This window comes from Gordonia sp. (in: high G+C Gram-positive bacteria), from assembly GCF_049647785.1.
Classification (GTDB): Bacteria; Actinomycetota; Actinomycetes; order Mycobacteriales; family Mycobacteriaceae; genus Gordonia.
Window position 1 is genome coordinate 1 of the sequence record NZ_JBARYI010000052.1, and the last position, 57671, is coordinate 57671.

Consider the following 57671-nt stretch of genomic DNA (forward strand, 5'->3'; position numbering starts at 1 on the left):
GTGCGGGAATCGACGCATCATGCGAGAACGGGAAAGCGGAGCGGGGCGGAGCCCGATCTAAGTTAGGAGAACTTGATGTCCAGGCCGACGCCGACGATCAAGATAAGCCAAACGAGGCCGGTGAAAACCGTCAGACGGTCGAGGTTCTTCTCCACCACGGAGGATCCAGAAAGGCTGGACTGGACGCCGCCACCGAACAGCGACGACAGGCCACCACCTTTGGCGCGATGCAGCAGAACCAGAACGATCAGCAGCACGCTGGTGATGATCAAGCCGATGTCGAGCGCGATAGTCACGGGTCGATGGTCCTGTTCGTCGAAGCTTTCGGGGCAATTACTGCGGACAACCTGATGCAGGTCCCGCAGACAACTGTGGCAGGCTGCTTCCGATATGAAAGCAACCTGCCACAGTCTACGCGATGGCGGTCAAGACAAGTGCATCCGCCCGCCCTAACCGGATCCCGCGCGGCGCGTTAAAGCAGCGGTCCGCCCGCGGCCATCGCCGACAACTGAGCGAACTCGTCGGCCTTCAGCGATGCACCGCCGACGAGCGCGCCGTCAACGTCGCTCTGCGAGACGATCTCGGCGACGTTCTTCGCGTTCACCGAACCCCCGTACAGGATGCGAAGCGAGTCGGCAGTCGCCTTGTCGGACAGTTCACCGACTGCCTGACGGACGGCCGCACACACTTCCTGGGCATCGGCAGCACTGGCCACCCGACCGGTACCGATTGCCCAGACAGGCTCGTACGCGACGACGATCTTCGAGATCTGCTCGGTGCTCAAGCCTGCGAGAGAGGCCTTAACCTGCTCGACGTTGTAGGCGACGTGCTCGCCCGCCTCGCGAACCTCAAGGCCCTCACCAATGCAGACGATCGGGGTTAGCTCGTGACGAAGGGCAGCCTTCGTCTTTGCCAAAACCACCTCGTTGGTTTCACCGTGCAGACTGCGACGCTCGGAATGTCCAACGATGACGTAGGTGCAACCCAGCTTCGCCAGGAAAGCACCACTGATCTCGCCGGTGTAGGCACCCGAGTCGTGCTCGGATAGGTCCTGAGCACCGTAGGTCAACAGCAACTTGTCGCCGTCAACAATCGTCTGCACACTGCGGATATCGGTGAACGGCGGAATCACCGTCACGTCAACTTTGTCGAAGTACTTCTCCGGCAACGCGAAAGCGATCTTCTGAACCAAGGCGATCGCCTCGTAATGGTTCAGATTGCACTTCCAGTTGCCTGCGATCAGTGGCTTGCGGCTCATGCTTGCTCCTCAAGAACTGACAGGCCCGGAAGTTCCTTGCCTTCCAAGTACTCCAGCGACGCACCGCCGCCGGTCGAGATGTGCGAGAACGCATCATCCGGAATGCCCAGCGCACGGACTGCCGCCGCCGAGTCGCCACCGCCGACGACGCTGTACGCGCCGTCCTTGGTTGCTTCGACAATCGCTTCGGCAACACCGCGGGTACCTTCGGCAAACTTCTCGAACTCGAACACACCCGACGGGCCGTTCCAGAAGATCGTCTTGGCGCCACGGAGCACGTTGGCGAACCGTTCCACCGCTCCGGGACCGATATCCAAGCCCATGCCCGAATCGAACCCATCGGCCGACATTGCGATCGAGGTCTCGGCATCGGCGGCGAACTTGTCCGCGACGACGATGTCGTGCGGCAGGTGGATCACGTCGCCGAACTGATCGAGCAGCCCCTTGCAGGTGTCGATCATGTCTTCCTGCATCAGCGAATCGCCGACCGGACTGCCCTGCGCCTTAATGAAGGTGAAGGCCATGCCGCCACCGATCACCAAGGTGTCAACCTTGGGCGCGAGCGCCTCGATGACGCCGATCTTGTCGGACACCTTCGAACCGCCAAGCACCACCGCGTACGGACGCTCAACCACACCGTCGTCGCCGCCGGTGAGCTTGCGGAGCACTTCCACCTCGGTGGCGACCAGGTCGCCAGCGTAAGACGGGAGCAACTTCGCCACGTCGTAGACCGACGCCTGCTTGCGGTGAACCACACCGAAACCGTCCGAGACGAACGCCCCGTCATCACCAACGAGTTCAACGAGCGCCTTCGCGAGCTTGGTGCGCTCGGCCTCGTCCTTGCTGGTCTCACGGGGATCGAATCGAATGTTCTCCAGCAGGAGCACGTCACCGTCGGTCAAGCCTTCGGCCCGAGCGAGCGCATCCGACCCCACGACGTCGCCAGCGAGCTGAACATTGCGGCCCAACTCCTCCGACAGTCGTGCGGCCACAGGAGCGAGCGAGAGAGCCGGATCGACGGCGCCGTCAGGACGGCCCAGGTGCGCGGTGATGATTACCTTGGCACCGGCTTCGACCAGCTTGGCGATCGTCGGTGCGGACGCGACAATGCGACCCGCATCGGTGATCGATCCACCGTCGAGAGGCACGTTGAGGTCCGAACGGACCAGCACACCGCGACCCGAAACTCCGTCGGCCAGGAGGTCTTCCAGAGTACGAACTGACATAGTTTTTACAGCGACTTCCCGACGAGGCCGATGAGATCGACGAGGCGGTTGGAGTAGCCCCACTCGTTGTCGTACCAGGAAACAACCTTGACCTGGTTGTCGATGACCTTGGTCAGGCCCGAGTCGTACAGCGACGAGTGCGGGTCGGTGACGATGTCGCTCGACACGATCGGCGCGTCGTAGTACTTCAGGATGCCCTTGAGGGGACCTTCGGCGGCAGCCTTCATCGCGGCGTTAATGTCTTCGACGCTGGCGGCCTTCTTCAGGATCGCGGTGAGGTCGGTGACCGAGCCGGTTGGGATCGGCACGCGAAGGGCGTAACCGTCGAGCTTGCCCTGCAGTTCCGGCAAGACCAGGCCGATAGCCTTCGCTGCGCCGGTACCGGTCGGGACGATGTTGATGGCGGCGGCGCGGGCGCGACGCAGGTCCGAATGCGGACCGTCCTGCAGGTTCTGGTCTTGGGTGTAGGCGTGAACGGTGGTCATCAGACCCTGCTCAATGCCGAACTCGTCGTTCAGGACCTTGGCCAGGGGGCCGAGGCAGTTGGTGGTGCACGAGGCGTTCGAGATGATGTTCTGGCTGCCGTCGTACTTGTCGTCGTTGACGCCCATCACGATCGTGATGTCTTCGTCCGACGCCGGAGCCGAGATGATGACCTTCTTGGCGCCAGCGTCCAGGTGACCCTGTGCCTTGTCGCGCTTGGTGAAGATGCCGGTCGATTCCACAACGACGTCGACGCCGAGGTCGCCCCACGGCAGTGCCGCCGGGCCTTCCTTGACCTCAAGAGCCTTGATCTTCATGTCGCCGACCACGATGGTGTCGTCGCCTTCGAGGCGCACATCCTGCGGGAGGCGACCGAGGATGCTGTCGAACTTCAGCAGATGCGCGAGCGATGCATTGTCAGTGAGATCGTTGACGGCAACGATTTCGATGTCGGTGGTACCGAGCGCCTTCTGCGCCTCGACGGCACGGAAGAAGTTGCGGCCGATGCGGCCGAAGCCGTTTACGCCTACCCGAACAGTCACAAGTTGCTCCTTAGCGATGAGTGTTGAGCCGGGGTTCGAATCGGCTCACTAAGAGTCCAGCCTAATAGCCGTGGTCCGCGCGGTCACCAGAAGGTCACATGTCGGCGATGGGGTGTTGGTCACCACGGGGCTTAGGCCTCGTCGAGCAAGTCTGCGGTGACCGCCGATTCGGTGTCCGGTAGCCCCTCCGTACGGGCTCGCTTGTCGGCCATCGACAGCAGTCGGCGAATGCGCCCGGCGACGGCATCCTTCGTCATTGGCGGATCGGCGAGTTGGCCGAGTTCCTCGAGCGAAGCTTGGCGGTGTTCGACGCGGAGGCGACCCGCGGCGATGAGGTGATCGGGGACGTCGTCTCCCAGAATTTCCAGCGCGCGCTCAACGCGAGCGGCGGCGGCGACCGCCGCGCGCGCCGACCGCCGCAGGTTAGCGTCGTCGAAGTTCGCGAGTCGGTTCGCGGTGGCCCGGACCTCCCTGCGCAGTCGCCGCTCTTCCCACACCAGTCGCGTGTCGTGGGCACCCATGCGGGTCAGCAGTGCGCCGATGGCTTCGCCATCGCGAATCACGACACGGTCACCGCCGCGGACTTCGCGGGCCTTGGCTGAGATCCCCAGACGACGTGCGGCACCAACCAGCGCCAGCGCCGCCTCCGGCCCGGGACAACTCACTTCGAGCGATGACGACCGGCCCGGTTCGGTCAGCGATCCGTGCGCAAGGAAGGCACCCCGCCACGCCCCTTCCGCGTCGCCGATGCTTCCGCCGACCACCTGGGCGGGCAAGCCGCGCACCGGCCGACCTCGCATGTCGAGCAATCCGGTCTGACGGGCAAGTGCCTCACCGTCTTTAGTGACCCGCACGATGTAGCGGGCTGTCTTGCGAGCACCACCCGAACGCACAACGATCACTTCGGCGTTGTAGCCGAAAAGCCCATGAATCTCGTGCTTGAGCCGACGCGCGACGTTGCCAAGATCAACCTCGGCCTCCACGACGACGCGACCTGAAACAATCTGTAGCCCCCCGGCAAATCGCAGCAGCGCCGAAACTTCGGCCTTGCGGCAGCTTATTTGGGTCACAGACAACCGACTGAGCTCGTCTTTGACCGCCCCTGTCATTGCCACGCTGCAAAGCCTCCATGTCCCTTGAAGTTCCCCCGGATAGAACCCACCGGGCGACGAAGCCTCGTCGCCGGACCTGTTCAAAGTTATCTGGAACAGACTACCGGCGAGCGTTCCGAACTCATTCGCCTGCGTATCGCTATCGGGTCGAATATCACTATCCGCCCGAACCTGTCTGTCTGCGCACGCCTTAACTCAATTGCCTATCAGGTTCGCGATCGCGGCGGCGGTCTTTGCCGGATCGTGTACCGCGGTACCGGGTTGGGCAATGTCCGCGACGCGCAATTGCGCACCGAATCGGCCTGCCGCTCGCTCAAGATGTTCCCGTTCGGAACCCGCGGGGACCGAAGCCGAATCGACGACCACATCATGAACCCGCATACTCGCTGCGTGCGCATGCAAAACATGCAAATGACGCTCCACCGAATAGCCCGTTGTCTCCCCCGGTTCCGCAGCGAGATTCACAAAAAGGATCTTTCTGGCGTTGGTTTGACTCAGTGCTTCCAACTGACCAGGCACCAGAACGTGCGGAATCACACTGGAGAACCACGATCCCGGGCCAAGAGTCACCACGTCGGCGGCACGAATTGCTTCAGTGGCGGCTTCGCACGCTGGTGGGGCTTCCGGAATGAGCCGCACACGACGCGGTTTTCCCGGTGTGGTGGCAACCGCAACCTGGCCGCGAATCACCCGGCTAACCCGCGGGTCGCGCTCCAATCCCGAGACATCGGCTTCAATCACCAGCGGGGCGTCCGCCATCGGGAGGACACGGCCATCAATGTCAAACAGGTCGACGAGATCGTCGAGCGCCTCGACGACATTGCCGGTGAACTCATTGAGCCCGCTCAGGAGCAGATTGCCGATGGGATGACCGGCGAGTGCACCGTAGCCGCCGAGTCGATGCTGCAGGACGTCGGCCCAGCGCTGGTGCCGATCGGCGGAAGCCGGGTTTATTGCGCGACGATCCGCCAAGGCTGCCGGAGCCGCCATCAGTGCTGCCAACGCCATGCGGAGGTCACCCGGCGGGATGAGGCCGAGTTCGGCGCGCAGCCTTCCCGACGAGCCGCCGTCATCGGCGACAGTCACGACTGCCGTGACGTCTTTGGTGAGATACCGCAGTGCCGTGAGGGTATTGAAGAGCCCGTGTCCGCCGCCGAGCGCGGCAATCTTCAGCCCATCCACGGCCAAACCTGACTGGGTTGTTTCGCTCATTCACGCCCCAAATCCCGGTGCGTCACCTCGACGTCGTAGAGGGGTTGCCCGTCGTCGTCGATGAGTGCCGTCAGCCGTCGACTCAGTTCCTCGGACATCGCGACACTGCGGTGCTTACCTCCCGTGCATCCCACGCCGAGGGTCATGTAACCCTTTCCTTCGCGCAGGTAACCGCGAGCCACAATCGCAATGAGATCCACGTAGCGATCCAAGAATTCGCTCGCATCGTCCTGGCGAAGCACGTAGTCGCGCACCCGGGGTTCGCGCCCATTGTGTTCGCGCAACTCCGGGATCCAGTAGGGATTCGGCAGGAAGCGCACGTCGGCCACCAAGTCGCAGTCAATCGGCAGCCCGTACTTGAAGCCGAACGACTGCACGGCGATCGACAGGCGCCGCCGACCGACATTCGGGAAGGCATTTTCCACAATCTGCCGCAGCCGGGTAGAACTCAGGTTGGACGTGTCGATGACCGTGTCGGCGGCCGTCGCGACCGGTTCCATGATCGCCCGCTCGGCAGCGATGCCCTCACCGAGGGTTCCGGTCCCTTGCAGGGGGTGACGTCGTCGTACTTGCTCGAAGCGGCGCACCAGAACCTCGTCGGACGCGTTGACGAAGATCATTTTCGTCGACGCACCCCCCTCCTCAAGGTCTCGTCGGAGCGCCGCCATTTCGGTCGCGAACGCCGGATCGCCGCCGCGCACCACCATGGCGATCCGGTCAGCACCCACCTCGCTGCTGCGGACCATCTCGACGAGTTGCGCGATGAGCGAGATCGGTACGTTATCGCTCACGTACCAGCCGTCATCTTCGAGAACATTGGCCACCGAGGTGCGCCCCGCACCGGACATCCCGGTAACGAAAAGCACTGAGCGGCCTTCTGGTTCAGTCAACGTACGGTTTCCTTCTGATCGGCGGAATCTGCAGTTTCGGTCGGGGTCTCGGTTTCGGGATGGAGCGCGTCGTACACGCTTTGCGCGGTGGTGGGACCAACGCCGGGCACTTCACCAATCTCGGCGACGGTGGCCTGCGTCAATTTCGCTACCGAACCAAAGTGGGTGACGAGCGCTGTCCGTCGGGTGGCACCCAACCCGGGAATGCCGTCCAACGCCGACGCGGTCATCCGCTTGCTTCGCTTGCTTCGGTGAAAGGTAATCGCGAAACGGTGCGCTTCATCGCGGACACGCTGCAACAAGAACAATGCTTCGCTGTTGCGTGGGAGGATCACCGGCTCATCATCGCCCGGAATCCACACCTCTTCCAGTCGTTTGGCCAGACCGACAACCGCCACGTCGGCAACACCCAACTCGTCCAAGACACTTGCCGCCGCGTGAGCCTGCGGTGCGCCACCATCGACGACAAACAAGTTCGGCGGGTAGGCGAAACGTTTGGCCTTCCGGGAAGTCGTATCGTCGTCCGCAGCGGTTTCCCCGGTTGGCACGTCACCGGCGAGTGAGTGCCCGGATGGATCCCGCTGGGCAGGGCCAGCCGCGATGTTCTCGGGCGGTGGGGCGGCGATCCCCTCCCGATACCGCGCGAAGCGGCGACGTGTCACCTCGGCAATGGAGGCGACATCGTCGGAATGGCCATCGCCGGCAGCTTCCTTGATGGCGTAGTGGCGGTAGTCGGACTTGCGAGCCAAACCGTCTTCGAAGACGACCATCGACGCGACAACGTCGGTTCCCTGCACGTGCGAGATGTCGATGCACTCAATCCGCAAGGGTGCGGTATCGAGGCCGAGGGCTTCCTGGAGTTCGGTGAGAGCGGCCGAACGGGTCGTGAGGTCCCCGGCGCGCTGCAGTTTGTGACGCGCCAATGCCTCAGTCGCATTGAGTTCGACGGTGGTCATCAGGGTCCGCTTGTCGCCCCGCTGCGGGACCCGCAGGCTCACTTGCGCGCCGCGGCGTTCGCTCAACCATTTCTCCACATCGTCGGCACCCGTGGGTAGCGCTGGCACCAGCACTTCCCGCGGTATGCCCGAGCTCATCTCCGATTCGGCTCCGTAGAACTGCGTCAGGAAGGTTCCCACTTGGTCTCCGAGGGTCGCATTCTCTTGCACCTCGACGACCCATCCGCGTTCACCGCGCACGCGTCCGTCACGGACGTGGAACACCTTGACGGAAGATTCGAGTTCGTCGCCAACCATGGCAATGACGTCCGCGTCGGTACCGGTCCCCAGGACCACCGCCTGCTTTTCCATTGCCCGTCGCAACGCCGAAATGTCGTCGCGGAGGCGCGCAGCCCGCTCAAAATCTAGTTCTTCCGCGGCCGCGGTCATGTCGCGTTCGAGGCGCCGGATCAGTCCATCGGTTTTGCCAGCGAGAAAATCGCAGAAGTCCTCGACAATTTCGCGGTGCTCGACGGCACTGACACGACCGACGCACGGTGCCGAACATTTGTCGATGTAGCCGAGCAGACAGGGCCGACCCATTTGCTCACTGCGCCGGAAGACGCCTTTTGAGCAGGTGCGGACACCGAAGACTCGGGTCAGGAGATCGACTGTTTCGCGGATCGCCCACGCGTGAGCGTACGGACCGAAATACCGAACGCCGGGTCGCCGGGCACCGCGGTACACGAAGACGCGGGGGTACTCCTCGTTCAAAGTGACCGCGAGCATCGGGTAGCTCTTGTCGTCGCGATACCGAACGTTAAACCGGGGATCGAACTCCTTAATCCAGTTGTATTCGAGCTGAAGCGCTTCCACTTCGGTCCCGACTACCGTCCACTCCACCGACGCCCCGGTCGTCACCATCTGACGGGTACGTGGATGGAGTGTGGTCAGGTCAGCGAAATACGACGTCAACCGTTGTCGCAGGTTCTTCGCCTTACCGACGTAGATAACCCGCCCATGCTGATCCCGGAACTTGTACACGCCGGGATCTGTGGGAATGGTGCCCGCAGCAGGGCGGTAAGTCGACGGATCAGCCACGCATCCCAGGCTAGTCGTCGTCGGTTGCCTCGCGTCTCGCTGGTTCACCGGCAACCGCCCGGTTGGGGCACAGAGGCGTTGCCTCCGCGTCCTCCAAGCTAGGCCCCGTCTCGCTGTCCTTCGCCATTGGGTTCATAGGCCTCGCGCGCTTCCACAGCACGGTCGGCCAAAGCCTCGCCAGCACCCTCGTAGAGGTGAATGACGACGTCAAGGCCCAAGTCTTCGAGTTCGTCGACGTCTTCGCGGTACAGGGCCACAGAGGCAACGGTGGCACCCCCGTCACCAATACGGCGGAGTTCGCGAAGTGCTTCCACGTTCGCATACTGGGCGGGCATCGCGAGCACGATGAGATCGGTCTGTCCCGCGCCTACCGCTCGCGCCCAGAAGTCGTAGTCGGTGGCATCGCCCTCGACGATGTTGAAGCCACGTTTGCGCAGGGCACGCACGCGGTTTGGGTCGTGTTCCACGCCGAGGACGCGGAGCTTATATTCGTCGACCAACTGCGTGTAGGCCGCTGATCCGACACGGCCCATACCGAGAACGATCGCCTGCGCGTCACCGACATCGATGGGCCGGTCGTCCGGGTGAATTTTGTCCGGCGGTCGAGTCGGTAGTCGTTTGGCGAATCTCGAGGCAAACGACACGCTCGTCGGGTTGAGGAGCGCCGAAACGACGAAGCTACCCGCGACGGCGATCACCAAGGACAGCATCCAATCGTCCGACAGCCAGCCGTTCTCCGTACCGCTCTTCCCAATGATGAGCGCGAACTCTGAGTAGTTGGCGAGAAGTAGTGCGGCGAGCACCGCGGTGCGGTTGCGCAGTCCCAACAGCCACAGCAGCAGCCAGTAGAAGAAGCCCTGCACCGGCAGCAACGCCAGTAGCGCCAGTCCGACGATTACGTTTTGCCACGACGGCAGGCCTTCAAAACCGATTGTCAGGAAGAAGCCGACCAGCAGTAGTTCCTTGAGCGTAAACAGCGTGTGTGAAAGCTGATCGGCGCCAGGTCGAGGTGCCAGGATCAAGCCCATGATCAAGGCACCAAGGCTGCCGGAGAGGCCGAGTTCTTCAAAGAGCAAGTAGCCCGGGATCAGCGCCATCGCGATCCCGAACAGGGCCTCCATCTCCCCGTGCCCGATCTTGTACCAGTATTTCGTCGCCCACATCAGTGCCGGAATCACCGCGATCAGGCCGAGCGAGTAGATGCTCGGTGGCTCCCCACTGGAGATAGACATGAGCACGACGGCGACAACATCTTGCATGACCAGGATGCCGATCGCGATGCGCCCGTAGAGCGCTTGGTCGTCGCCACGCTCTTGCAAGATTTTAATGACGACGATGGTGCTCGAGAACGACAGCACCAGGCCCATCGTCGCCAGGACGCGCAGTGACTCGGGGCCAAACGCGCCGAGCGCGCTCAGTGCTGCCAGGAATCCGGCACCGATGACGGTCATGATCAGCATGTGGAGGCCGGTGTTCAGCCAGACTTCGCGCTTCACCAAGATTTTGAGGTCGAGGCGCAGTCCGATGGCGAACAGCATCAGTGTGACGCCCAGGTTGGCCATCACGTCGAGCCCGGGTAACTCGTCGACACCCATCGCGTTCAATGCGAAGCCTGCAGCCAGGAATCCGATAAGCGGGGGCATTCTGATTAGGCGTGCCGCAAGTCCCCCGACAAAGACGACGGCAAGGTAGATTGCGACGAGCTCCATGCCACTGATTGTGCCCTGGCGCCTTCCTCGCAGTTGATCCTGGTCTACTGAATCCGGCAACGTCGGACCTGCTACCGGACGATCGCGGAGGCGTTATCGTGTGGCTATGTTCGCCGCGCGCAATCGACGACGCGTCGCCGCCCGGTCGGCGGCGCTGCTGTTTGCGCTGCCGGCGCTGCTCGGCGGGTGCGCGTTCGACGCCGCCGATCAGTTCGCGCAGCAGTATGGCCAGTATTTGGATACGCGCGATGATATTGCTTCGTTCAGGCTCAGCCCCAACAATGCGATCCTGTCGAGAGGTTCCGTCGACTCTCAGATCACCCTCAACGATGGCATGTCCGATACGCAAGTGGCCGCCACGGCCCGCGAACTCGTCGAACACCACGTCGATACGAAGATTGATGAGCACCGGATTCGGCTGTTCTTCGATGCCCACAATCCGGCGGGTCAGGCCGCATCCGTGTCGATCCAGTTGCAGCCGGGGTCGGCCGTGTCGAGGATGAGTGATCCCAGCCAATATCTGCAATGGGTCTCCCGAACGCGTGCGTTGGCTGCCGACACCGAAGGCCTGAAATCGATCATGGTGTTCAAGGACGCGATCCACCTTGATACCAGCAGCGAAGCTGTCCAGGCCGCTGAACATCTCAATGCCTTCGTCGGTGTGAATCCGGCCGGGATTAGTTATCAGAATGTGGGTGCCACTGACTGCAACCTGCAGTGGGACACCGACGACGACATCTCCAAGCTGTTCGTCTACCGGGATGTACTGGCACTGCTGCCGCCGGGCGTCCAACCACTCCATTGTCGAATAACGTCACAGCGGCCGATTACCGAACCGAATTTCGAAGCTGTTCTACCGCGCGACACCAGCGATCAGGTCGTTACCGCAATGCGCGCCCGCGCCGCCGAACTAGCCCTCCCCGCCGATATCACCGTCGCTCCCTAACCCAACTCCCCCGCCCAAATTTCCGCTTTTCTGTCACGTTTCGACCAGAGCGTCACCGATCGTGCCGATCGGTGACGGCTTGGTCAGCGCGCAGCCGTCGAATGTGACAGAAATGAGGGAATTTCGCGCTGTTGTTGGGCTAGGTGTCGAGGTTGGGGGCGGTGTACTTCTCGCCGAGACGTCGGACTTCTTGCATCGCGGTCACGGCACGGTCGCCGTCGCGCGCTTGAATCGCCATGATTGGGATGTGCTCATCGTGCGGAAACAGGAGCCGGGCGCAAAACCAGTTCTCCGGATACTCAACGCCGACGACCTCGTCCCACCCGAAGACCCGCTCGGAAACCAGGTTTAGAACTCCGATGCCCTGCGGTCCGACGCGCAACCGTGCGCGGGTAAGGAACAAGATGACACACGAGATCACGACGCCGACCCCGATCAGCGCGAGTTTGTCGGACCAATCGATGTTGACGCCGGTGTACGAAATGTTCAGCAGTAAACCGAAAACGATGTGGATGACCATGACGATCGCGATCACAATCCAGGCGACGCGGCGCATCCATTGCGGCCGGTACACGTAGTCCCACGTGCCGCCGTCGGTGTCGTCACGGGTCCAGAAGGCGTTGCGCTTGCTTTCGCGTTCGACATCGGTGCCGCCGACCGCGTCGGCCCCATCCACCGCGTCCGCCCCGTCCACTGCGTCGGTCATGCGTAATCCTTCAGGATCAATGCGGACGCGAGGGCCGCAGTCATTGCCTGTGCGCCCTTGTCTTCGGCCGAGCCTGGCAGACCCGCCCGATTCAGCGCCTGGGCTTCGTTGAAGGTGGTGAGGACACCGTTGCCCACGGGGGTCGACTCGTCGAGCGAAACACGGGTCAGGCCCGAGGTGACGGCATCGCAAACGTATTCGAAATGCGGGGTTTCACCCTTGATGACGACGCCCAGAGCGACGACGGCATCGTGCGTGCGTGCCAGAGCCTGAACGATCACCGGCAACTCGATAGCGCCCGCAACGCGAATGACGGTGGGATCTCCGATCCCGTTCGCGGCGGCCGCACGGACTGCGCCGTCGAGAAGCGCTGTGCAAATCACCTCGTGCCATTGCGAAGCGACGATCGCGACCTTTAGTCCGCGCGCGTCAGCCAAATCGAGGGTCGGCTCACCGTTGCCGCTCATGCACCTTCTCCAGTTCCATCAACTACGTCGACGTCGATGTCGTCGAGACCGTCGAGCACGTGGCCCATCCGGTCGCGCTTGGTCCGCAGGTACCGGAGGTTCTCGGCGTTGGCGCGCACCGGCATCGGCACCCGTTCAACGATCTCCAGTCCGTACCCGTCCAATCCAACTCGCTTGGCCGGGTTGTTGGTCAGCAGACGCATCGACTGCACGCCCAGGTCTACCAGAATTTGGGCACCGAGGCCGTAATCGCGGGCGTCCGCCGGCAGACCGAGTTCCAAGTTGGCATCGACCGTGTCGGCCCCGCCATCCTGAAGCTGGTAGGCCTGCAACTTGTGCATGAGACCAATACCGCGACCTTCGTGACCACGCATGTACAGCACGACACCGCGTCCCTCGCGCCCAACCATTTCCATGGCCGCATTGAGTTGGGGGCCGCAATCGCAGCGCAGCGAACCGAAAACGTCGCCGGTCAAGCACTCGGAGTGCACGCGGACGAGAACATCCTCACCGTTCTCCTCGCTGATGTCACCCATCACGAGCGCCACGTGCTCGGCATCGTCGTAGGGGCTTTGGTAGCCGACGGCGCGGAATGTCCCGAACTCGGTGGGAATCCGCGCGTCGGCGACCTTCACAACGTGCTTTTCATTGTGACGACGCCACGAGATGAGTGCCTCGATCGAGATGAGCGCCAAATCGTGTTCGTCAGCAAATTCGCGGAGTTCTGTGGTGCGCGCCATCGAGCCGACGTCTTTCTGGCTGACGATTTCGCAGATCACGCCGGCTGGTGCCAGTCCGGCAGCCTTCGCGAGGTCCACGGCCGCCTCTGTGTGGCCGGGACGACGTAAGACGCCGCCTTCCTTGGCGCGCAGCGGGACCACGTGACCGGGACGAGTCAGATCCCCGGCCACGGACAGCGGGTTAGCCAGGGTGCGCATCGTGGTAGCGCGGTCGGCCGCACTGATTCCGGTTGTGATGCCTTCGCGGGCGTCGACGGTGACGGTGTAGGCGGTACCGTGACGGTCCTGGTTTACCGAGTACATCGGCGGCAGGCCCATGCGGTCGCAGTCTTCACCGGTCAGCGGCACGCACAGGTAACCGGAGGTGTAGCGCACCATGAACGCCACCAGTTCGGGGGTGGCCATCTCGGCCGCGAAAATTAGGTCGCCTTCATTCTCGCGGTCCTCGTCGTCGACCACCACGACAGCTTTACCCGCAGCAATATCGGCGATGGCGCGTTCGACGGTGTCGAACTTAACCTCTGGGGATTCACTCATTCGACTCACTGCCTTCCACCTCATTGTTCGCACTACGCGCAGCGCCGGCAAGGCGCTCGACGTACTTCGCGATGACATCAACTTCCAAGTTCACGCGACGTCCGGGGGCGACGTCGGAAAGATTTGTTTCGGCGAGGGTGGTCGGAATCAGCGAGACCTCAAGCCAATCGCCGTCGGCATCGTCGCCAACCGCGGAGACAGTCAACGAGATGCCGTCGATGGTGATGGACCCCTTTTCCACCACGTACCGTGCGAGGCTGGCCGGGACCTGTACGCGAACGACAGTCCAGTTTTCGCTCGGCGACACGGTCTTGACCGTGCCGACACCGTCAACGTGGCCTTGGACGATGTGACCGCCGAAGCGGGAGCCGACGGCCATGGCGCGTTCCAGGTTGACGGCGGCACCGGGCACCAGACGATCGAGGGAGCTGCGGCGCAGGGTCTCGGCCATTACGTCGACGGTAAATTCGCCGTCGTTCAGTTCGGTGACGGTGAGGCAGACGCCGTTCACGGCGATAGAGTCGCCGAACGATGCGTCGCTGGTTACCAGCGGGCCTCGGATACGAAATCGAGCGGCCTCCGTGAGGTCGTCACGAGCGGTGATTTCGCCGCATTCCTCCACGATTCCCGTGAACACCCGCGTCTCCTTTACAAGGTGCGCTCGGGACGGGCAGGAGGCGGCACGGTGCCGTTCTGCTGTTCTCTCGCATCCGGACTCTAACCGTCGGCCTCGGAATCTCACCGAAGTCTGCTCGACCCCTCACTTGCGTGTGGGCGCTCGCGGGCTTGTCGTTCCGTGATCGTCGAGATTGATCTGGAAAGCATTACCGCCGGTGGGGAATTACACCCCGCCCCGAGAACTTGTAATCAAAATTATCACGCTTGACGACATTGGCGGTCATTCGGCTTCCCGGCCAGTGGGATATCACATGTCATCACCCCTATTTGGGTTCGTCTACTTTGCCCGAAATCGGTTCGCAGCCAACTAGAGTGAGCAGTCTCGAGGCTTTTCCGGCCACCAACAAGCGACCGCTACCAACCCTGAAAGGCTGGCGATGACTACCTCGGATTCGACCCCGACACCATCTAGTTCCGCGCTGAGTCTGCTGCGTCGCTTTTGGTTGCCGCTGCTGATCGTCATCATTTTTGTCATTTTCATCAGCCAGAACCGTGCTGAAACCCAGACGCAGATGCTGGGCTTCTCATTCAGCTTCCCGCTGTGGCTTACGTTGACACTGGTCAGCGTGATCGCCTTCGCGCTCGGGTACTTCGTGCGAAGCCGTCGCGGCTAGGTGCTCTTTGGCGAACGGCCGGCGCCGAGTCCCGTTGGTGATTCCGTTCGCGCACCGAGCGTCACCAGCAGGTCGTCACCGAGTTCACGCACCGCCGTTCGCGTGAATCCGTGAGCCTGGGTGAGCGTCGTAACTTCGACGTCGGTGACGGCCGCGCGACCGGCGCCGAGAATCGTCGGCGCAAGGTAGGCCTGGACCTCGTCGACGAGGTCGGCCGCCAAGAATGCGCCGATAATCGCCGGCCCCCCTTCGACGAGGATGTGCAGCGCGTCGGGCAGCGCCTCGATCACTTCGCGGGGTTCGCGGCTTGCGATGTGCAATAGCGGCGAAACCCCGTCACGCACCGTGGCCGTCGCGGGAATCTGCCTGCGCCCCAAGACAACACGGATCGGCTGGTGCTGTGCCAATGAGCCGTCCGGGTGGCGGGCGGTCAGTGATGGATTGTCAGCAAGGACCGTGCCGGTACCAACGACAATCGCGTCGAGTTGGCTGCGTTGCCGATGTGCGTGCTCCCGTGCTGAGGGGCCGGTGATCCACTGGCTGGTCCCGTCGGGAGCCGCGATCCGGCCGTCGAGGGTGGCGGCGATCTTCGCGGTAACGAATGGGCGGCCATGTTGCTGGCGAAACAGCCAGTGCTTTAACGGCCCGCTCCGGGCTTCGTGTTCACCGACACCGGCCTCGACGCGGATGCCTGCTGCTCGGAGGGTCGCTGCTCCTCCGGCTGCTGCGGGGTTCGGATCGGCGACCGCAAATCGCACCTCAGCGATTCCGGCATCGATCAGTGCCTCCGCACACGGTCCTGTGCGTCCCGTGTGATTACACGGCTCCAACGTCACTATGGCGGTGCCACCGCGCGCCCGTTCCCCCGCCTCCCGCAGGGCAACCACTTCTGCATGAGGGCCGCCGGGCGGTTGCGTGTAGCCGACACCCGCGACCTCACCGCCGCGATCGAGGATCACCGCACCGACGGGCGGATTCGGGGTGCTGATCCCCTGCGCATCGGCAGAGACGGCAATCGCCAGCAGCATCGGATCGGTGATCCGCGTGGCGTCAAGGTTCACGGGTTTACCGTACGGAGCTGGCCGCGGTAGCGAGACGGCGGAGTTCCGCAACGCGACCGGCGGGATCTTCACCGCCGTAGACGGCCGAGCCCGCCACAAAGCAGTCCACACCTGCCTCGGCGGCCTGCTCGATGGTCGAGTTGCTAATGCCGCCGTCGATCTCGACCAGCAGTTGGAGGTCGCCGCGATCGACGATCTTGCGAATGGTGCGGACCTTCTCCAGAACCTCGGCCATAAACTTCTGCCCGCCGAAGCCCGGTTCAACGCTCATGACGAGGAGCGTGTCGAAGTCGCGCAAGATTTCCAGGTAGGGCTCCAGGGCAGTGCCGGGCTTGATGGCCAGGCCAGCCTTTCCGCCTGCCGCACGGATATCCCGGGCGACGGCGCTCGGGTCGTCGGATGCCTCAGCGTGGAAGGTGACGTTGTAGGCACCCGCTTCGGCGTAAGGCGGCGCCCAGCGAGCCGGATCCTCGATCATCAGGTGGCAGTCGAGCGGAATATCGGTGGCCTTGAGGAGGCTTTCGACAATCGGCAGCCCCAAGGTGAGGTTGGGGACAAAGTGATTATCCATCACGTCGACGTGGACCCAGTCGACACCGGGATCGACGCTCGACGGTCCTACCGCGGCGATCTCAGACGCCAGGTTCGCAAAATCTGCGGACAGGATGGACGGGGCAATCATGGGTGCGGGACGGCCGGAAGTACACATGCCGAAGAGTCTACGAGACGGCCGGAAACTGCCACGACCTGAGGCGACGGCCCACGATGCGAGGCCCCGTTCGCGTACTTCGTTGGTCTTCGCTCCGTCTAGGCGGGCGCGAAGACCAACGAGGTACGCGAACGCAAATGTTTCGTCTAGTCCTTGCGCAGGACGGCGACGAACATGGCGTCGGTGTCTTGGCGGTGCGGCCACAACTGCACCGTCGGACCCGCGCCCAAGGAGTCGCCGTCGAAGTAGCCCCCCGCCACCAACGGGCGGGCATCGACCTGAGAGATACCGCCAACCTGCGCCAGCACTGCTTCGAGAACTCCGGTGGTCTCGTCGGGATGCGGCGAGCACGTCGAATAGACGACAACGCCACCGGGACGGACCAGACGAAGCGCCTCGGTGAGGAGTTCTGTCTGCAGTGTCACCAACGAAGGCACGTCGGAGGGCTTACGCCGCCAGCGCGCTTCGGGACGGCGCCGCAACGAACCTAAACCAGAGCAGGGTGCGTCGACGAGGATGCGGTCGAATCCAGGCTCCAGGCCCGAATCACGACCGTCGGCAACGTGCACGGTGACGGGCAGTCCGTCGACGACGTTTTCGATGAGCCCGGCACGATGCTCGGAAATCTCGACGGCGTCGAGATGTGCCCCGTCCAAATCGGCCAGGGACCCCAGTAGCGCGGCCTTACCGCCGGGTCCGGCGCAGAGGTCGAGCCATCGGCCCGCATCGTCGGCGACCTCGGCGCGACTCAGGACGAGCGCAACGAGCTGACTGCCCTCATCTTGGACACCGGCGAAGCCCTCGCGGACCGCGTCGAGCTTCCCCGGATCGCCCTCCGGCAGGTACACGGCGTACGGCGAGTATCGACCTTCTTCTCCCCCGCTGACCAGGGCGAGCTCCTCGGCGGTGATCTGTCCGGGGCGGGCCACCAGGTGCACGATCGGGCGTTCGTCGTCGGCGGCCAGCGCAGCCTGAAGTTCCCCCACGGATCCGTCGAGTGCCCGGTAAAACACCTCGCCGATCCACCGCGGGTGAGCGTAGGTGAAGGACAGATAGCCGACGCGGTCATCCATCATCGACGGGGCGAGTTCGTTGATCCACATCTGTTCGTCACGCTGGCTGACCTTCCGCAGCACCGCGTTAACAAACCTGGAAGGGCCGATACCGTTCTCGCTGCGCGCCATATCGACCGAGGTCGAGACGGCCGCATGCGAACCGATCCGGGTCCGCAACAACTGGTAAGTACCCAATCGGAGGACGTCCAGCAAAGTGCCGTCGATTTCCGATGCTGGACGCCCCGCGGCCGAAGAGATCACGGCGTCGAGCAACCCCTGCGACCGCGCGGTGCCGTAGGTAAGTTCAGTGGCCAGGGCCGCGTCACGGCCGGTGATCTGGCGTTCCCGGAGCGTTTTCGGCAGCAGCAGGTTGGCGTACGCGTCCCTCTCGCGGACGGCGCGCAAGACATCGCGTGCCGCCGTCCGCGCGGGGTCGTTGTCCTTGTTCCGATACTTGGCGTCGTCGCCTCGTCGACCACTATCGCGCCGCTGACCGCCCCGTGAATCTCGCATATTCATCCGAACTGTTCCGTTCCGTCGAGGTGGCTACCGCGCGCCCAGTCGGCGGCGTTCATTGATTTCTTACCGGGTGCCTGCACGGTACTGAGCCGCACGGCACCGGAAGCAGTTCCCACAAATACGGCCTTCTTCGTCACGGCGAGGGTGCCCGTGGAAAGGTCGCCGGGGATTTCCTGTCCGTCGACCGGCGTGACCGGTCCCAGCTTGATGCGGGCGTCGCCGAGGGTGGTCCATGCACCGGGTGCTGGCGTGTGTGCCCGGACCGTGCGGTCGATGATGTGTGATGGCAGATCCCATCGCACACGAGCGTCGTCGGTCGTGATCTTCGCGGCGTGCGAAATGCCTTCGACGTCCTGCGGTACCGGTATCAACTCGCCAGCGGCAATGCCGTCGATGACGGCGCGCGCCAGGCCGGCACCGGATACTGCCAGACGCGCGAGCAGGTCGCCTGAGGTATCGGTGGCACGAATACGTTCGGTCAAGGTGCCGTAAACCGGCCCCGTGTCGAGGCCTGCTTCGAGTGCAAAAATGCTGGCCCCGGTGATCTCATCACCGGCGGCGATCGCCGCCTGGACGGGAGCCGCACCGCGCCACGCGGGGAGCACCGAAAAGTGCAGGTTGACCCAACCGTGCGGAAGCATGTCAAGCACGGCCTGCGGGATGAGCCCGCCGTAGGCAACAACGACCCCGAGGTCCGCGTTCCAGCGCGCCAGCGCTTCCGCGACTTCCGGATCACCCATCTTTCGCGGAGTGATGACCTCAAGCCCGTGCGCATCTGCGAGCACGCCGACCTCCGACCGCACGACCTTCCGGCCGCGGCCGGCGGTCGTATCGGGTCGGGTAATGACACCAACCACTTCGTGGTCGGGTGAGTCGATCAATTCCTGCAATGTCGGTACTGCCACATCGGGCGTTCCGGCAAATACCAGCCTCATGTCAACCAATCGTAGGGGGATCAACTTGGACGCGGATGCCCGCGGTGTCGTCGTGCCGCGCATTTCGCAAGGCTTGCGCCGCACGTAGTGCTTGGGCCAACTCCCGGCCGGCGCTGCGCGGAGTCCGCAGCAGCATGCGGTCGGCCGGTCCCGACTCGGCCAATCCGGCGGGGCGTCGGACGCCAGCCGGAAGTGGGACGGGACCGAGGGCCTCGGCTTCGGGTGGCAGTTCTAACAGTTCGAGGAAATTGGCGACAGCGTCGGGAGGTCCGTCAATCGACGCCATGGTCACGGCAGGCGGGAAACCGAGTTCTAGTCGCTGGCTCACTTCGCGTGCGGCGAATCCCACCGGATCCCAGCGAATCAGGGCCTGAACCGGAGCTTTGGTGGCCTCGGCGACGATCACCACTCGCCCACCCTCGGAGCGGGGACGGACGAGGGTGGCCACTGCCATCCAGGCCCGCACGGCTTCTTCTGCGGCACGCAGGTCTTCGCGATCAAGTTGCGCCCAGGTGTCCAGGAAAATGGCTGCGCCGTAGCCGTCCGGCGCGCGTGGCGCCGCCCCCGGTGTGGCGATTACTACGCGCGACCCCGCCGGAATCTCGTTGACGATCTTGTCGCCGGACGAGGTGACAACCGGCGTGTTCCGGAACGCCCGCCCCAACTCTTCCGCGGTCCGACGATCACCAATCATCAAGGCGCGCACTCGTGTTCCGGCGCAGACCGGGCAAATGAACCGACTTTCCGGTCGGGCGCACCAGCGGCAGGCAAGGTCACCGCGGTCGTTCATTAGGATCGGGCCGTTGCAGGCACGGCAGCGTGCATGGGTGCGGCACCGGTCGCACGCCACCGAGGGCAGATAACCGCGTCGCGGCACGCTGAACAGGACGGGGAGGTCAGCGGCTAACGCGCGGCGGGCCGCATCGAACGCCAGGTCCGGGATCCGGGCCGACCGCGCGAGTGGATCGCCAGCCACGCGACGGTCTTCGTCAGACAATCCATCGATTTGCGGCATGGCTGCACGAATGGCGGCACGCGGTGCGGTGATATTAAAAGCCCACCCGGATTCGACGAGAGCCTGCGCCTCCGCAGTTCTCGAATGACCGCCGACCATCAGGGCGGCACCGGCCGCGTGCGCGCGCAGTACACCGACCTCGCGCGGATGCGGATACGGCGATCTCGGCTCGTTGAGGCTGTCGTCGCCGTCGTCGAAGACAACAATCAGACCGACATCCACGACGGGCGCAAAGATCGCACTTCGCGTGCCGATCACGACCCGTGCCTGTCCCCGCAGCACCGACAACCAACGTCGGTAACGGGCGGTGGGTCCCAAACCCGCAGCCAGCGTCACACAGTAGTCACCGAGCAATTCGGCGCAGGCCGCTTCCACTCGGTCCAAATCGCGCTGATCGGGTACGACAATCACCACGCCACGGCCCGCGGCCGCCACCTCGGCAGCGAGTTCGGCCAACCTGGCCGCGATGTCTTCACCCGGCAACGCTTGCCAGGCGGCATGGGGGTGTCCCCCGTCGACCGTCGCCTCAATAAAGTCACGGCCCGCATCGTAGGCGGCCCAACCGTCTTGCGGTGGGACTTCGATCGGACGCGGAACGTTGCAGTTCGCGGCCTCTTTTTCAACGCGGGCGTGACGCGGCGGGATCGCCAACCGCAGTACGTCGGGCATGGTCCCGGCGTAGCGGTCGGCCACGCTGCGGCAGAGTTCGGCGAGCTCAGCGGTCAATACCCGCTCGGGTGAAACAACGCGGTCAAGCCACGAGAGCTTGCCCTGGTGCTCGCTCCGCTCACGCCGTTCCAACAGAAAGCCGTCGACGAGCCGACCGGCGAACCGCACGCGCACCCGCACCCCAGGCTGCGCGTCGGCGTCAAATTTGGTGTCGACGAGGTAGTCGAAAGGTCGATCCAGGTGAGCCAACCCCAGCATGGGTAGAACGCGAGCAACGGGCCGCTGCGAGGCAGCGACCCGTTGATTGCGCGCCGGCTTCGGGGCCGACGAATCCTCAGCTATGACGATTCCAGAGCGATTGCTAGCCGCCGATTACAGACCGGCTGCCGACCGCAGCATGTCGACACGCCCGGTGCGCTCCCACGGCAGGTCGATGTCGGTACGACCGAAGTGGCCGTAGGCGGCGGTCTGCGCGTAGATCGGCTGCAGCAGATTCAGGTCACGGATAATGGCACCCGGGCGCAGGTCGAAGACCTCGGAAATGGCCTTCTGGATGGTGCCGGGGTCGACCTTTTCGGTTCCGAAAGTTTCGACGAACAGGCCCACCGGTGCCGCCTTACCAATCGCATAGGCAACCTGCACCTCGATGCGGTCGGCAAGACCCGCGGCAACCGCGTTCTTCGCCACCCAGCGCATCGCGTACGCCGCACTGCGGTCAACCTTTGACGGATCCTTACCCGAGAATGCGCCACCACCGTGGCGAGCCATGCCGCCGTAGGTATCGACGATGATCTTGCGACCGGTGAGGCCTGCATCGCCCATGGGTCCGCCCAGGACAAAACTGCCCGTCGGGTTGACCAGCAGACGCGGGTTGCTGGTATCGAGCGGTACCGGCAGATCCAGGTCTGCGAACACCGGTTCAAGAACGTTGGCACGAATATCAGGGGCCAGCATGGTGTCGATCCCGATATCAGCGGCGTGCTGGGTCGAAATGACAACGGTATCGAGACGAACCGGGATGTCGCCGGCGTACTCGATTGTGACCTGAGTCTTGCCGTCCGGACGCAGGTACGGCAGGTCGCCGTTCTTACGAACCTCGGTGAGTCGGCGTGACAGGCGATGAGCCAACGCGATCGGCAGTGGCATCAGTTCGGGCGTTTCTGCGCTGGCATAGCCGAACATGAGGCCTTGATCGCCTGCACCCTGCTGGTCGATGTCGTCTTCGACGCCGCCGGTGCGAGCCTCATGCGACTCAGTCAAGCCCTGGGCGATCTCCGGAGACTGCGCACCAATGGCGATGTTGACGCCGCACGATGCACCATCGAAACCCTTGGTTGAGGAGTCATAACCGATTTCGAGGATGCGGTCGCGCACGATTGTCGGGATATCGACGTAGGCGGAGGTACTGACCTCGCCCGCCACGTGCACCTGGCCGGTGGTAACGAGGGTCTCGACGGCAACCTTGGCCTTCGGATCTTTGGCGAGCATCGCGTCAAGGATCGAGTCGCTAATCGCATCACAAATCTTGTCGGGGTGCCCCTCTGTGACAGATTCGCTCGTAAATAGCCGGGACGCGGATGCGCTCATCGGTTCCTCTCGGGGTAGTCGGCACGCGATTGCGTTGCAGCGGTTTCTGTTGCTGTTACATCTGGCACGAGAGAAGCTACTTCGTCAAGAATTCTGCTCGCCATCAAGGTTTTTGAGCCAAAAGGTAGACCGGTCTCGTGTCCGTCAGCGGTTAACAGCCAACCGGTGTTGTCCTCGGTGCCGAACGCCTTGCCGCCACCGACGGCGTTAACGACAAGCAGGTCACAACCCTTTCGGCGGAGTTTTGCTCGGCCATGATCGAGTACCCCGCCGTCAGCGTCGCCCGTCTCGGCAGCAAAGCCGACAATGATGGTCTTTTCCGGGATAGCACCGTCGGCACGGCCGCGGACCAGTCCAGCCAGAATGTCGGGGTTGGTGTCGAGTTCGATCGGTGCGGGCCCATCTGAGCCCTTCTTTTTGATCTTGGCCCCGGCTACCGACACCGGCCGAAAGTCGGCGACGGCGGCAGCCATGATGACCACATCGGCTTCGGGCGCACGCTGGGTCATTTCCGCTTCCAGTTCGCGCGCCGAGTCGATGTTGACTATGTCGACGGCGGCAGGCTGACCGGGATTGCTGGTCGCACCCGAAACGAGGGTGACGGTAGCCCCGCGCTGGGCCGCAGCCCGGGCGAGGGCGTAGCCCTGCTTACCCGAACTGTGATTGCCGAGGTAGCGGACTGGATCGAGAGCCTCGCGTGTGCCGCCGGCACTGATAAGCATCCGGACACCATGCAGGTCGTATGGGAGTGCGTCGGCGCGGTCGAGCAGGAGGTCACCGATGGCGGCGATCTCCGACGGCTCGGGCATGCGGCCAGCTCCGGTGTCGGACCCGGTCAACCGGCCCGACGCCGGCGTCATCACGGTCACGCCGCGTTCTCGGAGGGTCGCCACGTTCGCGACCGTCGCCGGGTGCTCCCACATTTCGGTGTGCATCGCGGGGACGAAGACCACCGGGCAGCTGACCGTCAACAATGACGCGGTCAGCAGGTCGTCGGCGCGGCCAGCAGCGGCACGAGCCATCAGATCGGCGGTTGCCGGGGCAATAATCACCAAATCGGCTTGTCGACCAAGTGCCACGTGGGCAACTTGATCGACATCGTCGAAGACGTCGGTGCTGACCGGGTTGCCCGACAGCGCCTCAAAGGTGGCCGCACCAACAAAGTTCAACGCCGCCTTGGTAGGCATGACGCGAACATCGTGGCCGGCTTCTTTGTAGTGCCGAATTACCGAGCACACCTTGTATGCGGCAATACCGCCGCCCACACCGATCAGGATGTGCGCTTTGGACACCGGTGCCTATTCGCCTTCGGTGTGCTCAAGGAGGTCCGAATGGATCTCACGCATCGCGATCGACAACGGCTTCTCCTGGACACCCGGCTCAACGAGGGGACCGACGTACTCAAGGATGCCCTCAGCGAGCTGGTTGTAGTAGTCGTTGATCTGGCGCGCACGCTTAGCGGCGAAGATCACCAGTGCGTACTTCGACGAGGCGCGTTCCAGCAGCTCATCGATGGGCGGGTTGGTGATACCCAGAGGTGTGTCGTAGACCGCCTCGTCCACAACGTCGTTCGATACGGTCTCGGTCTGAGTACTCAACTCACATCTCCTGCGCAGTTTTGGCCTGGTCTTGGTCTTGCAGTGCTGGCCCAACCAGCAAGTTTACCAACTGTTGGGCCGCCCCGTCGACATCGTCATTAACTACGACGTGTTGGAACTCCCCCTGCGCGGCCATTTCAGCTCGCGCGGTCTCCAGTCGGCGCTCGATTGCCTCCCGGGATTCGGTGCCTCGTCCCGTCAGTCTCTCCACCAAAACATCCCAACTTGGTGGGGCTAGGAACACGGTCACCGCTTCGGGCATCGCTTCTACAACGTTGCGACAGCCCACGACATCCACCTCGAGCAAAGCCGGCAGTCCGGCGTCGAGGGCATCGCGGACCGGTTGCGCTGGGGTGCCCGAACGCTGCAGGCCGCCGTGGATATCGGCCCACTCAAGCAGCTGACCGGCATCGATCATCGCGTCAAACTCGGCGCGGCTCACAAAGCGGTAATCACGTCCGTCGACCTCTCCGGGTCGCGGATCGCGGGTCGTTGCCGAAACGCTGAACCACAGGTTTGGGAGTAGTTCACGTAAGCGCGCAACAACCGTCGACTTTCCGACGGCCGAGGGGCCGACCAGTACGACTAGTCGGCCCCTCCGTCGGGTTTGTTCCCGAGTCACGCTCAGGAGCTGAACTTTTCGAGCAGTGCCTTGCGCTGGCGGTCACCCAAGCCGCGGACGCGACGGGTCGGCGCGATCTCCAACTCGGTCATGATTTCCTGCGCCTTGACCTTGCCAACCTTCGGCAGAGCCTCGAGGAGCGCGGAGACCTTCATCTTGCCGAGGATCTCGTCGTTCTCGGCGTCGGCGAGCACCTGCTGCAGGTTGGTTCCGCCACTCTTGAGGCGGTTCTTCAACTCGGCGCGCACACGGCGAGCGGCGGCAGCCTTCTCGAGTGCTGCTGCGCGCTGCTCATCGGTCAACTGGGGAAGAGCCACGGTTCCTCCGTCTTTCGTTTGTACAGTTCGGTTTGTCCACGGGACGCTATACGAACGTCTCGTGTATTTCCGCCTCGGGGCGCGAAGCCCGTACGAGCGAATCGGGTCCAGCGTAGCGCTCAACACCGAGTCCCATGCAAGCGGACCAGCACAAACCGTACCCGTTGCACGGATGATGTCGGTCGAATACCCCCGGCGCGCCTTCGATTGGGTCCGACCGAGGTCATGCGTTTACTGCCAACGCCGGGTGGCAAGGTAGCGTTTTGCTCCATGCTGAATGACCTGCGAACACTGGCGCGCGTGTTGACGAATGACCTGGCACCGTCGGAAACGACTGAGCGCATTGAACTCTCCAGTCGCCCCCACGCGCGGTTGTCGCGCTACGGGTCGGCCAGCCAGTTGCAGGCCGCCCGCGATGCCGGGCAGGTCCCGGTGCTGCTCGTGCCGCCGCTGGCGGTACCCGCCCGCTGCTATGACTTGGCATCTGGCGTCGACCCGGCGAACTCCGTGGTGGAATTCCTGCTCGGTATCGGGACCGTGCCCTACGTCATTGACTTCGGCGATGTCGGCTATGGCGATCGCAACATGGGTTTCGAGGACTACTTCGACACCATCGTGCCGCGGGCAATTGCCGAGGTTGTCGACGATTTCCGCGCAGGCTCGGACTCGGTGGATCTGATGGGCTGGAGCCTCGGCGGCACACTCTCGCTGCTGACGGCAGGCGCCCAGCGTGACCTTCCGATTCGGTCAGTGATCACCGTCGGGACTCCCCTGAACTATCAAAAGATTGAGCCCTATCCCCTGGTGAAGAAACTGCTCGCACCGACCGATGGGCGTCCGCTGACGTATGCGATCCGCGCCCTTGGCGGCATCCCGTCGTTTGCCGTCCGACTCGCCTACCGTGCGACGTCGTGGGACCGCGAATTGAAGAAGCCGCAGTATATTCTGCAGAACCTCAACAACGAGGAAGCCCTGATGCGCATGCAGGTGATTGACCGGTTCCAGGGGTCGCTCCCGGGCTACCCCGGTAGGGCGAGCGAACAGATGCTGGTGAACTTGATCGTGCGTGACGAGATCGCCCAGGGCACTGTGCATTTCGATGGCATCACGGTCGACTTGAAGTCGATTACCGCACCCATCTTCATGGTCGGCTCACACCGCGACGCGATCGTCAGTCACGGGGCCGCAGAGCACGGCCTTGAGCTCTTCAGCGAGTCGGTGCACACCGAGTTCCATACCGTCGAGACGAGTCATTTGGGGCTCCTGACCGGTGCCGTCGCCGAAGGTGAAACGTGGCCCGCTATCGCTGCGTTCCGTGACAAGATCTCATCGATGTAGCGAGAAGCCGTTACGCCGCCGCCCGTGACCGGATAGTGGTCACGGGCGGCGGTGTTTGGGGGTCAAGCGTTAGCGTTAGAGCGCAGCTTCAATCTCATCGCGGGTGGTCTCAACAGCGGCCGCAAGTGCGGTGGGATCGGGTCCCGCCCGGAGAATACTGCGACTCGCCGCAGGCAGCACCCACGACAGATCCGAGCCAGCAAAAATCGCGGCCAGATCGGCTGCGGTAGCACCCTGTGCACCCAACCCGGGAGACAGGATTGGTCCCGCTAGCGCGGACAAGTCCAACCCGTGCTCGCGGGTGGCCCCGACCACGACGCCTACCGTTCCGGAGCCGTCAGCATTCACTGCGGCCGCCGCGTCGACGATCGACTGTGCAACGCTACGACCGCCGGCGTCGGCCATCTGCAGGTCGCGTCCCTCCGGATTCGAGGTACGTGCCAGCGCGAACACTCCGCGGCCGGTTTCCCGGGCCTTCGTGACGGCCGGGTCAAGCGCCCCGAACCCCAGGTACGGCGACACCGTTACCGCATCCGAGCACAGCGGCGAGGCATCGTCGAGCCAGGCCGCGGTGTACGCGGCCATCGTCGAACCGATATCGCCGCGTTTGGCGTCAGCAAGGACAATCGCGCCCCCCTCCCGGCAGCGGGCGATGACGTCTTCGAGGACCGCAAAACCAGCGGACCCGAAGACCTCAAAGAACGCGACCTGCGGCTTAATGACCGCAGCCGTTGTCGCTAGCCCTTCCACGCAGGCATCAGCGAAGGCTCGTAGGCCATCGATGCTGACCGGCAGGCCCCACTGTTCAAGGAGAGCCGCGTGCGGGTCAATCCCCGCGCACAGCCGTCCCCGCTCAGCCACCGCGAGACGGTAGGGTGTGCCGAATCCCGGGTCGCTCACTTGCGGCCCGATGCCATATCGGCGTGCCACCGCTGCAGCGACCGCACACTCATCGTCGAACCGATCGCGGCTTCGATGCCCTGAACAGCGGCACCGGCACCCTGCACCGTGGTGATAAACGGCACGGTCGCGGAGATTGCGGCCTCGCGGATCTCATAGCCATCCACGCGCGGACCGGCGGTACCGAACGGGGTATTGATGATGAGGTCTACTTCGCGTGCGGCGATCGCATCGATCACGGTGCGCTCGCCTTCCTTGGCCTCGAAATACTTGCGTACCGTCTGGACCTCAATACCGTTGCGACGCAACACCTCTGCGGTGCCACCGGTTGCCAGGACAGTGAAGCCGAGGTCGGCGAGACGCTTGATCGGGAAGATGATCGACGCCTTATCGCGGTCGGCGACCGACACGAAGATCGTGCCCGAGCGAGGCAACGCTCCCCCGGCACCTTCCTGCGACTTGGAGAAGGCGCGACCGAAGTCGGCGTCGAGACCCATGACTTCGCCCGTCGACTTCATTTCCGGGCTCAGCAGTGAATCCACACCGCCGCCGTCGATGCGACGGAACCGATTGAAAGGCAACACCGCTTCCTTGACCGCAATCGGCGCCTTCTCGTTCACGGTAGAACCGTCGCCCTCGGATGGCAGGATGCCCTGGGTGCGCAGTTCGGCGATAGACATACCGACCATCACGCGGGCACAGGCCTTCGCCAACTGGACGGCGGTCGCCTTGGAGACGAATGGCACGGTGCGACTCGCACGCGGGTTCGCTTCCAGCACATACAGCTCGTCATTGGCCAGGGCATACTGCACGTTCATCAGGCCGCGAACACCGAGCCCCTTTGCCAGGGCAGCCGTGGAGACGCGCACGCGCTCGATAACGTCGGCACCGAGGGTGATCGGCGGCAGCGCACAGGCGGAGTCGCCGGAGTGGATCCCGGCCTCTTCGATGTGCTCCATGACGCCACCGATGTAGATGTCGGTGCCGTCGTACAGGGCGTCAACGTCGATTTCGACAGCACTCTCCAAGAATCGGTCAACCAGCACCGGCCGGTCGTCGGAGATCTCAGTCGAGTTCGCAATGTACGTCTGGAGCGACTCCTCGTCGTACACGATTTGCATACCGCGGCCACCGAGGACATACGACGGTCGAACCAGGACCGGGTAACCAATGCCTGCGGCGATATCGCGCGCACCTTCAAAGGTGGTTGCGGTGCCAAACTTCGGTGCCGGGAGGTTGGCCTCCATGAGCACCTTGCCGAACTCACCACGGTCCTCGGCGAGGTCGATTGCTGCCGGACTGGTACCGACGATCGGGACGCCAGCAGCTTCCAGCCGTGCGGCCAAGCCAAGCGGGGTCTGTCCACCAAGCTGGACGATAACGCCGGCGACGGTGCCCGACTGCGATTCCGCGTGGAAGACTTCGAGAACATCCTCGAAGGTCAACGGCTCAAAGTAGAGACGGTCGGCGGTGTCGTAGTCCGTCGAGACAGTTTCCGGGTTGCAGTTCACCATGACGGTCTCATACCCGGCTTCCGACAGCGTCATGGCCGCATGCACGCACGAGTAGTCGAATTCGATGCCCTGTCCGATGCGGTTCGGTCCCGAACCTAGAATCAGGATCTTCGGGCGCTCGGTCTGCGGGGCCACTTCGCTGGTGGCTGCCGGATCGAGTTCATAGGTGCTGTAGTGGTACGGCGTCTTGGCCTCGAACTCGGCCGCGCAGGTGTCGACGGTCTTGTAGACCGGGCGCACGCCCATACCTGTTCGGAACTCGCGGACCGAGTCCTCGTCAGCGAGCGTTTCGTCGCCGCCCGCCGCACGCAGCGCCGCAATCTGGCGGTCCGACAGTCCGTTGCTCTTCGCCACGCGAAGCAGTTCATCGTCGAGCACCTCGGCATCCCGGACGGCGTGGCCGATGTCGGCGACCGCGGCCATCTCGGCGAGGAACCACGGGTCAATGCCGGTGGCCTCGTAGATCTGTTCAATCGTGGCACCGGCTTCAAGCAGCAGCATGATCTGGTACATCCGACCGTCGCGCGGCACCTTGACCTCAGCGAGGAGTTCATCGATGTTGACGGTGGCCGGGTCGGGGCGATCAGCCTCGGTCCAGAAACCGGCGGCCTTCGTCTCCAACGACCGCATCACCTTGCCGAAGGCTTCGGCGTAACTGCGGCCCAGGCTCATGGCCTCGCCAACCGACTTCATGGTCGTCGTGAGCGTGTCATCGGCACCCGGGAACTTCTCGAACGCGAAACGCGGGGCCTTGACGACGACGTAGTCCAGAGCCGGCTCGAACGCTGCGGGCGTGACCTTGGTGATGTCGTTCATGATCTCGTCGAGCGAGTAGCCGATGGCCAACTTTGCGGCCATCTTGGCGATTGGGTAGCCGGTGGCCTTCGACGCCAGCGCCGACGACCGCGACACACGCGGATTCATCTCGATCACGATCAGACGACCGTCGGTGGGATCCTGGGCGAACTGGATGTTGCAGCCACCGGTATCGACGCCCACTTCGCGAATGATGGCGATCGACAGATCACGCATCACCTGGAACTCGCGGTCGGTCAAGGTCATCGCCGGGGCGACGGTGATCGAGTCACCGGTGTGCACGCCAACTGGATCGACGTTCTCGATGGAGCAGATGACGACAACGTTGTCTTTGTTGTCGCGCATCAGTTCCAGCTCGAACTCCTTCCAACCGAGGATCGATTCCTCGATCAGCACGTTCGCGGTCGGCGAGGCGGCGAGGCCGCCACCGGCAATGCGGTCGAGGTCAGCCTCGTCGTACGCCAGACCGGAGCCGAGGCCACCCATGGTGAACGACGGGCGGACCACCACCGGATAGCCCAGATCGGCAACCGTCGCGTGGACTTCCTCCATGGTGTGGCAGACGGCCGAGCGCGCGCTCTCGCCACCGACCTTCGTCACGATGTCCTTGAACATCTGACGGTCTTCACCGCGCTGGATGGCGTCGAAGTCGGCACCGATGAGTTCAATGTTGTGCCTGGCGAGGATGCCCTGTTCGTGCAGTCCGACCGCCGCGTTGAGGGCGGTCTGGCCGCCGAGGGTGGCGAGGACCGCGTCGATCGGGTGCCCGGCGGCGGCTTCGGTCTCGATGACCTTCTCGATGTACGCCGGAGTAATCGGCTCGACGTAGGTGGCGTCGGCGAATTCCGGGTCGGTCATGATGGTCGCCGGATTGGAGTTGACCAGCGAGACGCGCAAGCCTTCCGAGCGCAGCACGCGGCACGCCTGGGTGCCCGAGTAGTCGAATTCGCAGGCCTGTCCGATGACAATCGGGCCGGACCCGATGACCAGGACATGGGAAATGTCGGTACGACGTGGCATTACGAGCGTGCTCCTTCCGAAGCGGAGGTCTCCATGACGTTGACGAACTTGTCGAAGAGGTTGGCGGCATCGTGCGGCCCCGAGGCGGCTTCGGGGTGGTACTGCACCGAGAAGGCTTTGCCGGACATCAGTTCCACGCCTTCGACGACACCGTCGTTGGCGCACACGTGCGAGACACGAGCGCGACCGAGGTCGGTATCGAACTCTTCGCCCGCTTCACCTTCGAGGGCGAAGCCGTGGTTCTGCGAGGTGATCGCGACGCGACCGGTGGCCGTGTCCATGACCGGGATGTTGATGCCGCGGTGACCAAACTTGAGTTTGTAGGTGCTGCGACCGAAAGCGCGACCCATGATCTGGTTACCGAAGCAGATGCCGAAGGTCGGCAAGCCCGCGTCGATCACTTCGCTGGTCAGCGCGACGGCGGCGTCGGCGGTCGCCGGGTCGCCCGGGCCGTTCGACAGGAAGAAGCCGTCGGCACCGACAGCGCGAACGTCGGCGTAGGTAGCGTTGCTGGGCAGCACGTGCACCTCGACGCCGCGCGCGGCGAGCATTCGCGGAGTGTTGGCCTTGATACCGAGATCGAGGGCGGCGACCTTAAAGCGCGGTGTGCCGCCGGCAGCCTCAACGATGTACGGCTCGGCGGTACTGACCTGTGCGGCCAGATCGGCACCCGCCATGGAAGGCTGCGAGCGAACGGTTTCGACCATCTCGTCAACGCTGCCGAGGGCATCGCCGGAGAAGATGCCTGCACGCATGGCACCGGAGTCGCGGAGAACGCGCACGAGGGCGCGGGTGTCGACCCCGGCGATGCTGACAACGTTCTGGTTGATCAGTTCGTCTTCAAGCGCAGAGCTCGCACGCCAGTTGGAGACTCGTCGGGTTGGGTTGCGGACCACATAGCCGGCAACCCAGATCTTGCCCGGGTCGCGGCGGTCAATGAAGTCGGCGGACCACTTCTTGTAGGTGCCATCACTCGTAGTTCCGGGGACCCAGCGAACTTCCGAACGCTTCCCGAGACGACTCTCGCTGTCTTCCGTGTTCCAGCCGGTGTTACCGATCTGCGGGGCGGTCGACACCACGATCTGCCGGTGGTAACTCGGGTCGGTCAGCGTCTCCTGGTAGCCGGTCATGGCCGTGCAAAAGACTGCCTCGCCCAAGGTCGCGCCGGTGGCACCAAATGCCTGCCCGGTGAACACCTGGCCGTTCTCCAGCACTATCACCGCTTTACTCATTTTTCGTCCTTCTTCTCGGTGCTAGTTTTGTGTTCTTCATCCGCTTCTTCGAGCTCGCGGAAAGCTTTCTCGGTGATCTCGTCGTAGGCGGCCACCCACTCCGGGTACACCGTCTTATCGTCGGCGCGCAGACCCGAATCGACCTGCGTGCCGGACGGAAGGGTCCAACGGATCACGAGGACCCCGTCGCGGCTCATCGCCTTGCCCGCGAGGCCTCGCTCGGTGCGTACCGCGACGATCGACTCCTCGGGAATCCAGATGTCGCTGGCGCCGTTGCGGGCCAAGAGCAACCCTGCCGGGTAGGCCGAAAGCTCAGCGGTTGCGCGGTCGCCGTAGTCACCGACCGCGATCCGGTTCTGCCAACTCGGTGCCAGCGTGCTCCCCACATAGAGGCCGGTGTGCGGGCCGCGGAGGCGTTCGCCCAAATCGTCGGGCACGGTCGGGAAGTGGCCGACTTCGGCTTCCTGGCGACGTCCACGATTGCGCCATCCACGCAACACCAACGCCACCAGGATCAGCCACACGCCTAACGCAATGATCGTGATCATCACGTAGTAGAGGAAGTTGTTGTTCATGCCCAGTCCCCGTTTCCGGCAGCGCGCTGCGCGGTGATGCGCCCACGCAAGACGGTGGCCCGCACGGTTCCCGGCAACACCATTTCCTCGTAGGGAGTGTTATCAGACTTGCTGGCGAGGTCACCGCCGCGGACAACCCACTCGCCGTCGGGGTCGATGATCGTCAGGTTCGCAGGCTCACCGACGGCGATCGGGCGGCCCTGGTCGTCCAGGCCGACGATCTGCGCTGGCCGCTCGCTCATCACTCGCGCCACCCCGCGCCAGTCGAGCAGACCCGGATTCACCATCGTGTCCACAATGATCGAGACGGCGGTCTCCAAGCCGAGCATGCCCGGACGGGCCTTCGAGAATTCGCAGCACTTCTCCTGCGAGGCGTGCGGCGCGTGGTCCGTGGCAACACAATCGATGATGCCTTCGGCGAGCGCCGCACGGAGAGCTACCTTGTCGGTAGCTTCGCGGAGTGGCGGGTTCACCCGGTTGATGCCGTCGTAGGTTTCCAGCCGCGAATCGTCGAGCAAAAGGTGATGCGGGGTCACTTCGGCGGTGATATCGATTCCCTGACCGCGTGCCCAGCGGAGCAGTTCCACGGTGCCAGCAGTCGAAGCGTGCGCGATGTGCACACGTGCGCCTGCATCGCGAGCGAGCAGGGCGTCGCGCGCCACGATGGATTCTTCGGCGGCCCGCGGCCAACCCGCCAGGCCGAGACGCGCGGCGGTCGGACCGTCGTGCGCGACCGCCCCAACAGTCAGGCGAGGATCTTCCGAATGCTGGGAGATCAGGACGCCGAGGCCCTTCGAGTATTCGAGCGCCCGTTTCATGATGACCGGGTCGTGAACGCATTTACCGTCGTCGCTGAAGAGCTTCACCTGGGCGACGCCATCGGCCATCATGCCCATTTCGGCGAGTTGTTCGCCGGCCAATCCGACGGTGACTGCGCCGACCGGATGGACGTCGACCAGGCCGACTTCCTGTCCCAGTCGCCACACGTGATCGGTGATGGTCGCGTTGTCGGCGACGGGCGCGGTGTTGGCCATCGCGAAGACGGCGGTATAGCCGCCGCGCGCTGCTGCGCGGGACCCGGACTCTACGGTTTCGGTATCTTCGCGGCCGGGCTCACGCAGGTGCGTGTGCAGGTCCACGAAGCCGGGCAGCAGCACTCCCCCGCGACCGTCGACCGTCGCCGCGCCTTCGGGGGCGGTCAGGCCTGCGCCGATCTCCGTGATGACGCCGTCAACGACGGCTACATCCACTGGAGAATCATCACCGTAGGGTCGGACATTCGTGATAAAAACCGAACCGGTGACGGACACTAGCTCTCTCCTTGGACTTCGTCAGTTGACGCGTGTGGTGACGTGCTGGTCAATGAATGAGGATCGGGATCGGTCGAGTCGGCACCCGCGATCAGGCGGAAGAGAACCGCCATGCGGACATGGACGCCGTTTCGGACCTGTTCGAGGACCGTCGCTTGGGGGGCGTCGGCAACGCCGAAGCCAATTTCCATGCCGCGCAGCATCGGTCCGGGGTGCAAGACCACCGCGTCGTCGCGCATCAGCGACATCCGCGCGTTCGACAGCCCGTACCGCACGGCGTACTCGCGGGTGCTGGGAAAGAACCCACCGTTCATTCGCTCCGCCTGGACGCGCAGCATCATGACGGCGTCGGCTGCGGGCAGTTCGGCGTCCAAGCTGGTGCCGACCCGAACGGGCCAGGTCTCCACGCCCGTAGGCAGCAACGTCGGCGGCGCCACCAGGACCACTTCGGCCCCGAGCGTCGCGAGAAGATGGGCGTTCGATCGGGCCACGCGCGAGTGCAGGATGTCGCCGACAATCACCACGCGGCGGCCCTGGAGGCTACCGAGCCGCTGACGCATTGTGTACGCGTCGAGCAGTGCCTGCGTCGGATGCTCATGAGTGCCGTCGCCCGCATTGATGACCGACGGCCCGGTGGTTGGCAGCCCCGTCACGTCGCTTCCGTCGTTGGTCCAACGAGCCACCTGAGCGGCCGCGCCGGACTCCGGATGGCGCAGGATCAGGGCGTCGGCGCCGAGGGCGCGCAACGTTTTGGCGGTGTCGCGGAGCGATTCACCTTTGTTGACCGACGAGCTCGATGCACTGACGTTGATTGCGTCGGCGCTCATCCACTTAGCCGCGACCTCAAAAGAGACGCGCGTGCGGGTGGAGTTCTCGTAGAAGACCGTGATGACGGTCCGCCCGCGCAAAGTGGGCAGCTTCCGGACCTCGCGGCCGGCGAGTGCCTGCTCGAAGCGTTGTGCCTCGTCGAGAATGTCGATCGCGTCGTCGTGGCTTAGATCCGCGGCAGAGAGCAGGTGCTTCATCGAAGGACCACCTCGTCGATACCGTCGTGTTCGGCGAGATGGACTTCGACATCTTCTTCACGCGAGGTCGGAATGTTCTTACCGACGTAGTCCGCACGGAGCGGGAGTTCACGGTGGCCACGATCAACCAGGACCGCCAACTGCACCGCAGCCGGCCGACCCAGATCGCGAAGCGCATCGAGCGCCGCCCGAACTGTGCGGCCGGAGAACAGAACGTCGTCGACCAGAATGACGAGCGCACCGTCGACGCCACCTTCGGGGACCAGAGTCCGCTCCAGCGGGCGATGCGGCTTGGCGCGCAAGTCATCGCGGTACAGGGTGATATCGAGGTATCCGGTCGGGACCTGGACGCCGGAAAATTCGGCGATGCGGTCGGCGAGACGGACAGCGAGCGAGGTGCCGCGCGTCGGGATTCCGATGAGCACAACGCGTTTGGCGGCCGTCCCGTCCAGGGCGGTCTTTTCAATAACCTGATGCGCCATCCGGGCCACCGTGCGGCTGACGTCTGAATCGTCAAGCAACACACGCTGCGGGCGCGCACCATCGACCGGCGTAGCCAAGTCGACCTCCTTCTCCGCCTCACAGGACGGATCGTTAAAGGAAAATCTTCTTCTTAAAGCTTACGGTTTGGGAGTTTACTCCGCTGACGCTGCGGCTCTAACCTGAGGTGCCAATTCGGCGACCCGACCCAGCACACCGTTGACGAATGCTGGCGAATCGTCGGTTGAGAGCTCTTTCGCGATCTCCACGGCCTCGTCAATCACGACGTCGATGTCGACATCGTTTGCGTAGAGCAGTTCCCAGACCGCCAACCGCAAAATGGCGCGGTCGACAGCTGGGAGTCGTTGCAGCTTCCAGTTTTCCAAATGCGATTCGATCACCGCATCGACCTGCGCCGAGTCGGCCGTCACCCCGGTGACCACGCGCACGGTGTAGTCGTACATCCGGCCAACGCTGTCGTCGGTCGGATAAATCTCACGCCGCTGCTCGATCAGCTTGGTGGCCTTGCAGTGCTTGGCTTCCGCCTCAAACAGCAGGTCCACCGCGCGTTTGCGCGCCTTGTGGCGAGTACCGGGTTTCTTCACGAGAGTCGAATTGCCTTTGTTGTCTTAAGGAGCTTGCAGAGGCAAGCCCGTCGCGTCAGTCTACCCGCGCGACGGGCCGCTGCTGGCGTGCTAATTCCGGAAAAAACGATCAGTTGTTGACGCGGCCGAGGTAGTTACCGTCACGCGAGTCAATCTTCAGCTTGTCACCGGTGTTGATGAACAGCGGCACCGAGACCTCAGCGCCGGTCTCCAGCGTGGCTGGCTTGCTACCACCGGTGGAGCGGTCGCCCTGCAGGCCCGGATCCGTGTGCTGAACGATCAGTTCGACGGTCACGGGCAGTTCCACCGACAGCGGCACGCCCTCGTGCATCGAAACCTGGACCTTCATGCTCTCCAGGAGGAACTGTGCGCCGCCACCGACGGTCTCCGGTGCGATGTTGATCTGCTCGAAGCTCTCGCTGTCCATGAAAACGAAGTCGGAGCCATCGTTGTAGAGGTAAGTCATGTCGCGGCGGTCAACGGTCGCGGTCTCGACCTTGACGCCCGCGTTGAACGTCTTGTCGACGATCTTGCCCGACAGGACGTTCTTGATCTTGGTACGCACAAAGGCGGGGCCCTTGCCCGGCTTGACGTGCTGGAATTCCAGGATCTGCCAGAGCTGGCCCTCCATCTTGAGGACGAGGCCATTCTTGAAGTCGGCAGTCGACGCCATAAGTATTCTCCTGAGGAAGTCGGGGTCGTATTTATAGGACGCGGAGCGCCCGTGGTGTGGTCGTGAGCAATCGCGGACCGGAGTCGGAGACAACCAGGGTGTCTTCGATCCGCACACCGCCGCGCCCGGGAAGATAAATACCGGGCTCTACGGTGACCGTTGCGCCGTCACGCAGTGTACCGCCCGCAGCGGCCCCGATTCCTGGACCTTCGTGGATCTGCAGGCCAACACCATGTCCGAGACCGTGGACGTAGTACTCGCCGTACCCGGCGTCGGCGATGACACGACGCGCTGCGCCATCGATGTCGGACAGTTTGGCACCCGGCACTAGGGCATCGCGGCCGACCTGTTGCGCGGCTTGCACCACGCGGTAGATTTCCCGCTGCCAGTCGTCGGGTTCGCCGAGGACAAAGGTCCGCGTCATGTCGGAGTGATACCCGTGTCGCACCGCCCCGAAATCCATCTTGACCAGGTCACCAACGGCAAGTACCGCATCGGTGGGCCGGTGATGCGGGATCGCCGAATTGGCCCCCGCTGCGACAATGGTCTCGAAAGCGATGGCGTCAGCGCCGAGGGCGTACATTTCCCACTCCAGGTGGCGGGCCACTTCCCGCTCGGTACGACCGGGCGCGATGATTCCTCGGTCGATGAGCGAAGCCAGTGCCTGGTCCCCGATGGCACATGCCGACGTGATGAATTCCACTTCGTCGGCGTCTTTTACTTCACGCAGTTCTTCGACGGTTCCGCGCCGCAGAACGAGTTGCGCTCCGAGTTCTCGGGCGAGTTCTTCCAGATCAGCGAACTCGGCAATGGTCATCGCATTTCCTTCGACGCCGATCCGGGCGTGAGGTTTCACGCTCACGGCCCATTTGAGTAGCGCCTCGGGGCAATTGCGGGCAATTTCCGCTTCCAAGTCGGGGACCTGCGCGGCAACTTGCGACACGTATCTGCCGTCAGTGCAGATCCGGCCCGCGGGTGCTGGAGCGCTCCCAGACCACACAATGACGGCTGCATTACTTCCGGTAAACCCTGTGAGGTAACGCACGTTGACCAGGTTCGATACCAGAATCGCGTCGACTGAGGAGGGTCCGTCAGCGTCGCTCAGTCGGTCGGCAAGATGGGCTCTTCGTTGGGCATTCATGCTGCTCTCCTGCATGTCTACGTTGTTGAACACGGGTTGTGCCAGTTATGGTTCTCGCATGAGTTCGTGGCTACTGCGTGGCGTCGTAATGTCAATTGTGCATATCGTCGCCCGTATTCTTCTGGGTGTCGTGGTGATTTCCGCACCGTTGTCCTCTCCCCTCGGCCGCTGGTTGGCCATTCTGGCCGTTGTGCTGGTCGCCATTGTTTGGGGCGGTCTCGACGGCATCAAGGATGCCCGCGCCCACGATGACCCCGACGAATACACCGACCTCACGGTCCGCTGGCTCAAGGCGGCAGTCTTCGCCGCTTTCGTCTCCTGCCTGGTGTGCTGGATCCTCGGCACTTTCTGGCTCAACGGGATCGGCCAGGCGTCGTTCTGGATTGAGATGACTGCCGGACTGTCGTTCATCACGTTGCTGATTTACGTGCCCGCCTTCTTCGGTGCGACCCTCGGCCGATTCTTTGTCCGCCGCGACCAGCGCAAGGCTGAACAGAAGCTCGAGGACGCCAAGACCACCGAGCTCGCCACCGCCTAATAGCCACAGAAGACGAGGGCCGCGTAGATCTTCTACGCGGCCCTCGTCTTTCCGCTTTTCTGTCACGATTCGACCAAGCCGTCACCGAATACGCTGATCGGTGTCGGCTGTGTCGGTCCGCGGCCGCGTCTTGCGTCAGAAATGTGCGACGCCCAGAACCTACCGTCTGCGTTTCCGACACCGCATGTCGTCGTGAACCGACAAAACCGTCACCAATCAAGGTGATTGGTGACGGCTTGGTCGAATCGTGACAGAAAAGCGGAAATTGCCGCTTGGCGCGCTGCGGGCTACAGCATGATCGGGGCGGAGCCCTTCTTGCCGCCAGCGGCGACGGCCGAGTAGGCCGCGGCGATCAGGGTCGGGTCCGGGGCTTCAAGGCGACCGGGCTTGCCCAAACCGTCCAGGACGACGAAGCGCAACATGCCCGAGCGGTTCTTCTTATCGCCCGACATCGTCTTCAACAGATCAGCAAGAGCGTCCTCGTCGTAGCTCGTCGGAAGTCCCACCAGTTCCAGGATGGTGCGATGACGGTCGGCAGTTGCATCGTCAAGACGACCGGCCAAACGGCCCAACTCCGCAGCGAACACCATGCCGACCGAGATCGCTGCACCGTGACGCCACTTGTACTGCTCACGACGCTCGATCGCGTGGCCGAGCGTGTGCCCGTAGTTGAGGATCTCCCGGAGCGACGACTCCAGCAGGTCCGCCGAAACCACGTCGGCCTTCACCTGCACGGCGCGGCGGATGAGCTCGGGCAGGACAGTCCCCTTCGGGTCCATCGCGGCGGCCGGATCGGCCTCAATGATGTCCAGAATCTCCGGGTCGGCAATGAATCCACACTTGATGACCTCGGCCAGACCGGCGACGATCTCGTTGTGCGGCACAGTCTCAAGCGTCGCCAGGTCGACGAGGACGGCGTCCGGTTCATGGAACGAGCCCACCAGGTTCTTGCCCGCGTCGGTGTTAATGCCCGTCTTGCCGCCAACTGCGGCATCAACCATCGCCAGCAGCGTCGTCGGGACGTGGATGATGCCAATGCCGCGCATCCACGTGGCTGCTGCGAAGCCGGCGAGGTCGGTGGCCGCACCGCCACCCAGGCTGATCACCTTGTCGTTACGCATCATGCCGATTCGGCCGAAAACCTCCCAGCAAAAGGCGGCCACCTCAAGATCCTTGCCAGCCTCAGCATCGGGGATCTCCACGCGGTGCGAATCAAAGCCGCGGTCGGCGAGGAACTGACGGATCTGCTCGGCTGTCTCTTTGAGCGTTGGCTGGTAGATGATCGTGACACGATCGGCACCCTTGGCGGCCTCGGCGACATCGCCGAGGAGGCCGCGGCCAATCGTTACCTCGTACGGGTGGGCCGCGCGAACAGCCACTTTCACCGGTTCGGCTTCGGTCATATCTACTTCACTCCTCAACTCGGTGCGACCCACGGCGGTTTTCTAGTTCCAGTTGGGCGCGGATGTCGTCGATGACGACGTGCGGTTCTCGATCGGCAGCCACCTCGAAGGCAGCGACCGAGCGATAGGTTGGTTCGCGCTGCTGCAGCAACGCGGCGTAGCGACCCGCGGGATCCGGATCAGCCAGTAACGGACGATCCGACGACGCGACCCGCGCGAATCCGGCTTCCGCGCTGAGCTTCAGGTAAATCACGCGGTGTCCGGCCAGCGCGGTGCGAATGGCTTCGGTCATGACGGCCCCGCCGCCCAGAGAAACCACGCCGTCATAGCTGGCGAGAACGTCGGTCACGACGCGGGCCTCAAGCGCCCGGAAACCGGCTTCGCCATCCTCGGCGAAGATTGTGGAAATCCTTCTGCCGGAACGGCGTTCAATCTCGTCGTCGGTGTCGACGAACGTCACTCCGAGCTTGCGGGACAGGAGCCGACCGATCGTCGACTTTCCCGACCCCATCGGTCCAACCAACACGGCGGCCGGATGTCTCGAAGGGGCTGGACGGGCACCGCCCGGAGTGGTCACGGCTGAGGGTGCGGCGGACGTGCCTCGATGGCGTCGAGGTACCCCCGAAGGTTCGTTGCCGTCTCGGCCGCCGAGTCGCCACCAAACTTCTCGAGCGCAGCCTGCGCGACCACCAGCGCCACCATGGCTTCCGCAACGACGCCGGCCGCAGGGACCGCACACACGTCGGAACGCTGATGGATGGCCGTGGCAGGCTCACCGGTACTCATGTCGATGGTCGCCAGAGCACGCGGAACTGTCGAGATCGGCTTCATGGCGGCACGGACGCGGATACTTTCACCGTTTGTCATGCCGCCTTCCAAACCGCCTGCGCGATTAGTCGAACGCAGCACACCGTCAGGACCCGGCACCATCTCGTCGTGGGCTTGACTACCCCGACGGCGGGCCGTTTCGAAGCCGTCGCCAACTTCCACACCCTTGATGGCTTGAATACCCATGAGTGCACCCGCCAGTCGCGAATCGAGACGAGCCTCGCCGCTGACGTGAGAGCCAAGTCCGATGGGAACCCCGGTGACAATGACCTCGACGACGCCGCCGAGCGTGTCTCCGTCGCGCTTCGCGTCGTCGATCTGGGTGATCATTTCCGCTTCGGCGTCCTTACCGAACGCACGCACGGGGCTGGCGTCAATCGCTTCGAGGTCAGCGTAACTGGGCGACGGGCCGTCGTACGGCGTGCTGGCACCAATGGAGATGACGTGCGAGATCACCTCGATCCCGAAGACCTGACGCAGAAAGTTCCGGGCGACGGTGCCTGCGGTCACGCGGGCAGCGGTCTCCCGTGCGCTTGCGCGCTCCAGAACCGGGCGTGCGTCGTCGAAGCCGTACTTGAGCATGCCCGAGTAGTCGGCGTGGCCCGGCCGAGGACGAGTCAGCGCGGCATTGCGTGCGCTGCCTTCCAGTTCTTCGGCGTCGACGGGGTCGGCCGACATGACCTGCTCCCACTTGGGCCATTCGGTGTTGCCGATTTCCACAGCAACCGGTCCGCCCATGGTCAGCCCATGACGAACACCACCGATCACGGTGACTTTATCGGCCTCAAACTTCATGCGGGCACCGCGACCGTAGCCGAGGCGCCGACGTGCCAGTTGTTCGGAGATGTCGGACGAGGTGACTTCCACACCGGCGACCATCCCCTCAACGAGGGCCACCAGGGCCGGTCCATGGGATTCTCCGGCAGTTATCCATCGCAACACAATGGTCAATTGTTCCAGACGCCGCGCATAAAGACACAGTCAGGCGGACGGTGCCGGACTGCGGCTGCCCAAATGCGACTTTTCGTCGGTTACTCAAGCACCTGAAGCAGCACCAAGAACGCCACCGTTGAGCCAGCCAGGGCCGGGCCGTGCGGCAGCCGTGATCGCTTCCTCACCGCGCACAGCACCAACGAAACGGCGGCCGCAACCACCACGAGCAACGCCGCTAATGTCGGGTCGGAAACTAGTGCCCCGCAACCTATCGCCAGCTTGACATCTCCCCCGCCACAGGTGCGCATCGCGAATGCCGCGGCATACGGGGTTGCGGCGACCATCGCGGCCAACCCGACGGTGGGATGCCACACCGAAACTAGCGCGGTGAGCACCATGGCAGGGAGCACCAGCGCGTTGGGGATCTGCCCTGTCCGTCGGTCGATGTCCGCAATCGCGACAAGCCATGGAACTACCACCAACCACGTGAACGACATCGGTAATGCCAGCATGGGCCCGATTGTCCGGCGATCGGGCTCTCGTCGGCGAACCCGCCATCCACAGGTTCCGGCACGACCTCCAGGGCGCAGCGGCTAAAACTCGCCGGGCCCCAATCCGACGGCCGCTGCCATCGCGGCCTTGGGAGCGGGGCGGCCGGTGAACTGCTCGACCTGACTAAAGGCCTGGTTGAGGAGCATCACAATGCCACCGACGACCGTTCCGCCCGCTTGTTCGACCGCCGATGCAAGCGGTGTGGGCCAGGGATCGTAAATGACGTCGACAAGCCGTGACGTCCGGACAACGGCGGGAATGAGCGATTCGGCAGCGGCCGCCGGGACGGTCGACACGGTCACCTCGGCGTCGCCGCAGGCATTGCGCAGACTGGCGTCAGCGTCGAATCCGACCACCGCCGCACGTAGCCCGAGTTGTTCGGCCAGCTCGATGACACCGCGCGCTCGCTCGGCACTGCGCGCCACGACGGTGACCTCGTTGATGCCCACTTCGGCGAGGGCCGCCACGGTCGGCAGGGCCGTGCCGCCAGCACCGATGACGACAGCCCGGGTGGCGTCAGTTGGCAAGCCCACGCGGGCCAGTGCTCCGGTCATTCCGTCGACGTCCGTGCAATCTGCCCGCCACCCATCGGCCATGCGCACCAGGGTGTTCGCCGAGCCGATGAGCTCGGCGCGCCGCGTACGCACATCCGCGAAAGCCAGCGCCGCGAGCTTGCCCGGCATTGTCACCGAGAAACCCACCCATTCCGGCCCGGCAGTATCGACGCGTTCGGGAAGCTGCTCGGCGGTCGTGTCGATCGCGTCGTATGTCCAACCAGCCAATCCCAAGGCGGCATACGCTGCCCGATGCAGGACGGGCGACTTCGAATGCGCCACCGGCGACCCCAGTACCGCAGCCTTGCGGGCCCCAACTGCGCCCATCGACGGCTCTGGCACTAGCAGCCGGTCGTCAGGAACTTGTTGCGGCACGCTTCCTCACGGTTGCGCTTCTGCTGCTCGTAGGTTTTCGAGAACTTGGTTGTGCCCTCTTTGTCGACCGTCACGAAATACAGCCAATCACCGGAAGCCGGGTTCAGCGTCGCGTGAAGCGCCCGCTCGCCGACTGCACCAATCGGAGTGATCGGCAATCCCTTGTGCTGGTATGTGTTCCACGCGTTCTCGTCCTCGTAGACCTCGCCGAAGACGTCGATGTTGGTAATTTGCGCCGTGTAGTTGGCAGTCGAATCCATCTCCAGTCGTTGATCGACCTTCAACCGGTTCAGGATTACGCGAGACACCTTCGCAAAGTCCTGCTCTTGGCGGGCTTCACGTTCGACGATCGATGCCGTGATGAGGGTCTGGTATGGGTTGAGACCGGTACTGTTACCCGACTCCAGGCCCCACGCGGCAAACCGCTGCGCCGACGCGGTGATCAGTTTGTTCAGCAAACCGACGGCGTCGAGACTTGGGTCCAGATCCTCCCACGTCCCGGCAGCAATGAGCCCTTCGATTCGCCGATGATCACTTTTCATACGGTTGAAAGCGTCCATCGCCCACGACGGAATGCCCAGTTGCGCGGCCGTGGCCGTCGATGCGGCTTCCGCCAGTTGCTGGACGCTGACACCGTACTGGCGATCATCGGTCTTGACCGTCGTGGCCTTCGAAATCAATTCGAAGATGCCCGGCGTAACAACGCCGTCGATGCCCTTCTTGGAATCGAGTTGCAGTCCGTCTGGCACCACCATGCGGCCGACACGGTTGGCATTGTCTTGCATCTTGGCGACCGCGGCCTGCCCGGAAATCCCCTTCGGAAGCTTGTAGAAACCCGCGGCGACGGTGTCATTACCCACCGAGTTCACGAAGGCATTCCGACTGCCGACAACGCCAGCGTCGCTCAACTCGTCACCAATTTCTCGGAGCGAAGCGTCCGCGGGGATCTCAACGAGCACCGAGCCGCTGCCGGTGGCGCTGTCATAGTCGGTATTTGAATCAAAAAGACCGAGCGCCTTCAGGGCGAAGCCGCCGAGAACCAACACGACCACAAGCAGCAGCGCCAAGATTGAGAAGACCACCTTGCGGTTGCGCTTACGAGCGGGCATCGCCCGACCGATGTCGCCACCGTCGCCGTCGTCTCCCCCAACAGATCCGACATGGTTGTCGACATCATCAATCGGGAACGATGCGGCAAATGCCGGCGCGAGACTTTCCGACGGCGGCGCATCCGCCTCGAGCGGTATCACCGTCTCCGGGTTGTAGTCGTACGCGTGCGACTCGTACTGTTCCGGTTCGATTGGGGCCGGTTCAAACGCCGCCGGTTCATACTCGGCAGGTTCATACGCGGCAGGTTCATACTCGGGGCGCACCTCAGCGGTTTCCCCGTACGCCGACTCGGGTGCCGGTGCAGCAGAACGCGTTTGCGGCGCGGCGGCCTCATCGCTCGTCGCATCAAGAATGTCGAAAAGTCCCGTCGGCTCCGGCGCCACCTGTGGGACCACCGGACTGGCCGGTGCCGGACGGGGCGCTGGCGGCATCGGCGGCGGTACTGCTGCGCGACGACGCGATACCGGAGGCACCGGCGGGATCTGCGTCGGCGGCACCGCTGCCGGAGGCTTGGAGTAGCTCACACCCTCCACATCGCTGGACCGGTATCGAACCTGGAAATACGGCGACGCCTCACCGGTCGGCGGCTCGGGCGTGCGGTATTCGATCGTCGGATCGGGAAGCGAATCCCCAACGCGGACAATCGGAATGCTGCCGGTCGTGGTCGGATCACCGGGTGCCCGACGACGGCGATGACGATGTCCCGGCTGCCCGGCACCCATCGAATCGGCGAAATACTGGCGACGACCGTCCCCTTCGGGTGGCCTATTCTCCCGGTGTCCACCGGTCACGTCGTTCGAGTCATCGTGATCAGACACTCGGAAAACTCCTCATTGTTGCCCCGTAGCTCATCGCCGTGAGTCCAGCCATCCTTGAAGGATAGCGACCGCAGCCGCCTGATCCACGACGGCACGCGCGTCCCTTGCTTTCACTCCTGACGCACGCAACGCAGTAGTTGCCGTCACCGTGGTCAGTCGTTCGTCATAAAACTCGATCGCGACGTCGTCGAGTTCGGCCGTCAACTGCCGCCCGAAGTAGCGCGCCGCACGGACGGCGGGCCCTTCTTCGTCCCGCAGTGTCTTCGGCAGCCCGATGATCACGCCGATCGCCTCGTACTCGGTGATGATCTCCACCAGGCGAGCAACATCCGAACCATCTTTGGCACGACGAATCGTTTCCACCGGGGTCGCCAGGATCCCGTCGGGGTCACATACGGCAACCCCCACACGGACGCTTCCGACGTCAACGGCCACGCGCCGCCCGCGAGGTGAGATCACCGGTCGCCGACAACCTCGCGGAGGCGGACCAAGGCCGCGTCGATACCTGCGGCATCGGTGCCCGAACCCTGTGCGAGGTCGGGCTTGCCGCCACCGCGTCCGGCGACCAGCGGTGCGACTTCGCGAACCAAGTCGCCCGCTTTGATACCCGCATTGCGGGCCGCATCGGTGGTGCCGATGGCGAATGGAACCTTGTCACCGGCAGCCGAGAACAACGCGACGACAGCGTTGCGGTCAGCGATGCGGCCCCGCAGGTCGGTCACCAAGGTCCGGAGCCCGTTGGCGTCGATGCCGTCGGCAACACGTGCCGCGACCACCAAGGTTTCGCCGACCGTGACACCCTGATCGACCAGGTTGGCAACCGCGGCGCGAGCCTGTTCGGCGCGGAGCGAGTCGAGGGTCTTCTCTGCTTCCTTCAGCTTGAGGACCAGTTGCTCGACGCGGTCCGGCACCTCTTCCGACGGCACCTTCAGCGATGAAGCCAGGCCAGCCATGAGGGCCCGCTCGCGCGATAGGTAGCGGAACGAGTCCATGCCGACGTAGGCCTCGACGCGACGCGTTCCCGATCCGACAGACGACTCGCCGATCACTGTGATGGGGCCGATCTGCGCCGAACTCGAGACGTGCGTACCGCCGCAGAGTTCCATCGAGAACGGTCCACCGATTTCGACGACGCGAACCTCGTCACCGTAGTTTTCGCCGAAGAGCGCCATCGCGCCCATCGCCTTGGCCTTGGCAAGGTCAGTTTCGAACGTATTGACCGCGTAGTTCGCTTCCACTGCCTGATTGGCGATCTGCTCGATCGCTTCGCGCTGGGCGTCGGTAAGTCCCGAGGCAGCATGGAAGTCGAAACGCAGGTAGCCGGGTCGGTTGAGCGAACCGGCCTGCGTGGCCGTGGGTCCGAGAACCTGACGCAGGGCTGCGTGCACCATGTGGGTACCCGAGTGCCCCTGAGTGGCACCGTGACGCCACGCCGCATCGACCGATGCGAGGACCTCGTCGCCTTCGACGATCTCACCTTCGTCGACTACCACCTTGTGCAGCCAGACCTTCTTACCGACCTTCTGCACATCCTTGACCGACAGTCGGACGCCGTCGCCGGTGGTGATCGTGCCCTGGTCGGCCATCTGGCCGCCGGACTCGGCGTACAGCGGACTGCGATCGAGCACCAATTCCAGTTCGGTGCCGGGAGCAGCCGAACGGACACGCTGACCGTCGGCCACCAGGCCCAAGACGCGGGCCTCGGAAACCAATTCGGTGAAACCGGTGAACTCGGTGGGTCCGCGGTCCAGGAAGTCGCGGTACACCGAGTGGTCGGCGTGCGCCGACTTGCGGGCGCTGGCGTCGGCCTTGGCGCGACGACGCTGCTCGCCCATCAACTCGGTGAAGCCCTCGCGATCCACTTCGAGGCCAGCCTCGGCGGCCATCTCGAGGGTCAGATCGATCGGGAAGCCATAGGTGTCGTGCAGCGTGAAAGCATCGTTGCCGCTGATCGAGGAACTACCGGCTTTACGAGTGGCGTCGGCGGCTTCCGAGAACAGTTTGGAACCGGCCGCGAGGGTGCGGGCGAACGCCGTCTCTTCGGCGACCGAGACTGCCAGGATGTGCTCGCGTTGCTGCTCCAACTCCGGGTACGACGGGCTCATCGTGTCGATGACCAGCGAAATAATGTCGTTCATCACCGCTTGGACGTCACCGAGCAGACGCATCGAGCGCACCACGCGCCGCAGCAGACGGCGCAGCACGTAGCCGCGGCCGTCATTGCCGGGCACCACGCCGTCGGCGATCAACATGGCCGCGGTCCGTGCATGGTCGGCGACCACGCGGAACCGGACGTCGTCCTCGTGATTACCCGAGCCGTAGGCGCGCCCGGTCAGGCGAGCGGCAAGGTCGATGATCGGTTTCATCAGGTCGGTCTCGTACACGTTGTCGACGCCCTGAAGCAGGCATGCGACGCGCTCGATTCCCATACCGGTATCGATGTTCTTTCGGGGCAGGTCACCAAGGATCTCGTAGTTGTCCTTGCCGGTGCCCTCACCGCGGATCTTCTCCATGAACACGAGATTCCAGATCTCGATGTAGCGATCCTCATCGGCTTCCGGGCCGCCTTCGACGCCGTACTCGGGGCCGCGGTCGTAGAAGATTTCCGAACATGGACCGCACGGTCCGGGGACGCCCATCGACCAGAAGTTATCGGCCAGGCCACGACGCTGGATGCGCTCGGCGGGGACACCGATTTCATCGCGCCAAATGGCTTCGGCCTCATCATCGTCGAGGTACACCGTCGGCCACAGCTTGGTCGGATCCATCCCAAAGCCGCCTTCGTCGACGGGATTGGTCAACAACTGCCAAGCGAAATGAATGGCTTCACGTTTGAAGTAGTCACCGAATGCGAAGTTGCCCGCCATCTGGAAGAAGGTGTTGTGGCGAGTGGTAATGCCGACTTCTTCAATGTCGAGGGTGCGGACACACTTCTGCACGCTTGTGGCGCGGTTGTATGGCGCCGTCTGATCACCCAAAAAGTACGGCTTAAAGGGCACCATGCCGGCATTGACGAACAGCAGGTTTGGATCGTCGAGAATCAGCGAGGCACTGGGTACCTCGGTGTGTCCTGCCCTGATGAAGTGATCCAGGAAACGCTTCCGGATTTCATGCGTCTGCACTGCAGCGGTGTCCTTTAGTAAGTCGGGCGATAATCAACAGTCGAGTTTACGCTGCGCGGCAAGGTTATTTGCGCGAGCGCCCTCGGGATGTGAGTCCGCGCACGATGGAACGCAATCGTCCCACCCGCGGACCAAGTTCACGTTCAAAACCGTGGTCGGTCGGCTCGTAGTAGTCGACACCCACCAGCGGGTCGGGCGGATACTGCTGGGCGAGGACACCGTCGGGGTCGTCGTGCGGGAACTGATAACCGACAGCATTACCCATCTTCTTGGCCCCCGCGTAATGCCCATCGCGCAGCGACGGCGGCACCGCACCGGCTTTACCTGCGGAAATGTCGCTCATCGCCTTGCCAAGCGCCGACGTCACGGCACCCGACTTTGGTGCCGTCGCCAAGTGGATGGTGGCTTGCGCCAGGGCCAACTGCGCCTCCGGCATGCCGACCAGCGCCACCACTTGTCCCGCAGCAACAGCGGTTTGCAACGCCATCGGATCGGCCATACCGACGTCTTCACTCGCGTGAATCATCAGTCGGCGCGCGATGAATCGTGGATCCTCCCCCGCCGCAATCATGCGTGCGAGGTAGTGCAGGGCGGCATCGACATCCGAGCCGCGGATCGATTTGATGAACGCACTGGTGACGTCGTAGTGCTGATCGCCGTCGCGATCATATCGGACGGCCGCCTTGTCTATTGCCGCTTCCACATCGGCGATGTCGATTACTCCGCCATCGTCGGCGGCGTCGGCGCTCGCCTCCAACGCGGTCAGCGCGCGGCGGGCATCACCACCGGCAACGGCGACGAGATGATCCACGGCCTCGTCGGTTAGCGAGACGGCACCGTTAAGGCCACGCGGATCGTCCACCGCCCTCGCAAGCACGGTCTTGATGTCGTTGTCGTCGAGCGACCGCAACTGCAGCACCAGCGATCGTGACAGCAGCGGCGCAACCACCGAAAAGGACGGATTCTCGGTGGTTGCCGCGACCAGCAGCACGATGCGGTTTTCGACCGCATCGAGAAGGGCATCCTGCTGTGTCTTGGAGAAGCGGTGAACCTCGTCGATAAACAGCACCGTCTGCTGCCCCTGAGCCAGTCGGCGGCGTGCCAACTCGATCACCGCCCGGACTTCCTTGACGCCCGACGACAGCGCCGACAGCGCCTCGAAACGTCCGCCGGTCGCCTGACTGATGAGCGACGCCATCGTCGTCTTACCGGTGCCCGGAGGGCCGTAGAGCAGTACCGATGCCGCACCCGATCCGGCGATCAGCCTGCGTAGCGGCGCACGCTCGCCCAGCAGGTGCGACTGTCCGACGATCTCGTCCAGGGACGACGGCCGCATCCGAACAGCAAGCGGCGGTCGCGTCGCGGACTCGGCCGAGCCCGCAGTGGCGGTGCCATCGGTGCCCTCGTCGTCGAACAGTCCGTCAGTCACGGGCGTCCACTCACCCAAACCAGTAAAGGCGAAGAGCTTCTTGCATCCGGTCGGCGGCATCGACAATCTCATCAATCGCACCGACCGTCTCGCCCGCATCGGCGAGGTCGGCCCAGCGCGACAAGACGACGCGGGCATCAGTGGTGTGCAGGGCCCAGTCGTGTCCGCTCTGGTCGCCACGAATCATCCAGTACGTCGACAGCCATACCCACAGTGCCCGTGCTTTGAAGATCCTGCGCGCCAGATTCTGCTCACTGATCGACGGCCATAACGGTTTCACTTCGCCGCGCCACGCGTCGTACAGCAACCGCTCAAGGTCCTGCCGTGCACCGAGCACCTCAACGGAAAGGCGAGCCGGGAAGGTCGCCAACGCATAGCCAACGTCGAGGGTCGCATCGCGGAATACGCCCCACTCGTAGTCCATGAACTGGACGCCCGCCCCGTTGATCAAGATGTTCTCAGGACCCACATCGGCCGGGCTGAAAGCTCGGAAATCACCGCCGTCGAACAGATTCAGCGCATCGGCGAGAAATTCGCGCGACCCCGACGGCAACGTCAGGTCAAGCTTGGCGAGGATTTCCTCGTGCGCGGCCACCGAGGCGGAAGCTTCCGCAGCGATCCCACCGCCGGTCGCGGTAACCCGAATGCCTTTGCCGCCGCGGTCACGTCCGCTGATTCGCATGAGGGTCGCAAAGTCGTCCTCGCCACCCAGCGTCGCGGCGTGCATACGTCCGAGGGCTTGGCCCCAAGCGCTCACTCCGCGCCCAACCTCGTCCTCGTCGGTGGAGCCCAATACCTCCACCATCGAACGTCCGTGGCCCAAGTCGGTCAAAACCAGCACGCGGGCCGCGAGTTCCGAAGCCAACAGCTGCGGGCCGGGTCGGGAATTCGTCGGCAGCGCCGTCGCGTAACGGTACGACGCGATTTCGCGCAGTACCTGCGATGCTGGCGTCTGCTCGTCGAATGCCTTCACCACCACGGTGCGGTCGAGAGACACCGGGTTATCGAGCACGCGGGCTCGCAACACGGTTGAACGTCCTGTGCCGCCGAGGTCCTCCGGGTCGTCGAGGCGCACCATGGTGCCCGCTCGCTTCGCCAGGACGGCCTCGGCAGCTCCCAGAACTGACGCGATTTGGTCGTCAGCAATCACGGTCATCGGTTCCTCAGGCGTCCGCGGCCTTGTCGTCACTCTTAGCGTCACCTGCGGCGGTATCGGGCTTCACCTTCGGCTTGCTATCGATGCCCGATTCCTTGCGCTGCTCCGGGGTGATCGGGGCAGGCGCATCGGTCAGCGGGTCGACGCCGCCGCCCGACTTCGGGAAGGCGATGACCTCGCGGATCGACGGCTCACCGGCCAACAGCGCGGTGATGCGGTCCCAGCCCATGGCGAAACCACCGTGGGGCGGCGCACCGTACGCGAAGGCGTCGAGCAGGAAGCCGAACTTCTCCTGCGCCTCCTCTTCGCTGATACCCATGATCTTGAAGATGCGTTCCTGCAGATCGCGACGATGGATACGGATCGAGCCGCCGCCGATTTCGTTGCCATTGCAGACAATGTCGTAGGCATAGGCGAGCGCGTCGCCCGGGTTGGCCTCAAGGTTCTCCAGCGATTCCGGCTTCGGCGAGGTAAACGCGTGGTGCACGGCCGTCCAGGCACCCGAACCGACCGCGACGTCGCCCGCGGCGGTCGCATCGTCAGCAGGCTCAAAGAGCGGCGCGTCGACAACCCAGGTGAATGCCCAGTCGCCTTCCTTGATGAGGTCGAGCTTGGTAGCGATTTCACCGCGTGCCGCACCCAACAGGGCGCGCGAGGACTTGACCGCACCGGCGGCGAAGAAGACGCAGTCGCCCGGCTTGGCACCGACGTGCGCGGCAATTCCTTCGCGCTCGGCGTCGGAGATGTTCTTGGCGACCGGACCGGTCAGCGTGCCGTCTTCTTGAACCAGGACGTATGCGAGGCCACGTGCACCGCGCTGCTTGGCCCATTCCTGCCATGCGTCGAGCTGGCGACGCGGCTGCGATGCGCCACCCGGCATCACCACGGCGCCGACGTACGGCGCCTTGAACACACGGAACGGGGTGTCGGCAAAGAATTCGGTGCACTCGACCAACTCGATGTCGAAACGCAGGTCGGGCTTATCGCTACCAAAGCGACGCATCGCCTCGGCGTAGGTCATCCGCGGAATGGGAGTCGTCAACTCGACGCCAATCAACTTCCACAGCGCAACCAACACTTCTTCGGCGAGCGCGATCACGTCGTCTTCGTCGACAAAGCTCATTTCGACGTCGAGCTGGGTGAACTCGGGCTGGCGGTCAGCGCGGAAATCCTCGTCGCGGTAGCAACGCGCAATCTGGTAGTAACGCTCCATGCCAGCCACCATCAGCAGCTGCTTGAACAGCTGTGGGCTCTGCGGCAAGGCGTAGAACGAGCCCGGCTGCAGTCGTGCAGGCACCAGGAAGTCGCGGGCACCCTCGGGGGTCGACCGCGTCAAGGTCGGGGTTTCAATCTCCACAAAGTCGTGTGCGTCGAGGACCGAGCGTGCCGCCTTGTTCACATCCGACCGCAGGCGAATTGCCTTGGCCGGCCCTTCGCGGCGCAGGTCGAGGTAGCGGTACCGCAGGCGCGTCTCTTCGCCCGGCTGCTCGTCCAACTGGAAAGGCAGCGGTGCCGACTCGTTCAGCACCACCAGTTCGCGAGCGTTGATCTCGATGGCGCCCGACGCCAATGCCGCGTTCTCACTGCCTTCGGGGCGCAGTTCGACGTCGCCGACAACCTGGACGGCGTACTCGGAGCGAAGGTGGTGCGCAGCCTCGGCGACCGTCTCGTCGCGGAACACCACCTGCACCAAGCCAGAAGAGTCACGGAGATCAATGAACACGACCCCGCCGTGATCGCGACGACGCGCGACCCAACCGACGACAGTGACTGTCTGCGAGGCGTCCTCGCGACGCAACGATCCGGCGAAATGAGTGCGAAGCACTATGTTCCTTCCATTCTGCGCAGCACCAAGCTGCCAGGATTCACGCTATTGGACCCAATTCTACGGACCCGGCCCAATGAGCCCACAGTTGGCCGCATTTGCCCGCTACTGTTGCGGCATGACATTTCAAGGTAGTGGTCCCCTTGAGGGTGGGAATGTATCGGCGGGCGGCAGTGGCGGTCGTGGCGGCAAGATCGCCGTCGGTGGTGGCCTCGGCATCATTCTGGCAGTGGTCGCCCTGCTGTTTGGAATGAATCCCGGAGATTTTCTCGGGGGTGGCAATGCTGGCCCAACAAACAGTGCCGATGTTTCGGAACTGCAGCAGCGGTTGGACAATTGCACCGTTGAAGACGCCAACACCGACGACGTGTGCCGTCTGAAGGCCACCGCCATCAGCGTTAATAAAGTCTGGTCGAATCTGATGCCCGGTTACGTCGAACCCCAGATGACGATCTTCACCGGGACCGTCCAAACTGCCTGCGGTCCGGCATCGTCGGCGATGGGCCCGTTCTACTGCCCCGCCGACCAGACCGCCTACTTCGATCCGTCGTTCTTCGCTGACCTCAAGCGGATGGGCGGATCCGACGGTCCGCTCGCCCAGGAGTACGTCGTCGCCCACGAATACGGGCACCACGTGGAAAATATGACGGGAGTCCTCGCCAAGGGACAACGGTTGGGCAATGCCGGATCGGTTCGCATCGAACTGCAGGCTGACTGCCTGGCCGGGGTGTGGGCATATCACGCAGACAAGGGCCCTGAAGCGACACTTAAGCCGCTGACCGAGGAACAGATCGCCACCGTCATCAAATCGGCCAAGGCGATCGGCGACGACACCATCCAGGGTGCCCGCTCGAACCCCGAGGGCTGGACCCACGGCAGCGCCGAACAGCGCGTCCGCTGGTTCAAGATCGGCTACAACGGCGGCGACCCACAGCGCTGCAATACCTTCGCCACCAACGACATCTAACGGACCGGCAGACTCAGCATCTGAACTCGTAAAAGGCAGAATCCCCGTCCTGGACGGGGATTCTGCCTTTTACGGGTAAGGTTCCGGCTCTTGGCCAGATCCGTCAGTTAGCTGACGGGCGTCGCCAGCACCTGCTGCACGGTACCGATCACATCGCCCAGAGCGATCTTCTGCTGCTGACCGTTCGACAGGTCTTTCAGCTCGATCGTCCGCTCGGCGAGCTCACGGTCGCCGAGCACCAGCGCAATACGCGCGCCGGACCGGTCAGCGGCCTTCATTGCACCCTTGAGCGCGCGGTCACCGTAAGCGAGGTCGATCGAGATCCCGACCGCACGCAGTTGCGCGGCGAGGGCAACAAGTTCGCTCTTAGCTTCGGCACCCATCGGGACACCAAACACCTGAACGCGACCTTGGCTGGCCACCGAGACGCCCTCGGCGGCCAACGCGAGGACGGTGCGGTCCACGCCGATCCCGAAGCCGATGCCGGACAGTTCCTGCTTGCCACCGATTTGACGCATTAGGCCGTCGTAGCGGCCGCCACCACCGATGCCGGACTGCGCGCCGAGACCGTCGTGGACGAACTCGAAGGTGGTCTTGGTGTAGTAATCCAGGCCGCGCACCAGACGCGGATTGATGACATAGTCGACGCCCAGCCGGTCCAGGTGCGCACGAACCTCAGCGAAGTGATCGCGGGCGGAGTCGCTGAGGTGATCGAGCATCAGCGGGGCCCCCGCAGTCATCTCCTTGATCTCCGGACGCTTGTCATCGAGTACCCGGAGCGGGTTGATCGCCGCGCGTTCGCGGGTCGCCTCGTCGAGATCCAGGCCGAAGAGGAACTGCTGCAATGCTTCCCGGTACTGCGGGCGGCAGGTGTCGTCGCCGAGCGAGGTCAGTTCAAGCCGGTAGCCCGACAGTCCGAGGCTCTTGTACCCCTCATCGGCGACGGCAATAACCTCGGCGTCGAGCGCCGGATCGTCAATGCCGATTGCCTCGATGCCGACCTGCTGCAACTGGCGATAGCGGCCAGCCTGCGGACGCTCGTAGCGGAAGAACGGGCCGGCGTAGCAAAGCTTCACCGGAAGCTGGCCGCGGTCGAGACCGTGCTGGATGACAGCGCGCATCACGCCAGCAGTCCCTTCCGGGCGAAGCGTCACCGAGCGGTCGCCGCGGTCAGCGAAGGTGTACATCTCCTTGCTGACGACATCGGTCGACTCGCCGACCCCGCGCGCGAACAACGCGGTGTCTTCGAAGATCGGCAACTCGATATGGCCGTACCCGGCACGATGAGCGGCCGACGTCAACGCCTCGCGGACAGCGAGGAAATCCGCTGACGCTGGCGGGTAATAGTCGGGAATGCCTTTCGGTGCGGCAAATTCTCCACTCACAGACCGAAACGTCCTTTCTTATTCGCATCGGGCAAATCCAAGAGAAACGGGTTCGACGCCTTCTCAGCACCGATCGTCGTCTGCGGACCGTGACCCGGCAAGATCACCACATCGTCGTCGCGCACCAACAGTTTGGCGGCGATTGAATCGAGCAACTGCTGATGGCTGCCGCCAGGCAAGTCGGTACGACCGATAGATCCATTGAACAGTACGTCTCCGGAGAAGCAGACTTCTGCGCTGTCGGGGCTCAGCAGCACGCTCCCGAGCGAGTGACCTGGCGCATGGTCGACGGCCCAGCGAATACCGGCCGCATCGACGTCCTCGCCGTCGACGAATTCGATGACCTTCTCCGGTTCGGTAAACGTCATGTCGCCAATCATCGACGACAGCGCGCTTCCCAAACCCAATCCCGGTTCGGTCAACATGCCGCGGTCATCAGCGTGGATGTAGACAGGGATCGAATACTCATCGGCCAGTTCCGTCGCGTTCCACGTGTGATCGAGATGTCCGTGCGTCAAGAAGATCGCCACCGGCGTCAGTTCGTACTCGGCCAGCGCCTGCCGTACCTGCGGCGCGGCATCCTGGCCCGGGTCGATGATGACCGCATCACTTCCACGATCTTGCGCCACCAAGTAGCAGTTGGTTTGAAACATTCCGGCGGGGAATCCGGCGATCAGCACGAGTGTTGGCCTCCTCATTTGCGCCCGGCGAAACACTCGGACGACACGTTGAGGCCTATTGTCTCATCGACCGACAAGGATGCTGCGATAGCATGGGGCGCGCTGCACAGCCAGTGCAACATTCCACAGCCCGAACTAGCCGGCTGGCAGTGCCACATCCCACGCCGCACAGGAGGTTCCACCAGCGTGTCGTCCAACGAAGAGCGTCGCGACGCCGCCCGCCGCAAGCTGGAAGAGCGGCTCGAACAAGAGCGAATGGCCGCGCGCCAGCGGAGGATCACGATCATCTCGGTGGCCAGCGTCGCCGTGCTCGCCGCCGTGGCCGTCGGTGGCTACTTTTACTACCGCCACTGGGACAACCAGCGGCACACCGAGTGCACTTACACGGCGTCGCCCGATAACTGGAACGACACCTTGAAGAGCATCGAAGAGCAGGTCAAGGCCGCGCCCGCCGAGCAAAAGGCCAAGGGTGAGGAATATTTGAAGTTCATGAAGGAAGGCAGCAAGGACGCCCGTACGTCCCCGACGCCTCCGAGTCGCACCTTGAACACCGGCACCGTCGACTGGACGCTCAAGACCAATATGGGCAACGTTCCCGTCACCCTGGAACGGTCATCGGCACCGTGCAATGTGAATGCCGTGATCTCGTTGTCGAACAATAAGTTCTACGACGGCACGTCGTGCCACCGCCTCGCGCAGTCCGAGAACCTCCACGTCTTGCAGTGTGGCGACCCGACCCGCACCGGCGCCGGTTCGCCGGGATGGTCGAGCCCGGATGAGAATCCCACCGACCTGGCATCGGGCGATGTGAACCCGCAGATGATTCAGATGGGGATGACTCCCCCGGTGATCTACCCGCGCGGCACAGTGGCGATTGCGAACCGCAATAACGAACAGACGCAAACGTTCGATACCGGCAGCGCCCAGTTCTTCATCGTCACCAAAGATTCCCAGCTGACCCCGACGCTCGCCGTCATCGGCAAGGTCGACGAAGCCGGCATGAAGGTCATCGACAAAGTCGTCGAAGGCGGTATCGACCCGGGCCCGATCGGGACCGCAGAAAACGGCTTCCCGAAGACTCCGCTCGAGATCAAGTCCACTTCGGTCACCGAGTAAGTTTCAACCTAAGCCAAACGGCCGTCTCCCGAGAGGGAGACGGCCGTTTGTCGTTCACCGAAACCGACGATCGTTTACGCGGCAGAGGTGACGCGGTAGACGTCGTAGACGCCTTCAACGTTGCGGACAACGTTCAGGACGTGACCCAAATGCTTTGGATCACCCATTTCAAAGGTGAATTTGCTGACGGCAACGCGGTCCCGGTTGGTCGTCAGGGTCGCCGACAGAATGTTGACACGTTCGTCGGCCAAAACGCGCGTCACGTCCGACAACAACCGATGCCGGTCGAGTGCCTCCACCTGGATTGCGACCAAGAACACCGACGACGGATTCGGAGCCCAATTGACCGGCATCAGTCGTTCCGGCTGCGATCGCAGGTCGTCGGCGTTGGTGCAGTCAACCCGGTGCACACTCACGCCGCCACCGCGCGTCACAAACCCAAGGATCTCGTCGCCCGGCACCGGGGTACAGCACTTGGCCAGCTTGACCAGGATATTGTCGACGCCCTCAACCACCACGCCACTGTCACCACTCTGGCGACGACGCGTGGTGGTAGATGGAGTCGCCCGGTTCGCAATCTCTTCCTCGGCGGCGTCGACTCCCCCAAGCATCGCCACGAGTCGATGCACCACGCGCCCGGCAGGCACGTGATGGTCCCCAACGGCCGTGTAAAGCGCGTCAACGTCGTTGAAGCCAAATTCCTTGGCGAGCGCCGTAATTGACTCTCCAGACAGTAGGCGATGCACAGGCAGGCCGCCGCGGCGGACTTCCTTGATGATCGCTTCCTTGCCAGCTTCAAGGGCCTCTTCTCGACGCTCCTTCGCGAACCACTGCCGGATCTTCGCCTTGGCCCGCGGCGAGACAACGAAGTTCTCCCAGTCCTTACTCGGTCCGGCACTCTCGGCCTTCGACGTGAAGACCTCAACAACCTCGCCGTTCTCCAGCGCCCGCTCCAACGCGACGAGGCGCCCGTTGACGCGCGCACCGATGCATCGGTGACCGACCTCC

Annotated in this window: 53 protein-coding genes and 1 riboswitch (1 of these 54 running past the window's edge); of the genes, 6 read left to right on the top strand and 47 right to left on the bottom strand. The window is 63.6% G+C overall.

Going from position 1 to position 57671, the window contains the following annotated elements:
• Positions 1 to 62: 62 nt before the first annotated feature.
• The 9 genes from secG to WBA38_RS07905 all read right to left on the bottom strand — a co-directional run bounded on the left by secG (position 63) and on the right by WBA38_RS07905 (position 10468).
• Entirely contained in the window at positions 63 to 296 is a 234-nt protein-coding gene (gene secG, locus WBA38_RS07865; protein ID WP_424293748.1) for a preprotein translocase subunit SecG, read from the bottom strand.
• A gap of 176 nt (positions 297 to 472) precedes the next feature.
• Positions 473 to 1258, bottom strand: coding sequence for a triose-phosphate isomerase (tpiA, locus tag WBA38_RS07870; protein WP_424293749.1), 786 nt, complete (start codon positions 1256 to 1258; stop codon positions 473 to 475).
• Positions 1255 to 2484, bottom strand: a complete 1230-nt coding sequence (locus WBA38_RS07875; protein WP_424293750.1) for a phosphoglycerate kinase — start codon at positions 2482 to 2484, stop codon at positions 1255 to 1257. Before WBA38_RS07875 ends, tpiA begins: the two co-directional genes overlap by 4 nt.
• Before the next feature lie 5 nt (positions 2485 to 2489).
• Positions 2490 to 3509, bottom strand: coding sequence for a type I glyceraldehyde-3-phosphate dehydrogenase (gap, locus tag WBA38_RS07880; RefSeq protein ID WP_424293751.1), 1020 nt, complete (start codon positions 3507 to 3509; stop codon positions 2490 to 2492).
• 131 nt (positions 3510 to 3640) lie between these two features.
• Positions 3641 to 4624, bottom strand: a complete 984-nt coding sequence (gene whiA, locus WBA38_RS07885) for a DNA-binding protein WhiA (protein ID WP_424322441.1) — start codon at positions 4622 to 4624, stop codon at positions 3641 to 3643.
• A gap of 192 nt (positions 4625 to 4816) precedes the next feature.
• Positions 4817 to 5833, bottom strand: coding sequence for a gluconeogenesis factor YvcK family protein (locus WBA38_RS07890; protein WP_424297321.1), 1017 nt, complete (start codon positions 5831 to 5833; stop codon positions 4817 to 4819).
• Positions 5830 to 6723, bottom strand: a complete 894-nt coding sequence (gene rapZ, locus WBA38_RS07895) for an RNase adapter RapZ (protein WP_424297319.1) — start codon at positions 6721 to 6723, stop codon at positions 5830 to 5832. The genes WBA38_RS07890 and rapZ overlap by 4 nt, the downstream gene beginning before the upstream one ends.
• Positions 6720 to 8759, bottom strand: a complete 2040-nt coding sequence (uvrC, locus tag WBA38_RS07900; protein ID WP_424297318.1) for an excinuclease ABC subunit UvrC — start codon at positions 8757 to 8759, stop codon at positions 6720 to 6722. The genes rapZ and uvrC overlap by 4 nt, the downstream gene beginning before the upstream one ends.
• Positions 8760 to 8857: 98 nt before the next feature.
• Positions 8858 to 10468: a cation:proton antiporter gene (locus tag WBA38_RS07905; protein WP_424322442.1), complete on the bottom strand. Its 1611-nt coding sequence runs from the start codon at positions 10466 to 10468 to the stop codon at positions 8858 to 8860.
• A gap of 106 nt (positions 10469 to 10574) precedes the next feature.
• On the opposite strand from WBA38_RS07905, the gene WBA38_RS07910 reads away from it, so the two are divergent.
• Positions 10575 to 11414 carry a hypothetical protein gene (locus tag WBA38_RS07910; protein WP_424322443.1) on the top strand — a complete coding sequence of 280 codons (840 nt, stop codon included), beginning with the start codon at positions 10575 to 10577 and terminating at the stop codon, positions 11412 to 11414.
• Between the two features lie 139 nt (positions 11415 to 11553).
• Here the strand turns inward: WBA38_RS07910 and WBA38_RS07915 are convergent, their stop codons facing one another.
• The 4 genes from WBA38_RS07915 to WBA38_RS07930 all read right to left on the bottom strand — a co-directional run bounded on the left by WBA38_RS07915 (position 11554) and on the right by WBA38_RS07930 (position 14501).
• On the bottom strand, positions 11554 to 11970 hold the full coding sequence (locus tag WBA38_RS07915) for a PH domain-containing protein (RefSeq protein ID WP_424297328.1): 417 nt from the start codon (positions 11968 to 11970) through the stop codon (positions 11554 to 11556).
• Between the two features lie 146 nt (positions 11971 to 12116).
• Entirely contained in the window at positions 12117 to 12587 is a 471-nt protein-coding gene (gene ribH / locus WBA38_RS07920) for a 6,7-dimethyl-8-ribityllumazine synthase (protein WP_424297314.1), read from the bottom strand.
• The gene (locus WBA38_RS07925; protein WP_424297312.1) at positions 12584 to 13864 is read right to left on the bottom strand and encodes a bifunctional 3,4-dihydroxy-2-butanone-4-phosphate synthase/GTP cyclohydrolase II; all 1281 of its coding nucleotides are present in this window, start codon (positions 13862 to 13864) and stop codon (positions 12584 to 12586) included. Before WBA38_RS07925 ends, ribH begins: the two co-directional genes overlap by 4 nt.
• Entirely contained in the window at positions 13857 to 14501 is a 645-nt protein-coding gene (locus WBA38_RS07930) for a riboflavin synthase (RefSeq protein ID WP_424297311.1), read from the bottom strand. The genes WBA38_RS07925 and WBA38_RS07930 overlap by 8 nt, the downstream gene beginning before the upstream one ends.
• Before the next feature lie 57 nt (positions 14502 to 14558).
• Positions 14559 to 14729, bottom strand: a riboswitch (FMN riboswitch).
• 190 nt (positions 14730 to 14919) lie between these two features.
• On the opposite strand from WBA38_RS07930, the gene WBA38_RS07935 reads away from it, so the two are divergent.
• Positions 14920 to 15156 carry a hypothetical protein gene (locus WBA38_RS07935; RefSeq protein WP_424297310.1) on the top strand — a complete coding sequence of 79 codons (237 nt, stop codon included), beginning with the start codon at positions 14920 to 14922 and terminating at the stop codon, positions 15154 to 15156.
• Here WBA38_RS07935 and ribD read toward each other — a convergent pair.
• The 10 genes from ribD to mihF form a co-directional block, all read right to left on the bottom strand.
• A complete protein-coding gene (ribD, locus tag WBA38_RS07940) occupies positions 15153 to 16184 on the bottom strand; it encodes a bifunctional diaminohydroxyphosphoribosylaminopyrimidine deaminase/5-amino-6-(5-phosphoribosylamino)uracil reductase RibD (protein WP_424297326.1) in 1032 nt (343 codons plus the stop codon). The genes WBA38_RS07935 and ribD overlap by 4 nt on opposite strands.
• Before the next feature lie 37 nt (positions 16185 to 16221).
• The gene (gene rpe, locus WBA38_RS07945; protein WP_424297325.1) at positions 16222 to 16926 is read right to left on the bottom strand and encodes a ribulose-phosphate 3-epimerase; all 705 of its coding nucleotides are present in this window, start codon (positions 16924 to 16926) and stop codon (positions 16222 to 16224) included.
• 146 nt (positions 16927 to 17072) lie between these two features.
• Positions 17073 to 18494: an RsmB/NOP family class I SAM-dependent RNA methyltransferase gene (locus WBA38_RS07950; protein ID WP_424322444.1), complete on the bottom strand. Its 1422-nt coding sequence runs from the start codon at positions 18492 to 18494 to the stop codon at positions 17073 to 17075.
• A 2-nt stretch (positions 18495 to 18496) separates the two neighbouring features.
• Complete coding sequence (gene fmt / locus WBA38_RS07955) at positions 18497 to 19435, bottom strand: methionyl-tRNA formyltransferase (protein ID WP_424295475.1); 939 nt, start codon at positions 19433 to 19435, stop codon at positions 18497 to 18499.
• Between the two features lies 1 nt (position 19436).
• A complete protein-coding gene (locus WBA38_RS07960) occupies positions 19437 to 21377 on the bottom strand; it encodes a primosomal protein N' (protein WP_424295473.1) in 1941 nt (646 codons plus the stop codon).
• 114 nt (positions 21378 to 21491) lie between these two features.
• The gene (metK, locus tag WBA38_RS07965) at positions 21492 to 22706 is read right to left on the bottom strand and encodes a methionine adenosyltransferase (RefSeq protein WP_424295471.1); all 1215 of its coding nucleotides are present in this window, start codon (positions 22704 to 22706) and stop codon (positions 21492 to 21494) included.
• Positions 22703 to 23998 carry a bifunctional phosphopantothenoylcysteine decarboxylase/phosphopantothenate--cysteine ligase CoaBC gene (coaBC, locus tag WBA38_RS07970; protein ID WP_424295470.1) on the bottom strand — a complete coding sequence of 432 codons (1296 nt, stop codon included), beginning with the start codon at positions 23996 to 23998 and terminating at the stop codon, positions 22703 to 22705. Before coaBC ends, metK begins: the two co-directional genes overlap by 4 nt.
• Positions 23999 to 24004: 6 nt before the next feature.
• A complete protein-coding gene (rpoZ, locus tag WBA38_RS07975; RefSeq protein WP_424322445.1) occupies positions 24005 to 24304 on the bottom strand; it encodes a DNA-directed RNA polymerase subunit omega in 300 nt (99 codons plus the stop codon).
• 1 nt (position 24305) lies between these two features.
• Positions 24306 to 24926: a guanylate kinase gene (gene gmk, locus WBA38_RS07980; RefSeq protein ID WP_424295467.1), complete on the bottom strand. Its 621-nt coding sequence runs from the start codon at positions 24924 to 24926 to the stop codon at positions 24306 to 24308.
• Between the two features lie 2 nt (positions 24927 to 24928).
• Positions 24929 to 25243, bottom strand: coding sequence for an integration host factor, actinobacterial type (mihF, locus tag WBA38_RS07985; protein WP_006894812.1), 315 nt, complete (start codon positions 25241 to 25243; stop codon positions 24929 to 24931).
• 270 nt (positions 25244 to 25513) lie between these two features.
• Between mihF and WBA38_RS07990 the strand changes: the two genes are divergently transcribed.
• On the top strand, positions 25514 to 26581 hold the full coding sequence (locus WBA38_RS07990; RefSeq protein ID WP_424295464.1) for an alpha/beta fold hydrolase: 1068 nt from the start codon (positions 25514 to 25516) through the stop codon (positions 26579 to 26581).
• A 75-nt stretch (positions 26582 to 26656) separates the two neighbouring features.
• Here WBA38_RS07990 and pyrF read toward each other — a convergent pair whose 3' ends face one another.
• The 10 genes from pyrF to WBA38_RS08040 form a co-directional block, all read right to left on the bottom strand.
• On the bottom strand, positions 26657 to 27481 hold the full coding sequence (gene pyrF, locus WBA38_RS07995; RefSeq protein ID WP_424322446.1) for an orotidine-5'-phosphate decarboxylase: 825 nt from the start codon (positions 27479 to 27481) through the stop codon (positions 26657 to 26659).
• Entirely contained in the window at positions 27478 to 30831 is a 3354-nt protein-coding gene (gene carB / locus WBA38_RS08000; protein WP_424322447.1) for a carbamoyl-phosphate synthase large subunit, read from the bottom strand. Before carB ends, pyrF begins: the two co-directional genes overlap by 4 nt.
• Positions 30831 to 32063 (bottom strand): glutamine-hydrolyzing carbamoyl-phosphate synthase small subunit, encoded by a 1233-nt coding sequence (gene carA, locus WBA38_RS08005; protein WP_424295459.1) that lies wholly within the window; start codon positions 32061 to 32063, stop codon positions 30831 to 30833. The genes carB and carA overlap by 1 nt, the downstream gene beginning before the upstream one ends.
• Positions 32060 to 32638, bottom strand: a complete 579-nt coding sequence (locus tag WBA38_RS08010) for a transporter (protein WP_424295458.1) — start codon at positions 32636 to 32638, stop codon at positions 32060 to 32062. The genes carA and WBA38_RS08010 overlap by 4 nt, the downstream gene beginning before the upstream one ends.
• Positions 32635 to 33948 (bottom strand): dihydroorotase, encoded by a 1314-nt coding sequence (locus WBA38_RS08015; protein ID WP_424295456.1) that lies wholly within the window; start codon positions 33946 to 33948, stop codon positions 32635 to 32637. Before WBA38_RS08015 ends, WBA38_RS08010 begins: the two co-directional genes overlap by 4 nt.
• On the bottom strand, positions 33948 to 34973 hold the full coding sequence (locus tag WBA38_RS08020) for an aspartate carbamoyltransferase catalytic subunit (protein WP_424295455.1): 1026 nt from the start codon (positions 34971 to 34973) through the stop codon (positions 33948 to 33950). Before WBA38_RS08020 ends, WBA38_RS08015 begins: the two co-directional genes overlap by 1 nt.
• Positions 34970 to 35533 carry a bifunctional pyr operon transcriptional regulator/uracil phosphoribosyltransferase PyrR gene (gene pyrR / locus WBA38_RS08025; protein WP_424295454.1) on the bottom strand — a complete coding sequence of 188 codons (564 nt, stop codon included), beginning with the start codon at positions 35531 to 35533 and terminating at the stop codon, positions 34970 to 34972. Before pyrR ends, WBA38_RS08020 begins: the two co-directional genes overlap by 4 nt.
• 75 nt (positions 35534 to 35608) lie before the next feature.
• A complete protein-coding gene (gene nusB, locus WBA38_RS08030) occupies positions 35609 to 36058 on the bottom strand; it encodes a transcription antitermination factor NusB (protein ID WP_424295453.1) in 450 nt (149 codons plus the stop codon).
• 109 nt (positions 36059 to 36167) lie between these two features.
• A complete protein-coding gene (gene efp, locus WBA38_RS08035; RefSeq protein ID WP_424295451.1) occupies positions 36168 to 36731 on the bottom strand; it encodes an elongation factor P in 564 nt (187 codons plus the stop codon).
• Between the two features lie 31 nt (positions 36732 to 36762).
• Positions 36763 to 37872: a M24 family metallopeptidase gene (locus WBA38_RS08040; protein ID WP_424322448.1), complete on the bottom strand. Its 1110-nt coding sequence runs from the start codon at positions 37870 to 37872 to the stop codon at positions 36763 to 36765.
• A 58-nt stretch (positions 37873 to 37930) separates the two neighbouring features.
• Here WBA38_RS08040 and WBA38_RS08045 point away from each other — a divergent pair, with 58 nt between their 5' ends.
• A complete protein-coding gene (locus WBA38_RS08045) occupies positions 37931 to 38410 on the top strand; it encodes a B-4DMT family transporter (RefSeq protein WP_424322449.1) in 480 nt (159 codons plus the stop codon).
• A 287-nt stretch (positions 38411 to 38697) separates the two neighbouring features.
• Here WBA38_RS08045 and aroB read toward each other — a convergent pair whose 3' ends face one another.
• The 11 genes from aroB to aspS all read right to left on the bottom strand — a co-directional run bounded on the left by aroB (position 38698) and on the right by aspS (position 52515).
• Complete coding sequence (gene aroB / locus WBA38_RS08050) at positions 38698 to 39813, bottom strand: 3-dehydroquinate synthase (protein ID WP_424296576.1); 1116 nt, start codon at positions 39811 to 39813, stop codon at positions 38698 to 38700.
• A gap of 7 nt (positions 39814 to 39820) precedes the next feature.
• Positions 39821 to 40324, bottom strand: coding sequence for a shikimate kinase (locus WBA38_RS08055; RefSeq protein WP_424296574.1), 504 nt, complete (start codon positions 40322 to 40324; stop codon positions 39821 to 39823).
• 62 nt (positions 40325 to 40386) lie between these two features.
• On the bottom strand, positions 40387 to 41601 hold the full coding sequence (gene aroC, locus WBA38_RS08060; RefSeq protein WP_424296582.1) for a chorismate synthase: 1215 nt from the start codon (positions 41599 to 41601) through the stop codon (positions 40387 to 40389).
• A gap of 71 nt (positions 41602 to 41672) precedes the next feature.
• A complete protein-coding gene (locus WBA38_RS08065; protein ID WP_424296573.1) occupies positions 41673 to 42086 on the bottom strand; it encodes a prepilin peptidase in 414 nt (137 codons plus the stop codon).
• An 81-nt stretch (positions 42087 to 42167) separates the two neighbouring features.
• Positions 42168 to 43007, bottom strand: a complete 840-nt coding sequence (locus WBA38_RS08070) for a shikimate dehydrogenase (RefSeq protein ID WP_424296580.1) — start codon at positions 43005 to 43007, stop codon at positions 42168 to 42170.
• A 14-nt stretch (positions 43008 to 43021) separates the two neighbouring features.
• A complete protein-coding gene (gene mltG / locus WBA38_RS08075) occupies positions 43022 to 44983 on the bottom strand; it encodes an endolytic transglycosylase MltG (RefSeq protein ID WP_424322450.1) in 1962 nt (653 codons plus the stop codon).
• A 30-nt stretch (positions 44984 to 45013) separates the two neighbouring features.
• Positions 45014 to 45442, bottom strand: coding sequence for a Holliday junction resolvase RuvX (ruvX, locus tag WBA38_RS08080; RefSeq protein ID WP_424296570.1), 429 nt, complete (start codon positions 45440 to 45442; stop codon positions 45014 to 45016).
• Positions 45439 to 48105 (bottom strand): alanine--tRNA ligase, encoded by a 2667-nt coding sequence (alaS, locus tag WBA38_RS08085; RefSeq protein WP_424296569.1) that lies wholly within the window; start codon positions 48103 to 48105, stop codon positions 45439 to 45441. The genes ruvX and alaS overlap by 4 nt, the downstream gene beginning before the upstream one ends.
• 64 nt (positions 48106 to 48169) lie before the next feature.
• Entirely contained in the window at positions 48170 to 49534 is a 1365-nt protein-coding gene (locus tag WBA38_RS08090) for a replication-associated recombination protein A (RefSeq protein ID WP_424296567.1), read from the bottom strand.
• Between the two features lie 10 nt (positions 49535 to 49544).
• Positions 49545 to 50690 carry a hypothetical protein gene (locus WBA38_RS08095; protein WP_424296565.1) on the bottom strand — a complete coding sequence of 382 codons (1146 nt, stop codon included), beginning with the start codon at positions 50688 to 50690 and terminating at the stop codon, positions 49545 to 49547.
• Positions 50691 to 50697: 7 nt separating this feature from the next.
• On the bottom strand, positions 50698 to 52515 hold the full coding sequence (gene aspS / locus WBA38_RS08100; RefSeq protein ID WP_424296563.1) for an aspartate--tRNA ligase: 1818 nt from the start codon (positions 52513 to 52515) through the stop codon (positions 50698 to 50700).
• A 118-nt stretch (positions 52516 to 52633) separates the two neighbouring features.
• Here aspS and ypfJ point away from each other — a divergent pair, with 118 nt between their 5' ends.
• Entirely contained in the window at positions 52634 to 53482 is an 849-nt protein-coding gene (ypfJ, locus tag WBA38_RS08105) for a KPN_02809 family neutral zinc metallopeptidase (RefSeq protein WP_424322451.1), read from the top strand.
• A gap of 107 nt (positions 53483 to 53589) precedes the next feature.
• Here the strand turns inward: ypfJ and hisS are convergent, their stop codons facing one another.
• Both hisS and WBA38_RS08115 read right to left on the bottom strand, forming a co-directional pair.
• The gene (gene hisS / locus WBA38_RS08110; protein WP_424296560.1) at positions 53590 to 54867 is read right to left on the bottom strand and encodes a histidine--tRNA ligase; all 1278 of its coding nucleotides are present in this window, start codon (positions 54865 to 54867) and stop codon (positions 53590 to 53592) included.
• Positions 54864 to 55547 carry an MBL fold metallo-hydrolase gene (locus WBA38_RS08115; protein ID WP_424296558.1) on the bottom strand — a complete coding sequence of 228 codons (684 nt, stop codon included), beginning with the start codon at positions 55545 to 55547 and terminating at the stop codon, positions 54864 to 54866. Before WBA38_RS08115 ends, hisS begins: the two co-directional genes overlap by 4 nt.
• A 186-nt stretch (positions 55548 to 55733) precedes the next feature.
• Here WBA38_RS08115 and WBA38_RS08120 point away from each other — a divergent pair, with 186 nt between their 5' ends.
• The gene (locus WBA38_RS08120) at positions 55734 to 56663 is read left to right on the top strand and encodes a peptidylprolyl isomerase (RefSeq protein WP_424296557.1); all 930 of its coding nucleotides are present in this window, start codon (positions 55734 to 55736) and stop codon (positions 56661 to 56663) included.
• A 74-nt stretch (positions 56664 to 56737) separates the two neighbouring features.
• Here the strand turns inward: WBA38_RS08120 and WBA38_RS08125 are convergent, their stop codons facing one another.
• Positions 56738 to 57671 carry the final stretch of a RelA/SpoT family protein gene (locus tag WBA38_RS08125; protein WP_424296554.1) on the bottom strand. 1361 nt of this gene lie beyond the right edge of the window, so only the last 934 of its 2295 coding nucleotides appear in the window; its start codon lies off the right edge, out of view; its stop codon occupies positions 56738 to 56740.

Coding starts and splice junctions, on each gene's coding strand:
- ribD (WP_424297326.1), bottom strand. CDS start 16,184: ATGCTGCTGGCGATTGCCGTCTCTGCCGATGCGCAGGGGATCAGCACC.
- efp (WP_424295451.1), bottom strand. CDS start 36,731: ATGGCGTCGACTGCCGACTTCAAGAATGGCCTCGTCCTCAAGATGGAG.
- WBA38_RS08095 (WP_424296565.1), bottom strand. CDS start 50,690: ATGACCGTGATTGCTGACGACCAAATCGCGTCAGTTCTGGGAGCTGCC.
- aroB (WP_424296576.1), bottom strand. CDS start 39,813: ATGACCGAAGCCGAACCGGTGAAAGTGGCTGTTCGCGCGGCCCACCCG.
- ribH (WP_424297314.1), bottom strand. CDS start 12,587: ATGAGCGGCAACGGTGAGCCGACCCTCGATTTGGCTGACGCGCGCGGA.
- WBA38_RS07960 (WP_424295473.1), bottom strand. CDS start 21,377: ATGCTGGGGTTGGCTCACCTGGATCGACCTTTCGACTACCTCGTCGAC.
- WBA38_RS08040 (WP_424322448.1), bottom strand. CDS start 37,872: ATGAATGCCCAACGAAGAGCCCATCTTGCCGACCGACTGAGCGACGCT.
- WBA38_RS08055 (WP_424296574.1), bottom strand. CDS start 40,324: ATGGGGTCGGGAAAGTCGACGATCGGTCGGCTCCTGTCCCGCAAGCTC.
- WBA38_RS07905 (WP_424322442.1), bottom strand. CDS start 10,468: ATGGAGCTCGTCGCAATCTACCTTGCCGTCGTCTTTGTCGGGGGACTT.
- WBA38_RS07910 (WP_424322443.1), top strand. CDS start 10,575: ATGTTCGCCGCGCGCAATCGACGACGCGTCGCCGCCCGGTCGGCGGCG.
- WBA38_RS07915 (WP_424297328.1), bottom strand. CDS start 11,970: ATGCGCCGCGTCGCCTGGATTGTGATCGCGATCGTCATGGTCATCCAC.
- ypfJ (WP_424322451.1), top strand. CDS start 52,634: ATGACATTTCAAGGTAGTGGTCCCCTTGAGGGTGGGAATGTATCGGCG.
- WBA38_RS08070 (WP_424296580.1), bottom strand. CDS start 43,007: ATGGGCGCAGTTGGGGCCCGCAAGGCTGCGGTACTGGGGTCGCCGGTG.
- WBA38_RS07890 (WP_424297321.1), bottom strand. CDS start 5,833: ATGAGCGAAACAACCCAGTCAGGTTTGGCCGTGGATGGGCTGAAGATT.
- fmt (WP_424295475.1), bottom strand. CDS start 19,435: ATGAGGCTGGTATTTGCCGGAACGCCCGATGTGGCAGTACCGACATTG.
- WBA38_RS07875 (WP_424293750.1), bottom strand. CDS start 2,484: ATGTCAGTTCGTACTCTGGAAGACCTCCTGGCCGACGGAGTTTCGGGT.
- carA (WP_424295459.1), bottom strand. CDS start 32,063: ATGAGTAAAGCGGTGATAGTGCTGGAGAACGGCCAGGTGTTCACCGGG.
- WBA38_RS07950 (WP_424322444.1), bottom strand. CDS start 18,494: ATGCGAGATTCACGGGGCGGTCAGCGGCGCGATAGTGGTCGACGAGGC.
- WBA38_RS08010 (WP_424295458.1), bottom strand. CDS start 32,638: ATGAACAACAACTTCCTCTACTACGTGATGATCACGATCATTGCGTTA.
- WBA38_RS08065 (WP_424296573.1), bottom strand. CDS start 42,086: ATGCTGGCATTACCGATGTCGTTCACGTGGTTGGTGGTAGTTCCATGG.
- WBA38_RS08020 (WP_424295455.1), bottom strand. CDS start 34,973: ATGAAGCACCTGCTCTCTGCCGCGGATCTAAGCCACGACGACGCGATC.
- WBA38_RS08045 (WP_424322449.1), top strand. CDS start 37,931: ATGAGTTCGTGGCTACTGCGTGGCGTCGTAATGTCAATTGTGCATATC.
- WBA38_RS07990 (WP_424295464.1), top strand. CDS start 25,514: ATGCTGAATGACCTGCGAACACTGGCGCGCGTGTTGACGAATGACCTG.
- carB (WP_424322447.1), bottom strand. CDS start 30,831: ATGCCACGTCGTACCGACATTTCCCATGTCCTGGTCATCGGGTCCGGC.
- metK (WP_424295471.1), bottom strand. CDS start 22,706: ATGAGCGCATCCGCGTCCCGGCTATTTACGAGCGAATCTGTCACAGAG.
- rpe (WP_424297325.1), bottom strand. CDS start 16,926: ATGTGTACTTCCGGCCGTCCCGCACCCATGATTGCCCCGTCCATCCTG.
- tpiA (WP_424293749.1), bottom strand. CDS start 1,258: ATGAGCCGCAAGCCACTGATCGCAGGCAACTGGAAGTGCAATCTGAAC.
- WBA38_RS07925 (WP_424297312.1), bottom strand. CDS start 13,864: ATGAGTGAATCCCCAGAGGTTAAGTTCGACACCGTCGAACGCGCCATC.
- WBA38_RS07935 (WP_424297310.1), top strand. CDS start 14,920: ATGACTACCTCGGATTCGACCCCGACACCATCTAGTTCCGCGCTGAGT.